58 protein-coding genes (2 of these 58 only partly in view) are annotated in these 57250 nt (G+C 51.1%); 36 read left to right on the top strand and 22 right to left on the bottom strand.

The genetic code is table 11. From position 1 onward, the window contains the following. The 3 genes in view from addB to trxA are tightly spaced (at most 59 nt apart) and all read left to right on the top strand, a layout consistent with a single transcriptional unit that may run on beyond the window. Nucleotides 1-247, top strand: partial view of a double-strand break repair protein AddB gene (gene addB, locus H7848_RS00580; RefSeq protein WP_208347169.1) — the final stretch only. Its footprint begins 2696 nt before the window's first position; the window shows 247 of its 2943 coding nt (coding positions 2697-2943); the start codon falls outside the window, past its left edge; its stop codon occupies nt 245-247. Then, nucleotides 244-3624 (top strand): double-strand break repair helicase AddA, encoded by a 3381-nt coding sequence (gene addA, locus H7848_RS00575; protein WP_336512045.1) that lies wholly within the window; start codon nt 244-246, stop codon nt 3622-3624. Before addB ends, addA begins: the two co-directional genes overlap by 4 nt. Nucleotides 3625-3683: 59 nt before the next feature. Beyond that, the gene (trxA, locus tag H7848_RS00570; RefSeq protein WP_208347166.1) at nt 3684-4004 is read left to right on the top strand and encodes a thioredoxin; all 321 of its coding nucleotides are present in this window, start codon (nt 3684-3686) and stop codon (nt 4002-4004) included. Here the strand turns inward: trxA and H7848_RS00565 are convergent, their stop codons facing one another. Next, nucleotides 4005-4973: a phosphotransferase gene (locus H7848_RS00565; RefSeq protein WP_208347165.1), complete on the bottom strand. Its 969-nt coding sequence runs from the start codon at nt 4971-4973 to the stop codon at nt 4005-4007. Between the two features lie 79 nt (nt 4974-5052). Here H7848_RS00565 and hslV point away from each other — a divergent pair, with 79 nt between their 5' ends. The 4 genes from hslV to H7848_RS00545 are packed head-to-tail and all read left to right on the top strand — an operon-like array spanning nt 5053 to nt 9147. Beyond that, nucleotides 5053-5610 carry an ATP-dependent protease subunit HslV gene (gene hslV, locus H7848_RS00560; protein ID WP_208347164.1) on the top strand — a complete coding sequence of 186 codons (558 nt, stop codon included), beginning with the start codon at nt 5053-5055 and terminating at the stop codon, nt 5608-5610. A gap of 1 nt (nt 5611) precedes the next feature. Then, nucleotides 5612-6709, top strand: coding sequence for a hypothetical protein (locus H7848_RS00555; protein WP_237072480.1), 1098 nt, complete (start codon nt 5612-5614; stop codon nt 6707-6709). Further along, the gene (hslU, locus tag H7848_RS00550; RefSeq protein ID WP_208347163.1) at nt 6706-8010 is read left to right on the top strand and encodes an ATP-dependent protease ATPase subunit HslU; all 1305 of its coding nucleotides are present in this window, start codon (nt 6706-6708) and stop codon (nt 8008-8010) included. Before H7848_RS00555 ends, hslU begins: the two co-directional genes overlap by 4 nt. A 36-nt stretch (nt 8011-8046) precedes the next feature. Then, nucleotides 8047-9147, top strand: a complete 1101-nt coding sequence (locus H7848_RS00545) for an alpha/beta hydrolase (RefSeq protein WP_208347162.1) — start codon at nt 8047-8049, stop codon at nt 9145-9147. Between the two features lies 1 nt (nt 9148). Here the strand turns inward: H7848_RS00545 and H7848_RS00540 are convergent, their stop codons facing one another. Together H7848_RS00540 and H7848_RS00535 are read right to left on the bottom strand one after the other, a co-directional pair. Then, a complete protein-coding gene (locus H7848_RS00540; protein WP_208347161.1) occupies nt 9149-9619 on the bottom strand; it encodes a Smr/MutS family protein in 471 nt (156 codons plus the stop codon). 90 nt (nt 9620-9709) lie between these two features. Then, nucleotides 9710-10372, bottom strand: coding sequence for a Tim44/TimA family putative adaptor protein (locus tag H7848_RS00535; RefSeq protein ID WP_208347159.1), 663 nt, complete (start codon nt 10370-10372; stop codon nt 9710-9712). Nucleotides 10373-10474: 102 nt separating this feature from the next. On the opposite strand from H7848_RS00535, the gene H7848_RS00530 reads away from it, so the two are divergent. Continuing rightward, entirely contained in the window at nt 10475-10954 is a 480-nt protein-coding gene (locus H7848_RS00530; protein ID WP_208347157.1) for an FxsA family protein, read from the top strand. A 55-nt stretch (nt 10955-11009) separates the two neighbouring features. Next, a complete protein-coding gene (secB, locus tag H7848_RS00525; protein WP_208347155.1) occupies nt 11010-11504 on the top strand; it encodes a protein-export chaperone SecB in 495 nt (164 codons plus the stop codon). On the opposite strand, the gene dnaQ is transcribed toward secB, so the two are convergent. The 4 genes from dnaQ to H7848_RS00505 are packed head-to-tail and all read right to left on the bottom strand — an operon-like array spanning nt 11501 to nt 14202. Continuing rightward, nucleotides 11501-12190, bottom strand: a complete 690-nt coding sequence (gene dnaQ, locus H7848_RS00520; protein WP_208347153.1) for a DNA polymerase III subunit epsilon — start codon at nt 12188-12190, stop codon at nt 11501-11503. The two genes, secB and dnaQ, sit on opposite strands and share 4 nt — an antisense overlap. Next, the gene (gene coaE, locus H7848_RS00515; protein ID WP_208347151.1) at nt 12183-12776 is read right to left on the bottom strand and encodes a dephospho-CoA kinase; all 594 of its coding nucleotides are present in this window, start codon (nt 12774-12776) and stop codon (nt 12183-12185) included. The genes dnaQ and coaE overlap by 8 nt, the downstream gene beginning before the upstream one ends. Continuing rightward, nucleotides 12773-13606 (bottom strand): shikimate dehydrogenase, encoded by an 834-nt coding sequence (locus H7848_RS00510; RefSeq protein WP_208347149.1) that lies wholly within the window; start codon nt 13604-13606, stop codon nt 12773-12775. The genes coaE and H7848_RS00510 overlap by 4 nt, the downstream gene beginning before the upstream one ends. Continuing rightward, nucleotides 13603-14202, bottom strand: coding sequence for a Maf family protein (locus tag H7848_RS00505; protein WP_208347148.1), 600 nt, complete (start codon nt 14200-14202; stop codon nt 13603-13605). The genes H7848_RS00510 and H7848_RS00505 overlap by 4 nt, the downstream gene beginning before the upstream one ends. A 406-nt stretch (nt 14203-14608) precedes the next feature. On the opposite strand from H7848_RS00505, the gene hemJ reads away from it, so the two are divergent. From hemJ to H7848_RS00470, 7 genes are all read left to right on the top strand, one after another. Further along, the gene (hemJ, locus tag H7848_RS00500; protein WP_208347146.1) at nt 14609-15061 is read left to right on the top strand and encodes a protoporphyrinogen oxidase HemJ; all 453 of its coding nucleotides are present in this window, start codon (nt 14609-14611) and stop codon (nt 15059-15061) included. A 108-nt stretch (nt 15062-15169) separates the two neighbouring features. Then, nucleotides 15170-16444 (top strand): transcription termination factor Rho, encoded by a 1275-nt coding sequence (gene rho, locus H7848_RS00495; RefSeq protein WP_208347145.1) that lies wholly within the window; start codon nt 15170-15172, stop codon nt 16442-16444. A 32-nt stretch (nt 16445-16476) separates the two neighbouring features. Beyond that, complete coding sequence (mnmE, locus tag H7848_RS00490) at nt 16477-17769, top strand: tRNA uridine-5-carboxymethylaminomethyl(34) synthesis GTPase MnmE (RefSeq protein ID WP_208347144.1); 1293 nt, start codon at nt 16477-16479, stop codon at nt 17767-17769. Nucleotides 17770-17772: 3 nt separating this feature from the next. Continuing rightward, entirely contained in the window at nt 17773-19644 is a 1872-nt protein-coding gene (mnmG, locus tag H7848_RS00485; protein WP_208347143.1) for a tRNA uridine-5-carboxymethylaminomethyl(34) synthesis enzyme MnmG, read from the top strand. Further along, the gene (rsmG, locus tag H7848_RS00480; RefSeq protein ID WP_237072479.1) at nt 19637-20251 is read left to right on the top strand and encodes a 16S rRNA (guanine(527)-N(7))-methyltransferase RsmG; all 615 of its coding nucleotides are present in this window, start codon (nt 19637-19639) and stop codon (nt 20249-20251) included. The genes mnmG and rsmG overlap by 8 nt, the downstream gene beginning before the upstream one ends. Next, entirely contained in the window at nt 20244-21062 is an 819-nt protein-coding gene (locus H7848_RS00475) for a ParA family protein (RefSeq protein ID WP_336512044.1), read from the top strand. Before rsmG ends, H7848_RS00475 begins: the two co-directional genes overlap by 8 nt. 3 nt (nt 21063-21065) lie before the next feature. Next, nucleotides 21066-21956 (top strand): ParB/RepB/Spo0J family partition protein, encoded by an 891-nt coding sequence (locus H7848_RS00470; RefSeq protein ID WP_208347140.1) that lies wholly within the window; start codon nt 21066-21068, stop codon nt 21954-21956. On the opposite strand, the gene hemW is transcribed toward H7848_RS00470, so the two are convergent. Genes hemW through rph form a run of 3 tightly spaced genes read right to left on the bottom strand, consistent with a single transcriptional unit; the run spans nt 21927 to nt 24426 of the window. Then, complete coding sequence (hemW, locus tag H7848_RS00465; protein WP_208347139.1) at nt 21927-23123, bottom strand: radical SAM family heme chaperone HemW; 1197 nt, start codon at nt 23121-23123, stop codon at nt 21927-21929. The two genes, H7848_RS00470 and hemW, sit on opposite strands and share 30 nt — an antisense overlap. Continuing rightward, nucleotides 23107-23715, bottom strand: a complete 609-nt coding sequence (gene rdgB / locus H7848_RS00460) for an RdgB/HAM1 family non-canonical purine NTP pyrophosphatase (RefSeq protein WP_208347137.1) — start codon at nt 23713-23715, stop codon at nt 23107-23109. The genes hemW and rdgB overlap by 17 nt, the downstream gene beginning before the upstream one ends. Beyond that, entirely contained in the window at nt 23716-24426 is a 711-nt protein-coding gene (rph, locus tag H7848_RS00455) for a ribonuclease PH (RefSeq protein ID WP_208347135.1), read from the bottom strand. A 105-nt stretch (nt 24427-24531) separates the two neighbouring features. Here rph and hrcA point away from each other — a divergent pair, with 105 nt between their 5' ends. After that, a complete protein-coding gene (gene hrcA / locus H7848_RS00450; protein WP_208347134.1) occupies nt 24532-25596 on the top strand; it encodes a heat-inducible transcriptional repressor HrcA in 1065 nt (354 codons plus the stop codon). A gap of 9 nt (nt 25597-25605) precedes the next feature. After that, on the top strand, nt 25606-26169 hold the full coding sequence (locus H7848_RS00445) for a nucleotide exchange factor GrpE (RefSeq protein ID WP_208347133.1): 564 nt from the start codon (nt 25606-25608) through the stop codon (nt 26167-26169). 87 nt (nt 26170-26256) lie between these two features. Here the strand turns inward: H7848_RS00445 and mutS are convergent, their stop codons facing one another. Further along, on the bottom strand, nt 26257-28881 hold the full coding sequence (gene mutS, locus H7848_RS00440; protein WP_208347439.1) for a DNA mismatch repair protein MutS: 2625 nt from the start codon (nt 28879-28881) through the stop codon (nt 26257-26259). A gap of 103 nt (nt 28882-28984) precedes the next feature. Here mutS and H7848_RS00435 point away from each other — a divergent pair, with 103 nt between their 5' ends. Genes H7848_RS00435 through H7848_RS00425 form a run of 3 tightly spaced genes read left to right on the top strand, consistent with a single transcriptional unit; the run spans nt 28985 to nt 32848 of the window. Continuing rightward, nucleotides 28985-29665, top strand: a complete 681-nt coding sequence (locus H7848_RS00435) for a YrbL family protein (protein ID WP_336512043.1) — start codon at nt 28985-28987, stop codon at nt 29663-29665. 36 nt (nt 29666-29701) lie between these two features. Beyond that, nucleotides 29702-31966, top strand: a complete 2265-nt coding sequence (locus H7848_RS00430) for an NADP-dependent malic enzyme (RefSeq protein ID WP_208347131.1) — start codon at nt 29702-29704, stop codon at nt 31964-31966. Nucleotides 31967-31969: 3 nt separating this feature from the next. Continuing rightward, nucleotides 31970-32848, top strand: coding sequence for a ribokinase (locus H7848_RS00425; RefSeq protein ID WP_208347130.1), 879 nt, complete (start codon nt 31970-31972; stop codon nt 32846-32848). On the opposite strand, the gene msrA is transcribed toward H7848_RS00425, so the two are convergent. Together msrA and H7848_RS00415 are read right to left on the bottom strand one after the other, a co-directional pair. Next, nucleotides 32835-33500 (bottom strand): peptide-methionine (S)-S-oxide reductase MsrA, encoded by a 666-nt coding sequence (gene msrA / locus H7848_RS00420; protein ID WP_208347129.1) that lies wholly within the window; start codon nt 33498-33500, stop codon nt 32835-32837. The two genes, H7848_RS00425 and msrA, sit on opposite strands and share 14 nt — an antisense overlap. An 84-nt stretch (nt 33501-33584) precedes the next feature. Beyond that, a complete protein-coding gene (locus tag H7848_RS00415; protein WP_208347127.1) occupies nt 33585-34802 on the bottom strand; it encodes an argininosuccinate synthase in 1218 nt (405 codons plus the stop codon). Between the two features lie 102 nt (nt 34803-34904). Between H7848_RS00415 and ilvA the strand changes: the two genes are divergently transcribed. Further along, nucleotides 34905-36152 carry a threonine ammonia-lyase IlvA gene (ilvA, locus tag H7848_RS00410; protein ID WP_208347125.1) on the top strand — a complete coding sequence of 416 codons (1248 nt, stop codon included), beginning with the start codon at nt 34905-34907 and terminating at the stop codon, nt 36150-36152. Here ilvA and H7848_RS00405 read toward each other — a convergent pair. Next, on the bottom strand, nt 36149-36478 hold the full coding sequence (locus H7848_RS00405; protein WP_208347123.1) for an Hpt domain-containing protein: 330 nt from the start codon (nt 36476-36478) through the stop codon (nt 36149-36151). The two genes, ilvA and H7848_RS00405, sit on opposite strands and share 4 nt — an antisense overlap. 147 nt (nt 36479-36625) lie before the next feature. Between H7848_RS00405 and H7848_RS00400 the strand changes: the two genes are divergently transcribed. Beyond that, nucleotides 36626-37891, top strand: coding sequence for a PP2C family protein-serine/threonine phosphatase (locus H7848_RS00400; protein ID WP_208347121.1), 1266 nt, complete (start codon nt 36626-36628; stop codon nt 37889-37891). On the opposite strand, the gene H7848_RS00395 is transcribed toward H7848_RS00400, so the two are convergent. Next, nucleotides 37882-38319: an NUDIX domain-containing protein gene (locus H7848_RS00395; protein WP_208347119.1), complete on the bottom strand. Its 438-nt coding sequence runs from the start codon at nt 38317-38319 to the stop codon at nt 37882-37884. The genes H7848_RS00400 and H7848_RS00395 overlap by 10 nt on opposite strands. A gap of 81 nt (nt 38320-38400) precedes the next feature. Between H7848_RS00395 and hslO the strand changes: the two genes are divergently transcribed. The 7 genes from hslO (at nt 38401) to H7848_RS00360 (ending at nt 45846) form a co-directional block, all read left to right on the top strand. Further along, nucleotides 38401-39396: an Hsp33 family molecular chaperone HslO gene (hslO, locus tag H7848_RS00390; protein ID WP_208347118.1), complete on the top strand. Its 996-nt coding sequence runs from the start codon at nt 38401-38403 to the stop codon at nt 39394-39396. Further along, nucleotides 39383-39985 (top strand): CoA pyrophosphatase, encoded by a 603-nt coding sequence (locus tag H7848_RS00385; RefSeq protein WP_336512042.1) that lies wholly within the window; start codon nt 39383-39385, stop codon nt 39983-39985. Before hslO ends, H7848_RS00385 begins: the two co-directional genes overlap by 14 nt. Next, on the top strand, nt 39982-41130 hold the full coding sequence (locus tag H7848_RS00380) for a CCA tRNA nucleotidyltransferase (protein ID WP_336512041.1): 1149 nt from the start codon (nt 39982-39984) through the stop codon (nt 41128-41130). The genes H7848_RS00385 and H7848_RS00380 overlap by 4 nt, the downstream gene beginning before the upstream one ends. A gap of 166 nt (nt 41131-41296) precedes the next feature. Then, complete coding sequence (locus H7848_RS00375; protein WP_208347116.1) at nt 41297-43129, top strand: ABC transporter ATP-binding protein; 1833 nt, start codon at nt 41297-41299, stop codon at nt 43127-43129. Next, nucleotides 43126-44343 (top strand): class I SAM-dependent RNA methyltransferase, encoded by a 1218-nt coding sequence (locus H7848_RS00370; RefSeq protein ID WP_208347115.1) that lies wholly within the window; start codon nt 43126-43128, stop codon nt 44341-44343. The genes H7848_RS00375 and H7848_RS00370 overlap by 4 nt, the downstream gene beginning before the upstream one ends. A 114-nt stretch (nt 44344-44457) precedes the next feature. Beyond that, on the top strand, nt 44458-45276 hold the full coding sequence (locus tag H7848_RS00365) for an ion transporter (protein WP_208347114.1): 819 nt from the start codon (nt 44458-44460) through the stop codon (nt 45274-45276). A gap of 75 nt (nt 45277-45351) precedes the next feature. After that, on the top strand, nt 45352-45846 hold the full coding sequence (locus tag H7848_RS00360; RefSeq protein ID WP_208347113.1) for a L,D-transpeptidase family protein: 495 nt from the start codon (nt 45352-45354) through the stop codon (nt 45844-45846). Here the strand turns inward: H7848_RS00360 and dalA are convergent. Next, complete coding sequence (gene dalA, locus H7848_RS00355; RefSeq protein WP_208347112.1) at nt 45843-46364, bottom strand: divisome-associated lipoprotein DalA; 522 nt, start codon at nt 46362-46364, stop codon at nt 45843-45845. The genes H7848_RS00360 and dalA overlap by 4 nt on opposite strands. Before the next feature lie 166 nt (nt 46365-46530). Between dalA and H7848_RS00350 the strand changes: the two genes are divergently transcribed. After that, entirely contained in the window at nt 46531-47124 is a 594-nt protein-coding gene (locus H7848_RS00350; protein WP_208347111.1) for a L,D-transpeptidase, read from the top strand. Nucleotides 47125-47150: 26 nt separating this feature from the next. Here the strand turns inward: H7848_RS00350 and hemH are convergent, their stop codons facing one another. After that, a complete protein-coding gene (gene hemH / locus H7848_RS00345; protein WP_208347110.1) occupies nt 47151-48242 on the bottom strand; it encodes a ferrochelatase in 1092 nt (363 codons plus the stop codon). A 69-nt stretch (nt 48243-48311) separates the two neighbouring features. Next, the gene (locus H7848_RS00340; RefSeq protein ID WP_208347109.1) at nt 48312-49148 is read right to left on the bottom strand and encodes a methyltransferase domain-containing protein; all 837 of its coding nucleotides are present in this window, start codon (nt 49146-49148) and stop codon (nt 48312-48314) included. Between the two features lie 29 nt (nt 49149-49177). Here H7848_RS00340 and H7848_RS00335 point away from each other — a divergent pair, with 29 nt between their 5' ends. From H7848_RS00335 to H7848_RS00320, 4 genes are read left to right on the top strand one after another with little or no spacing between them, the layout of a single operon-like run. Further along, nucleotides 49178-49891, top strand: a complete 714-nt coding sequence (locus H7848_RS00335; protein WP_208347108.1) for a ComF family protein — start codon at nt 49178-49180, stop codon at nt 49889-49891. Between the two features lie 31 nt (nt 49892-49922). Beyond that, nucleotides 49923-50180, top strand: a complete 258-nt coding sequence (gene grxC / locus H7848_RS00330; protein WP_208347107.1) for a glutaredoxin 3 — start codon at nt 49923-49925, stop codon at nt 50178-50180. Between the two features lie 3 nt (nt 50181-50183). Further along, nucleotides 50184-50999: a carbon-nitrogen hydrolase family protein gene (locus H7848_RS00325; protein WP_208347106.1), complete on the top strand. Its 816-nt coding sequence runs from the start codon at nt 50184-50186 to the stop codon at nt 50997-50999. Continuing rightward, nucleotides 50999-51442, top strand: coding sequence for a MarR family winged helix-turn-helix transcriptional regulator (locus H7848_RS00320; protein WP_208347105.1), 444 nt, complete (start codon nt 50999-51001; stop codon nt 51440-51442). The genes H7848_RS00325 and H7848_RS00320 overlap by 1 nt, the downstream gene beginning before the upstream one ends. Here H7848_RS00320 and ubiG read toward each other — a convergent pair. Further along, nucleotides 51439-52185, bottom strand: coding sequence for a bifunctional 2-polyprenyl-6-hydroxyphenol methylase/3-demethylubiquinol 3-O-methyltransferase UbiG (gene ubiG, locus H7848_RS00315; RefSeq protein WP_208347104.1), 747 nt, complete (start codon nt 52183-52185; stop codon nt 51439-51441). The genes H7848_RS00320 and ubiG overlap by 4 nt on opposite strands. Nucleotides 52186-52248: 63 nt before the next feature. Between ubiG and pip the strand changes: the two genes are divergently transcribed. Then, nucleotides 52249-53238, top strand: a complete 990-nt coding sequence (gene pip / locus H7848_RS00310; RefSeq protein ID WP_208347102.1) for a prolyl aminopeptidase — start codon at nt 52249-52251, stop codon at nt 53236-53238. A gap of 4 nt (nt 53239-53242) precedes the next feature. On the opposite strand, the gene H7848_RS00305 is transcribed toward pip, so the two are convergent. The 3 genes in view from H7848_RS00305 to H7848_RS00295 are tightly spaced (at most 3 nt apart) and all read right to left on the bottom strand, a layout consistent with a single transcriptional unit that may run on beyond the window. Then, nucleotides 53243-55351 (bottom strand): GumC family protein, encoded by a 2109-nt coding sequence (locus H7848_RS00305; protein WP_208347100.1) that lies wholly within the window; start codon nt 55349-55351, stop codon nt 53243-53245. Nucleotides 55352-55354: 3 nt separating this feature from the next. Beyond that, nucleotides 55355-56137: a metallophosphoesterase gene (locus H7848_RS00300; protein ID WP_208347098.1), complete on the bottom strand. Its 783-nt coding sequence runs from the start codon at nt 56135-56137 to the stop codon at nt 55355-55357. Then, a protein-coding gene (locus H7848_RS00295) for an O-antigen ligase family protein (protein WP_208347096.1) crosses the window boundary here: on the bottom strand, nt 56138-57250 show its 3' portion. The gene runs 171 nt beyond the window's last position; 1113 of the gene's 1284 nt are visible here — the last part of the coding sequence; its start codon lies beyond the right edge, outside the window; its stop codon occupies nt 56138-56140.

The following is a 57250-nucleotide window of genomic DNA, read 5'->3' as shown; positions in this document are numbered from 1 at the left end:
GGCACATGCGGAATTCATAGGTCTGGGCGCCAATCCCAAAACCATTTCCGCACCTTTGGATCAACTGTCCACTGCCAGAATTTGGGATGAACTGCACCAATTGATCAGCGCCTACATCAGTGAAGCACAAGGGTTCACCGCGCGCCGGTACATGCAACGGGACACGGATGTTGGGACTTACGATCACCTTTCCCGATTTGGGGAATGGGACGCCACCATGAAACCCATGGCCGAGGATGTCAGGTGATAAGAGACGAAGCGACTATCCGGCAGGTCAAAGCCGCACGACCCGAAAGCTCAACCTGGGTCGCTGCGAATGCAGGGTCAGGCAAAACCCGTGTTTTGACAGATCGTGTTGCGCGGCTGTTGCTTGAGGGTGTCCCGCCTGAGCGTATCCTGTGCCTGACCTATACAAAGGCTGCGGCCAGTGAAATGCAGAACCGTTTGTTCCGACGCTTGGGCGAATGGACAATGCGGCCGGACGCACAGCTTCGAAATGACCTGACACAACTGGGTATCGACCATGATGTGAATGCAAACGTTCTAAAGGAGGCGCGCCGCTTGTTTGCGCGGGCGATTGAAGCGCCCGGCGGATTGAAGATTCAGACCATCCATTCGTTTTGTGCCGCGCTGCTGCGACGATTTCCGCTAGAGGCAGGCATCTCACCCCGATTTACTGAAATCGAAGACCGATCCGCCCAGCTGTTACGGGATGCAATCGTCGAAGCGATGGCAGATGACCCCGCCACTGTCGGTTTCGTTGATGATCTTGCCTTTTTCCAATCGGGCGAAAGTTTTGAAAGGCTTTTATCTGAAATCACCAAACATAAAGCTCTTTTCACAGTCTCAAAATCGCAGGATGACATACGGCATCACTTTGACGTGTCGCCTGATGAAACGACCGAAACGCTTTCGGCAAAGGTTTTTTTGGGATCAGAGCAAAACTTGCTATCCAGTCTGATACCGGCCTTGCAGCAGGGATCATCGACGGATCAAAAGGTTGCGAAAAAGCTTAAGGTTATACAAGCTTTATCTGTTGATACGTTACCTGAGTTGGAGCAGGTCTTTTTATTTGGAAAAGATGCTGCGCAGCCTTTTTCAGCCAAGGTTGGTAAATTCCCAACTAAATCTACGCAGGGCAAGATAGCAGACATTCTGCCCGAAGTTGACGCATTCATGCGGCGCGTCGAGGCGGCCAGACCTATCCGACTGGCTTTGGCCGCGATGGACAAGACACTTGCGCTGCATCGTTTCGCGAATGAATTTCTGCCCCGCTACGAACATCAAAAACTGCTGCGTGGTTGGTTAGATTTTGATGATCTGATCAACCGCGCCTCGCAATTGCTGCATGATCCATCCGTCGCACAATGGGTTTTGTTCCGACTGGATGGCGGAATAGATCATATTTTGGTGGATGAGGCGCAGGACACCAGCCCGCAGCAATGGCAAGTCATCGAACGGTTGGCTCAGGAATTTACCAGCGGCCAAGGCGCGCGGCAGGACGTGCAGCGTACCATTTTTGTGGTCGGTGATCCGAAACAATCAATTTATTCCTTTCAGGGCGCTGATCCCACAGGCTTCAATCGTATGCGCCATCTATTTCAGGATAGGCTTGCCGCAGTTGAGTTACCCTTTCAATCCGTGCATCTGGAACATTCGTTCCGATCCGCAAAACCCATTCTGCAACTGGTTGACCAAACCTTCGAAACCTATGCGGCCACGGGTCTTGGTGATCTGTCACAACATAAGGCGTTTAAGTCTTCGATGCCCGGTCGCGTCGATCTTTGGCCCGCCATAGAACCGACCCAAACGAAAGAAGAGCTGCCCTGGTACGACCCGGTTGATCGGCTAAGCGAAACGCATCAGACCGTTTTGCTTGCTAAACAGCTCGCCACGCGGATCAAGTCAATGATCGATCATGAAACGTTGCCGGATGAAGATGGCACCGGTGCATATCATCAAAGGCGAGTTCGCCCCGGCGATATTCTGATCCTGGTCCAACAGCGCAAAGAACTGTTTCGTGAAATCATTCAGGCCTGCAAATCCGAGGGCTTGCCGATCGCCGGGGCGGACCGGCTGAAAATCGGGGGTGAACTGGCCGTTAAGGACATCATGGCTGTTCTATCGTTTCTGGCATTGCCCGAAGATGATCTGTCACTGGCCTGCGCGCTAAGATCGCCTTTATTTGGGTGGTCCGAGCAGGATTTGTTCGATTTGGCACACAAGCGGACCGATAAATACCTGTGGCGTGCACTGCAAAATCGCAAGGATGAATTTCGCGACACTGTCGATATGCTTGAAGCCCTGCGCAATGATGCCGATTATCTGCGTCCCTACGATCTGATTGAACGTCTGCTTATTCGGTTTGATGGCCGCAAAAAGCTATTGGCGCGCTTGGGCCCCGAAGCTGAAGACGGCATTGACGCCCTGCTTAGCCAGGCCTTGGCCTATGAACGCACCGAAACACCAACATTGACCAGTTTTCTGACATGGTTGGAAACGGATGATGTTGAAATCAAACGGCAACTGGATAGTGCAAGCGATCTGATCCGGGTGATGACCGTGCATGGCGCCAAGGGTCTTGAAGCACCTATCGTTATCCTGCCGGATTGTGCGGATCGTCCTGTTCGGTTCAACAGTGAACTGGTCCCAACCGAAGATTTTGTGTTTTGGGCACCCATGACCGCCGAACAGCCAGACAACATCCGAACCAGAGTATCGGACCTGAAAAAAGCACAGCAACACGAACGACTGCGCCTGCTTTACGTGGCCATGACCCGCGCTGAAAAATGGCTAATCGTCTGTGCGGCGGGCAAGATCACCAAAACAGATCAATGCTGGCATTGGCTGGTCGAACAAGGCATGGAAAAATGCGGTGCGGCTGAAACCGCATTTGATCTGGGTCCAGGTCGGCGACTGGAGACCGGCGATTGGTTCGGACAAGCAGATGACAAGCAAGAACAGTTGGGCAAACCTGCGGCAGATTTACCGGCTTTCTTTAAAACCAAGGCAAAATCCGCACTTGTCGTGGAAAAGCCTTTGACACCGTCAGATCTGGGCGGGCCAAAAGCCCTGGCGACAGAGGTCGATGCAGAAGCAGACCCCTTTGTCTTGGATCATGGCAACAATGTTCATTTACTGCTGGAATATCTGCCTCGACTTGACCGCGATAACTGGCGGCGTGCTGCAGATCAGATTTTGAAATCATCCAACCCCCTTGTCACAGATCAGGCCATAAGCCTGGCCTTTGATGAGGCGACCAGTGTTCTGGATCATCCTGATCTGGCTTTTATTTTTGACGAAAACGCGCTGGCTGAAGTCCCGGTGATTGGTACATTATCGGAATACGGTGACCGGAAGCTGCATGGGGTTATCGATCGTTTGATTGTCCGCGACACGACTGTTTTGGCGATTGATTTCAAAACCAATCGGGAAATACCGCAAAGCGCGAATGAAACACCGATCGGATTGCTGCGTCAGATGCGGGCGTATCAAGCTGCCCTTGAACAAATATATCCGGAAAAAACGATCCAGACCGCAATTCTTTGGACAAAGAACGGCCGGTTGATGTCATTACCGCACGACATCGTGAGGAATGCCTTCAGTCAGCATACTGTATCTTGACGAATGCCAAGGTCATTCATAGTTTCGCATCCTGACCCGCGTCCCCAAGGAGAATTATAATGGCCACCATCGCCGTCACCGACGAAACCTTTGATGAACAAGTCAAGAATTCTGACGTCCCTGTCGTCGTCGACTTCTGGGCCGAATGGTGTGGCCCCTGCAAACAGATCGGGCCTGCTTTGGAAGAGCTGTCAGATGAAATGTCGGATAAGGTGAAGATCGTCAAAGTAGACGTCGACAGCAATCCGAACTCGGCCGCTCAGATGGGTGTGCGCGGCATCCCGGCGCTTTTTATCTTTAAAGGTGGTGAGGTCGTTTCGAACATGAACGGCGCAAAACCCAAAGCGACGCTGCAAAACTGGATTGAAGAATCGATCTGACTATTCAAACGCGATCTTGGAGATTTGTTTGATACGGCGAAAACGCACCAGATTGGTGGCGCTGGTATCAAGCAAATCGTGGGGCAGCCGGTTCCAATCGGTCAACAGCTGCACCTTTAGCAAAAACTGAACACTGGGGTCATCTGGACCGACCAACTTATATCCCTGAAAAAACGCATCGAAGTCCTCTTTGGGAATAACATTACCGGACTTGATGCCCTTTATATCAGCAAATATTTCGGAATAGTTCAGCAAAAACCGCACGATATCAAATCCAACCGGCGCATATGAGGGCGTGTTGAAATCAACGGCCCAGGCCCGATCATTGGACAGCAGGATATTGCGCAGATTCATATCACCGTGCTTGGATGATATAACGCTTTCCCGTCCTTCATGGCTTTTTGCGGTTTCTGCGATCTGGTCGACATAGTAACGAAACAGCTTTTGCCCACGGATCTTCCTTTCGCCGTTTTTCACTTGCTCAGCCAGTTTTTGCAGGTGCTGCACCATGAACTTAGGCTGATAGATGCGTCGCTCCTGTTCGTTAACGCTGTGGTATTCGGACAACCAACGACCCGCGGATTTTAGTATCTGCGCGCGATCACGGGTGCCCGAACATAGATCAAAGGCGGTTCGACCTGCAGCATATTCTGTCAGATACGCGCGCAACTGGCTATCATGTCCCAGAACTTTTGGAACACGGGCATAATCCTGATGTCGTAAGGAAAAGGCAGCAATACGCTGTGCCCGAACGACATCCTGAAAACTGTTGATATCGGTGGGGCGCTGTATCTGCTTTAGGATCAGCGACATCCCTTCATTATCGCGCATGTGCAAAATGATATGGGACCGGCGTGCGTCTTTCTTATGCCAGTGCGTGACACGCTGAAACGATGCGTCATCATACCCCGATCTGCGTGCCAGAACCTGCCAGGCTTCCAGGGCTGTATCTATTCTTTTATCGCGCATCGGGCACTTACTGAATAGCGTTCACGGGTTGCATCATCTTCCATCGGGGCACATATATCCGCGAAATGGAAGGACAACTATGCAAAACAATGAATTTCCTGGTTGGCATGGCACGACAATTATAGGTGTCAAAAAAGAGGGTCAGGTCGTCATTGCCGGCGACGGGCAGGTTAGTTTGGGCCAAACTGTTATCAAGGGAACCGCAAAAAAAGTGCGCCGTTTGTCACCCGGTGGTTTTGATGTCGTTGCTGGCTTTGCAGGATCGACCGCCGATGCCTTCACACTGCTTGAACGGCTGGAAGCGAAGCTTGAGGCGACACCAGGACAACTGGCCCGCGCATCGGTCGAGCTGGCAAAAGACTGGCGCACTGACAAGTATCTGCAAAAGCTGGAAGCGATGCTGATCGTATCGGACGGAACCGAGATGTATGTGATTACGGGCGCGGGCGATGTGCTTGAACCTGAGCATGACGTTGCAGCTATTGGGTCCGGCGGAAACTATGCCTTGGCGGCCGCGCGCGGGATGATGCATACGGATAAATCGGCCGAAGATATTGCACGGGCGGCGATGGAAATTGCAGCAGATATCTGTGTCTATACAAACGGCAATTTGACCGTCGAACGGATTGGCAGCTAAAATGTCGGTCACGCCGGAAGATCTGCGCGCCGCTGTTGCAGCTGGTATCCTGACCGAGGCACAAGCGGCCAATCTCATCAGCATTTCTCAAGATCGATCCGGTCAGCGTGATCTTATGAGCGGTGAGGACGAACCCTTTGAGTTCTTCCGGGGCTTTTCCGAAATCTTTATTGCCGTTGGTCTGACAATCCTGTTGTCGGGTATTCTGGCACTTTTATCGCTGGTCGGACTGGCCTCAAGTGGGTTCATCATCGTGCCCCTTCTTATGGCCGGTGTTGTCTGGTGGATGGCCTATTATTTCACATTGCGGCGACGTATGATCCTGCCCAGCATGATTTTGGCGATTTCCTTTGGGATCGCTGCCACCAGTTTTGTCGTTGGCATCATGGCACAGCAAAACTGGCCCAACCCTAAAAATATCATGATCTACAGCAGTCTGGCCGGTACTGTCGCAATGGGCATCTGGTACTGGAAATTCCGCCTGCCTGTGACGATGTTTTTCGTCGGGCTTGGGCTATTGGCAACATTTTATGCCATGACCCTGACGCTTGAAGACGCCTTTCAAATCGCAAATGGCAGATTTGAAGGCAGTGTTTTCGATCTGGGCAGTTCATCCGGCTTTGCAATAGCCACATTGGTTTTCGGTATCGGTGCGTTTCTTGCTGGTATGTGGTTTGACACACGCGACCCGCACCGCTTGGGGCGCCGCGCCGCAACCGGGTTTTGGCTGCATCTTCTGGCCGCGCCCGCATTGGTCAACACTATCGCGTTGACGCTTTACAATATGGGGGGCACTGTTGGGATGATCTCGGTCGCACTGGCATTGACCGGTATTACAATCCTGGCTTTGATCATCGACCGGCGTTCGTTCCTGACGGCCGGGATCATCTATATTGCGCTTTTGATATCATGGGTGATCCAGGGCGACGGCGATGGCAGTTTTGGCCAATGGGTCGCAATCCTTTTGATCCTTGGCACATTCATCACTGCACTCGGGACGTGGTGGGTCGGCCTGAGATCTGTCCTGATGCGCCTGCTTCCCGATTTTCCCGGCAAATCCCGTCTGCCGCCCTACTCCAAATCTATTGAGGTTCCATGACCGACTTAACCCCACGTGAAATTGTTTCGGAACTCGACCGTTTTATCATCGGTCAGAAAGATGCCAAACGCGCTGTTGCTGTGGCCTTGCGCAATCGCTGGCGGCGTAAACAGCTTAGCAGTGATCTGCGTGATGAAGTCTATCCTAAAAATATCCTGATGATTGGCCCCACCGGTGTCGGCAAGACTGAAATCAGCCGTCGTCTGGCAAAACTTGCGCGGGCCCCTTTTATCAAGGTCGAAGCCACGAAATTCACCGAAGTGGGGTATGTCGGTCGTGACGTGGAGCAGATCGTCAGGGATCTGGTTGACGCAGCGATTGCGCAAACACGGGAACTGATGCGCGAAGATGTCAAAGCAAAAGCCTATCTAGCGGCGGAAGATCGTGTGATCGAAGCCATTGCTGGCGCAGATGCGCGCGACGCCACGCGCGAAATGTTTCGCGGGAAACTGAAGCGGGGTGAATTGGACGATACCATCATCGAACTGGACATCGCCGAGACCCCACAGATGCCAATGTTTGAAATTCCCGGACAACCCGGTGCGAACATGGGTATGATGAACTTGGGCGATATCTTTGGCAAAGCCTTTGGGGGTCGAACCGTTAAACGAAAAATGACTGTTTCGGAAAGCTACGATACACTTATCGGGGAAGAGGCCGACAAACTGCTTGACGATGAAACCGTGAATAAAACCGCGCTTGAAGCGGTTCAGGAAAACGGCATTGTCTTTCTGGATGAAATTGACAAGGTTTGTGCGCGATCCGATGCGCGTGGCGGTGATGTCAGCCGTGAAGGCGTACAACGGGATTTGTTGCCGCTGATCGAAGGAACGACGGTATCGACCAAATACGGGCCGGTCAAAACCGACCACATCCTGTTTATCGCATCCGGGGCGTTTCACATCGCCAAACCCTCGGATCTGCTGCCGGAACTGCAAGGTCGTTTACCGATCCGTGTTGAATTGCGCGCTTTGACACAAGACGACTTTGTCAAAATCCTGTCTGAAACCGACAATGCCCTGACACGGCAGTATTCCGCTTTGATGAAGACGGAAGATGTAACTGTCGAGTTTACCGATGATGGCATCAAAGCTTTGGCGATGATCGCCGCCGAAGTGAATACGTCGATTGAAAACATCGGGGCGCGACGCCTTTACACCGTGATGGAACGTGTTTTTGAAGAATTGTCGTTTTCCGCACCGGACAGATCAGGCGAAAGCATTCGTGTTGACGAAGCCTTTGTTGAAAAACATCTGGGCGAGTTAAGCAGATCGACAGATCTGAGCCGGTATGTTTTATAGGTCATACCGAATTTAAGGCACGACAGGACAGGCAGTATGAGATTTCTTCTGATTGCTGTGATTATCGTTCTGGGTGGATGCGCGCCAAGATCTACAGCTGTTATTGTTGCCAATGCTGCCGATACAGGTCAAGCAAGCCCGATTTTTGTCATGTCAACACGTCAGCCAGACCCCGATATCTTTTTCAACACCGACAGGTCAGACGAACCACGATATGGAAAATATACCGTTGTCGTGCCACCGGAACGCCCCGCCGGCCAAATCAGCTATCCGACGGGCACGCCGGATACCAACACACAGTTTGTTTTGTCTGGTGTCGACCAATATCAAGATAGATCAACCTTTCGACAGGCATTGTCCGCAGAACTAAGATTGATGCCACGTGGAAAAAGGGAAGCCACCATATATATCCATGGCTTCAACAATACTTTCGCAGACGGTATATTTCGGATCGCACAGCTGAAAAATGACCTAGGGATTCCCGGTGTTGCGCTCAGCTTCAGCTGGGCCAGCGCGGCGTCCCCTTTGGGCTATGCCTATGACAGCGACAGTGTACTGGCTGCGCGCGATGCTTTGGAAGAGATGATTTATGAGGTCAAACGCGCAGGCGCGGATGAGGTTTTTATCATCGCACATTCGATGGGATCATTGCTGACAATGGAGGCGTTGCGGCAGATTGCAATTGCCGAAAAGGAACGACCGCATGAAATGATATCGGGTGTTGTGCTGATTTCACCAGATATCGATGTCGACGTCTTCCTGTCGCAAGTCCGTCGTATCGGGACTTTGCCAGAAACATTTGTCATCTTCGTTTCAGCCCGCGATCGTGCTCTGAGATTATCCGCGCGTTTGACCGGGCAGACTTCGCGTCTGGGGAATCTGGATGATATTGAAAAAATTGCCGATGTTGATGTGACGCTGATTGATGTTTCAGCGTTTTCAGATGGCGATGGGTTGAACCATTTTGTCGTTGGCAACTCACCGACTGTGCTTGCGGTTCTGTCACAGGTGACGCAAATCGACGATGCGTTCAGCCGTGATGACTCAGTCCGGTCCGGATTGCTGCCCGGCACGATTCTAACCGTGCAAAATGCGACAGAAGTGATCCTGTCCCCCACGCAATCGATAGGTCGCTGACTTATCTGCGACGTTTCAGATAAACGTAGTAAGCACCGGATCCGCCGTGGCGCTGGTGCGCTTCACTGACTTGCAGCACCATGTTGGAAAAGGGCGGCAGGGCCAACCACTGTGGCACCTGTTGTTTTAACAATCCGCGCGGCCGCGCCAGAAAATCATCCTGATCTTTCGAAAGCCCCTTTCCCGTAATCACCAATAAAAGACGTTTGTCTTGGGAAAAAGCCGTCGTCACAAAACTGGTCAGTGCCCCATGCGCACGCGCCAACGTCATGCCGTGAAGATCAATGCGGGCATCTGGTTTGATGACACCGCGCTTCATGCGTTTGAACGATTTGGCGTCCATCTTCGGTGTATCCTGAACCGGGAACGAGATACTGTTGTTTTCCGTAACCGGTACAGGTTTCGCAGTGGTGTTTTTCAGGCTGGCTTCTTTTGAAACAGGTTTGCGAACTGTAGCCATCTGACCAGACATTGGTTTGATGTCTTCGATCACCTTATTCCAGAGCGAAAGGTCATCTTTCGTGACCGCCTTTTTCGACTTACGGACCACGACCGTAGGGTATTATTCACCTGTTGCTGTCAACAACCAGTTCGGATCACCAGAATTCATGACACGTGTGAAGGTCCAGATGTCTTTTTGGCGTTTGATCTCTGTTTCACTGCCTTCAATGACATCACCACCGCGATCACGAACAATCGATGTCAATTCGCCCACAAAGCGAACCATCATCTCAGCTTCGGTGGTCGTGTTGTCAAAAGTGGCGTCCATCACCGATATCTCACGGATGCCAACAAAATTCGCGTCAATCGTGATACCCTGTTTTTCACGGGCCTCGACAACTTCGGCGAATGTTTCATAGACATCATCTGACAGGAAAGGTTTGATCGACGCCAGGTCACCTTTTTCGAACGCCATCAATATCATTTCATATGCACCGCGCGCACCCGACAAAAAGCCGCCGACTGTGAAATCAGAGTCGACTGTTTTCATTTTTGCCAATGCTTCCGCTTGTGGCGATCCTTCCGGCACGTGATCAATGATATCGTGATCCGGGCCACCTTCGATCACTTCAAAATCTGGCTTATTGCGGGCCGCTGTATCGCGCTGAACAGGAACAGACGGCTTTTCAAAGCCTTCTCGACTGCCCAAAACAGCTTTTAGTCGCAAAATCAGAAAGATTGCGATTCCTGCCAATACTAAGAGCTGGATAACTGAGCTGTTCATTTAAGCCTCTTTTTGGGTGAAGCATGGTAACATGGTTGCAGGGGACATATGTAAGTCACCGGATCAGTCAAGTCCACCGCTGCATACCCAAGGATCTAACGAATGCGCCTATTATTGCTATTTATTTTCATTCCACTCATCGAAATCGCACTTTTTATACAGATCGGCGGTTTGATTGGCCTGTGGCCAACACTGATTATCGTCGTTCTGACCGCTTTGTTGGGCAGCTGGCTAGTCAAATCCCAGGGATTGGCCGTCATCGGGCGGATACAGAGATCATTTTCTGAAATGAAAGACCCAAGTCGACCGCTGGCAGATGGCGCGATGATCCTGTTTTCGGGTGCTCTGCTTTTGACGCCGGGATTCTTTACGGACGCGGTGGGGTTTGCGTTGTTTGTCCCGTCAGTTCGGACGGCCGTTTTTAACTATGTCAGACAGCGTGTTTCGATCAGATTTCAACGGGCCGGTGATTTTGACGGACCGCGTACCGATCAGCGCAATGATACCATCGAGGGCGAGTTTAATGAAGTTGACCCCGATAAAAAGCCGACACATCTACCATCGGATTGGACAAGGCATTGAGACTGCGCAGCCAAGCTGTTAGAGACTGCCGCAACGCAATCTTTGGAGTTTGATGATGTCCGAAAACGGCAATGGCGCCGCTGCCGAGCAGCCCCAAAAGCAATTGAAAATGCAGGTTTTGGCACAATATGTGCGCGATCTTTCCTTTGAAAACATTCTTTCGCAGAAAGGTGTCAGCGGGGACGTTCAGCCGGACGTGCAGGTGCAGGTGAAGCTTGACGCAAAAAAGCGCAATGTCGAAAACCAGTATGAAGTCGTGACAAAGCTGAACATCTCGTCAAAGTCGAAAGAAACGCAGGACACTCTGTTTTTGCTTGAGCTTGAGTATGCGGGTGTTTTCAATATCGAAAATGTGCCCGAAGATCAGCTGCATCCGTTCCTTCTGATCGAATGTCCGCGGATGTTGTTCCCGTTTCTAAGACGGATCGTCAGTGATGTGACGCGCGATGGTGGCTTCCCGCCATTGAACCTCGAAAATATCGATTTCCTTCAGCTTTATCGTGCTGAATTAGCCCGACGTGCTGAACAACCGGTCGAAAATCCGAATTAACTGTATTTCTTCCATAATGCGCCATCACCGAGTTTCTTCACAAACTCGGTATGTGCTGATTTTTCTTGATCATTAAGTCTGGACTTCAAAGGCATGGCGCGCGGCGCAGGTTTCCAATCGCCTTGGTGGTTTTGACCCTTATTTGCCGTTGCGACAGACAACGCGAAATCGGGTTGCCGGCCACCGATCAGCTCAAGATAAACCTCGGCCAGAATTTCAGAGTCAAGCAAAGCGCCATGCAAGGTACGTGCCGAATTATCAATATTGAACCGGCGACACAAAGCATCTAGTGATGCGGGTGAACCGGGAAATTTCCCACGCGCAATCGCAAGGGTATCAATTGCCTGGTTCATAGGTAAAGGCGGTTTTTTCACCCAACCCAATTCCGCATTGATGAATTTCATATCGAAGCTGGCGTTGTGAATAACCAACTTTGCGTCACCGATAAATTCAAGAAAATCATCCACGATATCTGCGAAAACCGGTTTATCTTTCAGAAATTCATCACCCAGCCCATGCACTTCAAAAGCGCTTTGCGGCATGCTGCGTTCGGGGTTTATGTATTGATGATAGGTGCGGGTCGTTGGCATGTGATTGAACAGTTCAACCGCACCAATTTCGACAATACGGTCGCCTTGATCGGGTTCGAAACCCGTTGTTTCTGTGTCCAGCACGATTTCACGCATGATCGACCAGCCCCTTTATTTCTTCGACGATCGCCTTGACCTGTTGTCGTGTGTCATCAAAGTTTAATGTCTCAATCACATAATCCGAAATGGCGCATTTTTTTTCGTTCGGCATCTGATTTTTAAGGATCATATCAAGTTGATCTTCTGTCATCGCGCCGCGGGCTAAAAGCCGTTCTTTCTGGATATCGGGCGGTACGGTGACACAGATGACAGTATCCATCGTTTCGTTAGCACCAGTTTCGAACAAAAGCGGAATGTCGAATAGTACGATATCTGCAGGTATCTTTTCTACGAAGGCTGCGCGATCATCCGCCACCAACGGATGAACGATCTGTTCAATCGTTTGCAAGGCCTCTGGTTTGTTCTGAATGATTTTTTTCAAGATACTTCGGTCGATTTTGCCATCCAGATGCGCTTCGGGAAAAATCTGTGACAAAGGGCCGACGGCAGCGCCACCCGTATCATAAAGTCTATGAACCGCTGCATCAGCATCCCAAACCGGTACGCCCAATTCCTGAAACATCGCCGCGGTCGTCGATTTGCCCATGCCGATAGAGCCGGTCAGGCCGATCAAATGGGTCATTTCAAAACAACCTCACGCAGCATCTGGTCGACGGCTGGTCTGTGTCCAAACCATTTTTCAAATCCAGGAACAGCCTGATGCAGCAACATCCCAAGACCGTCGATAACGGTATTCCCCTTGGCTTCCGCTTGTCTCAAAAGACTTGTTTTTAAAGGATTGTAGACGATATCAGTGACCAGCGCCCAAGGCCTTAGACCCACAAGATCAATATCAAGATCCATCTGACCTTTCATACCTAACGACGTTGTGTTCACCACAAGATCAGAAACTGGGACAAAGGCTGAAATTTGATCCCAGTCGATCACCTCAATCCCTGCACCCAGATCCTCTTTCAAATGTTCAGCCCGAATCCGGGTTCTGTTCACAACAAAAACTTTTTCGGCACCGTTTTCGAGTAATGCAAAGACAACTGCCCTGGCTGCACCCCCTGCACCCAAAACCAGCGCCGTTTGTCCTTTGGCCGACCAATCGGGTACAGATTGGTGGATGTTTTCGATAAATCCATAGGCATCCGTATTATCAGCTTCGATCTGACCATCTGCAAGAAACTTCAGTGTGTTGGCAGCACCGATCTTCTGGGCACTGTCAGTGATGATCTGACAATATTCCAGAACTTTTTCCTTATGCGGGATTGTGACGTTCACACCGCGAAAGCCCATCCTAGGCAATATCTTGATCACATCAGCCAAGTCGTCTGAGTGAACTTCCAAAGGAATATAATGCCCGGCTATTCTGTTTATCTTCAGCCAGTGATTATGCAGGATAGGTGATTTGCTATGTGCAATGGGGCAACCAACCACGCCAGCCAAGGGGATGTTCTGATCAATCATGATCTTATGATACCCCGTGCGTCCAGAAAAGAAATCAGCTCAAGCAGGGGCAGCCCAAGTATCGTAAAGTGATCGCCCTGTATTCTTGAAAAAAGTCGGGGGCCTTCTTCCTCAATCTTATATCCGCCGACGCTTTCGCCGACACCGGGCCAATTTCGGTCGACATAATCGCTAACGAACTGATGACTAAGCGGCCGCATGAAAAGCGTGGTCGTATTCGCCTGGCGCCATATTGGCTGATTTTCATGATAAATGACCGCGGCTGAGATCAGCTTGTGGGACTGACCCTGCAGTTGGGTCATCTGTTCGACCAGTTCTGATTTATCAGATGCTTTGGAAAAGATCGTTCCCTGAAAATCCAGGACCTGATCGCATCCAATTACAAAATCGTCAGGGTATTTTTCGCAGCCGCGCATGGCCTTCATCTCGGCCAATGTGTCTGCGATATCACGACTAGTCGCTTTTTCGGCCAACAAGGATGCTTTGATCGTCTCTTCATCGACCGATACTGAAACGGTTTTAAATGGAATACCGCAATCTTTCAGCAATTTTTGCCGAACAGAGGATTTCGAGGCAAGAATGATTTTATTGGCCATGCGGATAGTTCTGGGGAAAACGGGCTGGAAAATAAAGCAATAAAAAAGTGGGAAACAAAGCTGTTTTTTCCAGCCGGGTATAGTTTGGAATAACAGCACCGTTTAGACGAAAATTATACCCTCTGAACTTTGATAAATTCGTTCTGTGGATAGATTAAGAAGTCCATGTTTCGCAGACATTTGTCCCAGATATTATCCACAAGCTATATGTCATTAACTATTTGATTTTTATATGTTTAATTTAAACGGCGCCTTATACTTTAGGTTGTATCCCCACTTATCCCAAGACTGGAAAAACGATGTAGCAATCAATAATCCACAGTAATCTCGCAGCCTAAAACAACATCATCTTTTATCTTATATCTATTTTATTTAAGTAAGGTACAGTGACCCAAGGTGATCGAACATGTTTGAAATACTTGCTATTGGTTATCCTTGGATAAAGGCGCTTCACATTATTTCAGTGATTGCCTGGATGGCTGGTCTTTTCTATATGCCAAGATTGTTTGTTTATCACGTTGAAGAAGCTGAGACGAAACCTGATCTTCAACCGATCTTTGAAAAGATGGAGTTGAAGTTGTTAAGGGTGATCATGAACCCTGCGATGATTGCGACATGGGTTTTTGGTGTTTTGCTGGCTTTGGTACCAGGCGTTGTGGATTGGTCGTCGATTTGGCCTTATACCAAAACAGGCGCGATTATCGGAATGACCTGGTTTCACCACTGGCTTGGCCTGCGCCGTAAGGATTTTCTGTCGAAGTCGAACACCCTGACCGGCCGAAATTATCGTTTGATGAATGAAGTTCCCACGGTTTTACTGATAATAATTGTTATTTCGGTTGTTGTTCGACCGTTTTGATTGACTCACCCGGCTTAATCCACATATATGCCCGCATCTGCCTGTTCTGGCAGAAGTCTCTCTTACAGCAGCGTTTGATTATTCAGCTGAAATCTCAGGATACCCCCTATGAGCCAAGACCGTCTTAATCTTGCCGATTTGAAAGCTAAAAGTCCCAAAGATCTTTTAGCGATGGCTGAAGAACTTGAGATCGAAAATGCATCCACCATGCGCAAGGGTGACATGATGTTTTCGATCCTCAAGGAACGTGCCGAAGAAGGATGGGAGATTTCGGGCGATGGCGTATTGGAAGTGTTGCAGGACGGTTTTGGATTTTTAAGATCGCCAGAAGCAAACTATTTGCCGGGCCCTGATGATATCTATGTTTCGCCGGATATGATCCGACAGTTTGCTTTGCGTACGGGTGATACGATTGAGGGTGTCATTCGTGCCCCGAATGATAATGAACGCTATTTCGGGATGACGAAGGTTGAAAAGATCAACTTCGAAGAACCGGAGCGCGCACGGCATAAGGTTGCCTTTGATAACCTGACCCCGCTTTATCCGGATGAACGCCTGAAGATGGAGGTTGAAGATGATCCGACGATCAAGGATCGATCAGCCCGGATCATCGATCTGGTGGCGCCGATCGGTAAAGGTCAGCGGTCGCTTATCGTTGCACCACCCAGAACTGGTAAAACAGTTCTGTTGCAGAATATTGCGAATTCGATCGAAAAGAACCATCCAGAATGCTATCTGATCGTTCTTTTGATTGATGAGCGACCAGAAGAAGTGACCGACATGCAAAGATCGGTCAAAGGTGAAGTTATTTCATCAACTTTTGATGAACCTGCGACGCGGCATGTGGCCGTATCAGAAATGGTGATCGAGAAAGCAAAGCGACTGGTAGAACATAAGCGCGATGTCGTTATTCTTTTGGATTCGATCACACGGCTTGGTCGGGCGTTTAACACTGTCGTTCCATCGTCGGGTAAGGTGCTGACTGGTGGTGTGGATGCCAATGCGCTTCAACGTCCCAAGCGGTTTTTTGGGGCGGCCCGAAATATCGAAGAAGGTGGCTCTTTGACTATCATCGCGACAGCTTTGATCGACACTGGTTCCAGAATGGACGAAGTGATCTTTGAGGAGTTCAAAGGTACGGGTAACTCAGAAATTGTTCTGGATCGTAAGGTTGCCGATAAGCGTGTCTTCCCTGCGATGGATATTCTGAAATCCGGTACACGGAAAGAAGATCTGCTTGTCGATAAGCTGGATCTACAGAAAACCTATGTCTTGCGGCGCATTCTGAACCCGATGGGTACGACAGATGCGATTGAATTCCTGTTGTCGAAGTTGAAACAGACCAAGACAAATTCGGAATTCTTCGACTCGATGAACACTTGATATAGCTTTGCCCTTGGATTGCGGGGCCTGATATGGATACAATCTTTGCCCTTGCCACTGTCAGAGGTAAAGCTGGCGTTTCGATTATCAGGATTTCCGGTGCTGATGCCTTTACCGGTGTCAGGTGCCTGTTAAAGACTGATTTGCCACAGCCAAGACAATCTGCTTTGCGAAAGCTGTATGGTGAAGATGGTGAGCTGATCGACCAAGCTTTGCTTTTGGCCTTTGACAAAGATCATAGCTTTACAGGTGAACAGACGGTTGAATTGCACATACATGGCAGTCCAGCTGTGCAAACTATGTTACTAAATCATCTGTCAACCTTGAACGGGTTTCGTATCGCTGATCCAGGCGAATTTACACGTCGTGCTTTGGAAAACGGACGGTTGGATTTATCGCGCGTAGAGGGGTTGGCTGATCTTATCAATGCTGAAACAGAGGCGCAACGCAAACAAGCCATGCGTCTGTTTTCCGGTGAGCTGGCAGAGAAGTCTGTCTTATGGAGAACAAAACTGATCCGCGCTGCAGCGTTAATGCAGGCGACGATAGATTTTGCAGACGAAGAAGTACCAGAAGACGTCAGTTCAGAGGTTCTAGGTTTGCTAAGGGATGTGATTTCAGACTTGGATCATCAGGTTAAAGGCTACGCCGCATCTGAGCGTATCCGCAGTGGTTTTGAGGTTGCAATTGTGGGCCGCCCGAATGTTGGTAAGTCAACCTTGTTGAATGCCTTGGCGCGGCGTGACGCGGCGATTACATCGCATATACCAGGGACGACGCGGGACATTGTCGAGGTTCAGATGGATCTGAATGGCCTGCCGGTGACGGTGATTGATACCGCGGGCCTTCGTGAGACGGCGGATGAAATCGAAACCATTGGTATAGATCGGGCTAAAAGGCGTGCAAGTGATGCCGATCTTCGTGTGTTTTTGATCGATCCAGAAGATGAAATTCAAGAAGTCACTCAACATGCAGATGATATCGTTGTTATTGGCAAAGGTGATCTGCGACCAATTGATGGCTTATCCGTTTCAGGGAAAACTGGTGCTGGCCTAAATCAACTGATTGATTTGATCGTTAAGGCATTGGAAGGACGTACGCAGGGTGCCGGATTGGCTGTTCGTGAAAGACACCGCGTCGCGGTTGAAGATACGATTGCCAAGTTAGATTCAGCGGTCTTGTTAATTCAGAAGGGCGAGCAATATACTGACCTATCAGCGGAAGAACTAAGGTCAGCGATTCACTCAATTAGTTCTATAATTGGTATAGTTGATGTCGAAGACATACTAGATGAAGTGTTTTCGTCTTTCTGTCTTGGTAAATGAAGGATGTTTCACGTGAAACAATATGATGTCGTTGTTATAGGTGGCGGTCATGCCGGTTGCGAGGCAGCATATGCGTCAGCGCGCCTTGGTGCAGAAACGCTTCTGATTACAATGAAGATGTCCGATCTAGGTGTTATGTCGTGTAATCCGGCAATTGGTGGCCTTGGAAAAGGACATCTTGTTCGTGAGATAGATGCCATGGATGGTATAATGGGTAAGGTTGCCGATGCGGCCGGTATTCAATTCAGGCTTCTTAATCGAAGAAAAGGTCCCGCTGTGCAGGGACCTCGTGCCCAAGCAGATCGCGCACTCTATCAGGCTGCGATGCAAAAACATATACTGGGCTCTGATCATCTTGATGTAATTGAAGGCGAAGTCATCGACTTTCAGGTTGATAAACAGAAGGTCACAGGTGTTATGCTGCGTGATGGCAGCAAGATTGCGGCTAGAAATACAGTTCTAACAACCGGTACCTTTCTAAGAGGCATTATCCATATTGGCGATGTATCTTATTCTGGTGGTCGTATGGGGGATGAAGCTTCAACTAAACTATGTGAACGTATAGACAGCTTTGACCTGCCAAAGGGTCGTTTAAAGACCGGGACGCCGCCGCGTTTGGATTCGAGAACTATAAACTGGTCTGAATTAGAAATGCAGCCGGGTGACGAAACGCCTACGCTTTTTTCCTTTATGTCGATAAAGCCCGCTGCAAAACAAATCAGCTGCGGTATCACGCATACAAATGAAAAAACACATCAGATTATAAGGCAAAATCTTGATAAGTCGGCCATGTATGGCGGACATATTGAAGGTATAGGTCCGCGTTATTGCCCATCAATAGAAGATAAGATAGTGCGTTTCGCCGATAAACAGTCACATCAGATTTTTCTAGAGCCTGAAGGGCTGAACAATCACATGATTTATCCTAATGGAATATCTACTTCACTGCCTGTGGATATTCAGGAAGCATATGTAAGGTCAATTAAAGGTCTAGAAAACGTTAGTATTATACAGCCAGGCTATGCGATAGAATATGACTACATCGATCCGCGGGCGTTAAATGGTCAACTTCGGCTAAAAGACTTTGAAAATCTCTATTTTGCTGGCCAGATCAACGGTACAACCGGCTATGAAGAGGCTGCAGCACAGGGACTTGTTGCTGGTTTGAATGCGGCACTTTCGGCAAAGGGTCAGGGGCCAATAACATTCATGAGGTCGGATTCATACATAGGTGTTATGATAGACGACCTTATAACACGCGGTGTAACAGAGCCGTATCGAATGTTTACATCCCGCGCAGAGTTCAGATTGTCACTGCGGGCTGATAATGCCGACCAAAGACTTACTCCTCTAGCGTTTAAATTAGGATGCGTTTCAAGTAAACGTCGGAAGTTGTTCGATAAGAAAATGGATCAGATTAATCGGTGTGTGGATGTACTAGTATCGTCGTATTTTACGCCAAAAGAGATATCAGATCATGGCTATAAGATAAATCAGGATGGTGCGCGACGCAGCGCGTTTGATCTATTGTCATTTCCCGATATGGATTTTGATTTTATAAGCGGACTTATCCCGTCAATTGATAGATACCCGTCTGATATTCAGCAGCAAGTTAAGAAGGATGCCTTATACGCAAACTATATTGAGCGTCAGAAACGCGATATTGAAGCGCTTCAGCGAGATGAAGCAATAAAAATACCGCCAAGTTTGGACTATGGCTCGATAGAAGGCCTGTCGGCTGAGTTGAAGCTGAAACTACAAAAGACGCGCCCCGAGACCATTGCACAAGCATCTAAAATCGATGGAATGACACCAGCTGCGCTAACTTTGCTTTTGGCGATTATTCGTAAATATGAGAAACGTAAAATTGCATAAGCTTCAGGATGGCATCAATGTTTCACGTGAAACATTTGAAAAGCTGAAAGACTTCGAAGCTCTTATCCTAAAGTGGAACAAGAAAATAAATCTTATATCAAGAAGTAGCCAATCAGATCTATGGATACGCCACATAGTGGATTCGGCACAACTTTTCGATGCTTTTCCTAAGTTAGTTACAAAATATGCTGATTTGGGAAGTGGTGGTGGCTTTCCTGGTATTATTCTATCTATCTTGCTGTCGGAAAAAATGCCTAATGCGGATACTATTTTGGTTGAATCAGATAAACGCAAAGCTGAATTCCTCAGAAGTGCTTCAAGAACTTTAGGTTTGAAAGCCACAGTTATGACTGATCGGATCGAAATGATTGCGCCTCTTGCAGTCGACCTCATAACGGCCAGAGCGCTTGCATCTTTGGATGATCTTTTGGGCTATGCTGAAATGCATCTAACCACGGGTGGTATAGCGGTTTTCCCAAAAGGTGAAAAAGCCGGGCAGGAAATTGCTGTTGCACGACAGAACTGGGACTTTGAATTACAAGAAAAGATCAGTAAGACCGATCCAAATGCAGTCATCCTCAAGGTTGGAGCAATACAGCGTGTCTGATTCTAACTCGAATACTACACCCAAGATTATCGCTGTGGCGAACCAAAAGGGGGGTGTGGGAAAAACAACGACGGCTGTTAACCTAAGTGCCGCTCTTGCAGAGGAAGGCTATAACGTTTTGTTGGTGGATCTTGATCCACAGGGCAATGCTTCGACTGGACTTGGCATCGAAAGAAGCAGCAGGACTGCGACGTCCTACGATATGCTGATCGACGAAGTCGCACTAGACCAGGTCATTCAGCCTACAGAGGTTGACGGGCTTTTCATAGTGCCGGCCACAACCGATCTTAGCTCTGCTGATATTGAGTTGATTTCAAATGAAAAACGCAGTTTTTTGCTACATGATGCCTTACGTCAGCCTCAAATTGAAAAATTTGCACTGGATTTCATCTTTATTGATTGCCCACCGTCTTTGAACCTATTGACTGTAAACGCCATGGTTGCAGCTCATTCTGTTTTGGTGCCACTGCAAAGTGAGTTTTATGCCTTGGAGGGTGTATCCCAACTTATGCTGACGATACGGGAAGTGCGCCAGACGGCAAATTCGAACTTAAGGATCGAAGGCGTCGTATTAACCATGTACGATGGTCGGAACAATCTGGCACAGCAGGTTGAAGCCGATGCACGCGATAATCTGGGTGAGCTTGTTTTTCAGACCATAATTCCCAGAAACGTTCGGATCAGTGAGGCACCGTCTTATTCCATGTCGGTTCTCGAATATGATACGACATCTCGCGGCAGCAAAGCATATCGCGATCTTGCCAAAGAGCTAATGAACAGACAGCCAGAATTGGCAAATGTCGGAGAATAAATAATGAGTTCGAACAAAGGCAAAAATCGGGGTCTGGGTCGCGGTCTTTCTGCATTGATGTCTGACATAGTGCCCGACGATGCTGCTGAAACCGGCAAGTCAAAAGTGGCTGATACCGTTATTCCAATAGAAAATATTGCAGCTAATCCGGATCAGCCTCGGCGTACTTTTGATCAATCTGATCTGGATGATCTGGCGGCGTCAATCAAACACCGTGGAATTATCCAGCCCATCATTGTGCGGTCTGCTCCGGCAGGGGCAGGAGCAAAATATCAGATCATCGCTGGGGAACGGCGTTGGCGGGCTGCCCAGATTGCACAGCTTCATGAAGTTCCAGTGATTATCCGTGAATTTTCAGATGTCGAAGTTTTGGAAATTGCGATCATCGAAAACATTCAACGGGCCGACCTGAATCCTTTGGAAGAAGCTCAGGGATATCGCCAGCTGATGGATCGTTTTGGTCATACGCAAGAACAACTGGCTGATGCGATGGGCAAAAGCCGCAGCTATATCGCTAATCTGTTGCGGTTGATGAGTCTGCCGGAAGATGTTCAGTTATTGGTGCGCGAAGGTAAACTTTCTGCTGGTCACGCCCGGGCGCTTATCACATCTGACAACCCAAGCGTTCTGGCAAAGCAGGTCGTCGCTAACCAGCTTTCCGTTCGTGAAACCGAAAAACTGGCGAAATCTGAAAGTAAGTCAACGAAACAAAAAATAGTACCACCGGCAAAAGATGCTGATACACGTGCGCTAGAGGGCGATTTAAGTGCCAATCTTGGTATGCGCGTATCGATTTCGCACAACGATGGACAAGAAAACGGCCATCTGACAATTAAGTATAAGTCATTGGAACAATTGGATGATTTATGTCGTAAGCTGGCTGTTATCGAATAGTTCAAGTGACGGCATCAACGTTTCGATAACAGAATTCAAAACCAGGCGCCCCCGATCAGTTGTGCAAAGTCTATCTTGGTCAATATTGATCAGATTTTCAGAACGAAGAAAGTCGATTTGATGGCTATCCAGCTTTTGCCCGGTCATTTTATTATACCGATTGATGCTTATACCTTCGGTCAGGCGCAAGCTCATCATTAGATATTCAGCAGCTTGATCAGCCAATGAAAGCACTGTCCGGCTTTCCATTTGACCGCCTTCAACCTGGCTTAACCACTGAAATGGTGACTTGAATGTTTCTGTCGCAAACCGGTTTCCATTCAATGTTAATCTACCATGCGCACCCGGACCGATGCCAATGTAATCACCATACTTCCAGTAAATCAGGTTATGCCGACTTTCGGCATCGGACTTGGCATGGTTCGAAACCTCATAGGCATGAAGACCTGCTTTATCACAAATTTCTTGTGTTATTTCAAATAGATGAACCGATAAATCTTCGTCTGGCAATCCTCTGAGTCTGCCAATCTTATAACGGTCACCAAATGCCGTGCCATCTTCAATCGTCAGTTGATAAAGTGAAAGATGGTCAGCAGCCAAATCGATCGCCCATGTCAGTTCCGATGACCAGCTAGCGGCCGATTGATCCTGTCGGCCATACATCAGATCAAAACTAACCCGTTCAAAACTTTTCTTAGCGATTTCAATGGCTTTTATAGCTTCATCTTTACTATGAAGTCGTCCGAGCCGTTTTAGATCATTATTGTTCAATGCCTGAACGCCAACTGATACACGATTAACACCTGCATCACGATAGGCCGCAAATCGGGCGGCTTCGACAGAACTGGGGTTGGCTTCTAGCGTGATCTCAAAATCATTCGATGTCGGCCAGGATTGCCGCACCTTTTCGATGATAGCCCCGACAACATCAGGGTCCATCAAACTTGGCGTACCACCGCCAAAGAACATCGTATTCAGAATACGTCCAGGTGTTTCTTCGGCGAACCTGTCAATTTCCTGGATATAGGCGGCTTTCCAACGGGCCTGATCTATCTGACAAACGACGTGCGAGTTGAAATCGCAATAGGGGCATTTTGCCTGGCAAAACGGCCAGTGAATATAAAGGCCGAAGCCCCCATTGCGCCAGTCTTCAGCTAAGGCATCCATCGATCATCTTCTTGAATGCGTCGGCCCGATGGCTCATGGCGTGTTTCTTTGATGGATCCATTTCGCCGAATGTTTCAGTTTCGCCATCAGGCAGGAAAACCGGATCAAATCCAAATCCAAGCTCACCGCGCATGGGCCAGACTACCTGGCCATCGACCCGGCCTTCGAAAATCTCATCATGTCCGTCCGGCCAAGCCAGACATAATGTGCAGTTGAATGCAGCTGTTCTGGGTGCGACAGCATTCTTTTCTTCAAGAAATTCCCAGACCTTTTTCATCGCCATGGGAAAATCGCGACCATTTGGCGTTTCAGCCCAGTCAGCCGTATAAACGCCCGGTGCGCCATCTAATGCATCAACTGTTATGCCGCTATCATCTGACAAAGCAGGTAGCCCGCTGTTTTTAGCTGCAAAATGTGCCTTGATCCGGGCATTTCCTGAAAATGTATCCTCGGTTTCCGCAGGTTCGTCTAAACCAAGCGCTTTCGCGGAGGTTACTTCAATGCCGAAGGGGACAAGCAGCCCTGATATTTCGCGCAACTTACCGTCATTATGCGAAGCGATGACAATTTTCTTTTCAGTCAGTTTTCGCATTTACGATACCGCTGACTTTTGTGCCTCGACCAGTTCAGCGACACCCTTTTCAGTCAGTGACATCAGTTGATCCATTTCCGACCGCGAAAAGGTCGACCCCTCTGCCGACATCTGAACCTCAACCAATCGCTGCCCGCCGGTCATCACGAAATTACCATCAACGCCAGCCTCGCTGTCTTCCGGGTAATCAAGATCAAGAATAGGCTGCCCGGCATAAATACCGCAACTGACCGCCGCAACATGATCTATAATGGGGTCAGTGATAACATCACCCGCTTTCATCAGGGCGTTCACAGCCAAACGAAGCGCGATCCAACCACCGGTAATAGACGCACAGCGTGTTCCGCCATCGGCCTGGATCACATCGCAATCGACGGTGATCTGACGTTCACCAAGTGCCACGCGATCAATGCCCGCGCGCAAGCTGCGCCCGATCAACCTTTGAATTTCCTGTGTGCGACCAGATTGACCGCCTTTGGCTTCACGTCTCATCCGACTGTGGGTTGCCCGTGGCAGCATTCCGTATTCCGCGGTGACCCAACCCAATCCCGAATTCTTCAGAAAAGGGGGCACACGATCATCTATCGAGGCTGTGCAAAGTACATGCGTTTCGCCGCATTTGATCAAACAAGACCCCTCGGCATAACGGGTAACACCGGTTTCAATTGAAATCGGTCGCATTTGGTCCAATTCACGTGAAGAAGGGCGCATGAAAGAATTCCTTTTGTTGCAAGGTCGAAATAGTCATTCTGTTGGTGTAAGCGCAACCTGTTTCCTGTACTTGCCCTTTTGAAGGTTTGAACACAAATATCCAATATGTCGAATTCGCTGCCATCCTTTGACGAATTGAATGCCAGATCACGTGAAGTTTTTCAGCGTGTGGTCGAAGGCTATCTGGAAAGCGGCGGGCCAGTTGGATCACGCACGTTGACACGGACCATGTCGGAAAAGGTCAGCGCGGCGACCATTCGTAATGTGATGCAGGATCTGGAATATATGGGATTGTTGAACAGCCCGCATATTTCAGCGGGCAGGGTGCCGACCGATCTTGGTCTAAGGCTTTTTGTCGACGGCTTGCTTGAGGTCGGCGATCTTGATGATACTGATCGCGACAAGATCAATCAGACTCTTGGCTCAAATGATCAAGACGTTTCCGGGATGATGGATCGCATCGGCGAGGCACTGTCTGGTGTCACTCAGGGTGCCAGTCTGGTTTTGACGCCCAAGCGTGAAGCGCCGATCAAGCATATTGAATTTGTTTCACTTAGTCATGACAGGGCGTTGGTGGTCCTGGTGTTTGCGGATGGCCATGTCGAAAACCGCGTTTTCACACCACCTGTTGGACAGACACCGTCGTCCATGCGTGAAGCCGCCAATTTTCTGAATGCCTTGGTCGAGGGTAAATCGCTTGGCGAAATCCGCCACGTCATAGAAAAAGAAATCGCCACACGCCGCCAGGAAATCGATTCACTTGCGCAGGATCTGGTCGAAAGCGGTATGGCGCTTTGGGAAAACGAAGGTCAGACAAACGCCCGTCTGATCGTTCGGGGTCGTGCGAATCTTTTGGATCAGGAAGCTGCGCCAGAGGACCTTGATCGCATCAAAAACCTGTTCGACGATCTGGAGCGCAAACGTGACATCGCTGAATTTCTTGAACTGACCGAAGAAGGCGAAGGTGTGCGCATTTTTATAGGGTCCGAGAACAAACTATTTTCACTTTCGGGTTCCTCTTTGGTTGTATCTCCCTATATGAACGCGGATCGAAAGATAATTGGCGCAGTTGGTGTGATTGGGCCGACTCGGCTGAATTATGGGCGGATCGTGCCCATCGTCGGTTATACGGCGCAGCTGATCGGTAAACTGATCTCGGACCGCGGTTAGAGGTGAAGAATGGCAGAGCCGAAAAACGACGACGAATTTCTGGATGATATCGAAGCTGCAGAAGCTGAACTGGAAGCTGAAGAGATATTGGAGTTTTCAGAAGAAGAGCTTGAGCTGGACGCGCTTCGTACCGAACGTGATGATTTCCGCGATAAGTTCATGCGTGCCTTGGCTGATGCGGAAAACATGCGTAAGCGTGGTGAACGCGACCGCCGCGAAGCAGAACTTTACGGCGGATCTAAACTGGCCCGCGACATGCTACCTGTCTATGACAGTCTGAAACGCGCGTTAGAGGCCGCGACGGATGAACAACGTGAAGTGTCTGCGGCGTTGATTGAAGGTGTCGAGCTGACGATGCGTGAACTGCTGAACATCTTCAAAAAACATAATATCGAACTGATCGCACCACAGGTGGGTGATAAATTCGATCCGCAAGCACATCAGGCGATGTTCGAAGCGCCTGTACCAGACACCGTGGCGGGTGATATCATTCAGGTCATGGCCGAAGGCTTTATGTTGAAAGACCGTTTGTTGCGGCCTGCTCAGGTTGGTGTTTCGTCAACACCCGGATAAATGCTAAAAGCCCTCATGTAGAATTGGGTCTTTATCTGACACTGCCCCAATTTTTCAAATTGGATTGTCCAGCAGTGACGAGGTTGGCTATTTGGAAAGATCTTTCAGCTTGTACAATGCTTCAAGCGCCTGAAGCGGGGTCATTTCATCTGGTTTAATATCGGCCAGATGCGTTTCGATCTTGGATGATTCATTTTTTTGTTGCGCTATTGGGGCCATAGGGGCAGCGCTGAACAAGGGCAGATCGTCGATCAATGCTTTGGGTTTCGCGCCACCTTCACGCTCGCCTTGTTCCAAAGCTTCCAAAACTACACGCGCCCGTGCGACAACGCTGTCGGGCAAACCGGCCAGCCGTGCGACCTGCACACCATAGGACCGATCTGCGGCGCCTTTTCTGACCTCATGCAGAAAGATAACATCGCCATCCCATTCCTTAACCGCGACCGTGGCGTTCTGTACGCCCGCCAGTTTATCAGCCAGCGCTGTCATTTCGTGATAATGCGTCGCAAACAATGCGCGACACTGATTGACATCATGCAGATGCTCAAGCGTGGCCCAGGCGATGGACAGCCCGTCATAAGTTGCCGTGCCCCGACCAATTTCATCAAGGATCACCAAAGCCCGATCATCCGCCTGATTCAGAATGGCCGCCGTTTCGACCATCTCGACCATGAACGTCGACCGCCCACGGGCCAGATCATCGGATGCGCCGACACGCGAAAACAGTTGCGATATCAAACCAATCCGCGCTGATGTCGCGGGAACATATGATCCGACCTGCGCCAACAGTGCGATCAAGGCGTTCTGCCGTAAAAATGTTGACTTACCCGCCATATTCGGACCGGTCAGCAGCCAGATATCCGCACCTTCTGTGCCATCTGACAGATTGCAGTCATTCGCGACAAAGGGCCCGGCCCCCTGTTTGCGCAGCGCAAGTTCGACGACAGGGTGACGACCGCCAGCGATATCGAACACATTGCTATCTTCGACATGGGGTCTGCACCAGTTTTCACCCGCAGCCAAATCAGCGAAGGCGGCAAAAACATCAATCTGGGAAAGCGCACGTGCAGTGGTTGATATAGGTCCCGCGTGATCCAGAATCTGCGATCGTAAATGCCCAAAGATCTGCTTTTCGATTTCTAACGCACGATTGCCGGCATTCAGGATTTTTGTTTCAAGCTCGGACAATTCTACCGTTGTAAATCGTACAGCATTCGCAGTTGTCTGCCGGTGTATAAATGTCTCTGACAGCGGCGCCGACAGCATCTTTTCGGCATGTGTTGTCGTGGTTTCGATGAAATACCCAAGAACATTATTATGCTTGATCTTTAAAGAACCGACGGCGGCAAGTTCACTATACTTCGCCTGCATCGCCGCAATAACACTTCGCCCTTCATCGCGCAGAGTGCGGACCTCATCCAGTTCCTCATGATATCCGGTGGCGATGAATCCGCCGTCCCGTGTCAGCAGCTGTGGTTCGGCGATCAGTGCATTGTCCAGCAGTTCGATCAGCGGGTCATGTCCCGTCAGCGCGCCATGCAGATCGCCAAAAGCATCGGGCAAACTATCGCTATCCAATATGCCAGAAATCTGTGCCGCCTGTATCAGACCATTTCGGATTGAGGCTAGATCACGCGGCCCAGCACGATCGACACCCAGCCGCGACATGGCGCGGTCGATATCGGGTGTTTTCTTCAGCGCATCCCGAAGTGCGTCTTTCGTCCTGGCATCACCGAACAGAAACCCAACGGCGTCGTGGCGGGATCGGACCAGATTCAAATCATAGGATGGTGCATTGATCCAGATTTCCAACAACCGCCCACCGGCCGCTGTCACTGTTCGATCAATAGAATGGATCAACGATCCTTCGCGCCCCCCCGATAGGCTTTGTGTCAATTCCAGATTGCGACGTGTCGCGGGATCAATTTGAACAACGCCACCGCGGTTTTCACGAATGGGCGTTTGTAGCAAAGGCAGTTGGCCCTTTTGCGTGATATCAAGGTATTCGATCACTGCACCCAGGGCCGCAAGCTCAGCCCGGGAAAACTGACCGAAGGCGTCGGGCGATGACACCTTGAACAGATCGCACAATCGCTTTTCACCGTTTGCACTGTCGAAGCTTGCGCGGGACAGCGGCGTGGTGGCGGTTCCAATCTCGGCGGTCAATTCATCCAGCTCAGATGCCAGACTTTCTGATATCAATAGTTCGCGTGGGGCAAGCCGGGCCAGTTCTGGTGATAAGCGAACGCGCGGGCATTCGATGGCATGAAGCGTACCTGTCGAAATATCTGTCCAGGCTAATGCGCCGCTACCGCGTATCTCGGCATATGCTGTAAGGTAATTGTGCCGCCGCGCATCCAACAGGGACTCTTCGGTCAAAGTGCCCGGTGTAATCAGCCGCACGACATCACGCTTGACTACGGCCTTATAACCGCGCTTCTTCGCCTCGCTCGGATCTTCCAATTGTTCAGCGACAGCAACGCGAAACCCTTTCCGGATCAGCGTCAAAAGGTATCCTTCGGCCGCGTGGACCGGCACACCGCACATCGGTATGTCTTCGCCCGCATGCTTTCCACGTTTCGTCAGTGCAATATCAAGCGCCTGAGCAGCGGCAACGGCATCATCGAAGAACAGTTCGTAAAAGTCGCCCATGCGATAGAACAGCAAGGCATCTGCATACTGCCCCTTGATCTCAAGGTACTGTGCCATCATCGGCGTTACGGGTTTTGTCACTGCTCGGCCCTTGGGCTGTACTTTTCGGCCTGATTACTCTAACTAGAACGATCAGCAGTTAAAAGCATTTGCGTCTTCTGAAATGAAGACTGGTAGAAATAGAATGAAGCCGTCTAATCAAATTGATCTTGCCAATTTGGAACCCTTTGCCCAAGGGTCTGAGCGATTGATCTATAAAAGCCCATCCAATAACAGGCAGTTGGTCAAGGTGATAAAAGAAAAGCACCGCAAAAGACCTATGGATAACCTGTACGAACGGATGACACTTGGCCCATACATCCTTTTTATGCGTGAATATGCGGCATACATCAGTGCTTTGATGATGCAGGAAAAACTGGGTCGACGCCCTCCGCTGCCGCGCATTTTCGGGACCGTTCCAACGGATCAGGGCATTGGTCAGTTGGTGCGTATGATATCAGATGAGATGGGAAAGATTGCACCGACACTGCAGGATCTTTTGCAGACCGACGGATTTACCCAGACGGAGCTGAACCTGCTTAATCAGTTTGTCGAAGACCTTTATGGATTTCATATCGTTGCCTATGACCTGAAACCTAAAAACATCGTTTTAGAGGTCAAGAAATCAGTGCGTCGTTTTGTTCTGGTTGATGGATTTGGGGACAGGGCGCTGATCCCGTTGAAATCAATTTTCACGAAATTGAATAACCGAAAGCTGGACAAAGAGATTGCGAAACTAGCCAATCAGACAGGTCTGGTTCTTGATCGAAAAAATCGAAAGTTTCATTTCCCAGAAAAACAGTGAATAAACTGTCCAAAACCCAGCGGGATTTAGAAACTTATGAAAAACAACAAATTCACCCCGGAAGAGGCGCTGGAATATCACCTAAAGCCCCGGCCCGGGAAATTTGAAATCAATGCATCCGTGCCGATGACCACGCAGCGCGATCTGTCGCTTGCGTATTCGCCGGGTGTGGCTGTTCCGGTTCAGGCGATATCTGATGCGCCTGAGACGGCGTACGATTATACCAACAAAGGCAATCTGGTTGCGGTGATTTCTAACGGGACGGCTATTCTGGGTTTGGGCAATCTGGGCGCCTTGGCCTCAAAACCCGTCATGGAAGGCAAATCGGTGCTGTTCAAGCGATTTGCTGATGTGAATTCCATTGATATCGAACTGGATACCGAAGACCCCGATGCCTTTATCAACGCGGTTAAACTGATGGGTCCGACCTTTGGGGGCATCAATTTGGAGGATATCAAGGCGCCCGAATGTTTCATCATCGAACAGCGCCTGAAAGAGGAAATGGATATCCCTGTCTTCCATGACGATCAGCATGGAACGGCGGTGATCTGTGCGGCGGGTCTGATCAACGCGCTGCACCTGACCAAGAAAAAGATCGAAGACTGCAAGATCGTTCTGAACGGTGCGGGTGCGGCCGGGATCGCCTGCATTGAATTGATCAAGGCGATGGGCGCGAAACATGACAACTGCATCGTTTGCGACACCAAGGGCGTGATCTATCAGGGCCGGACCGAGGGCATGAACCAATGGAAATCAGCACACGCAGCCAAGACCGATGCCCGCAGTTTGGAAGAGGCGATGAAAGGCGCTGATGTCTTCCTTGGTGTGTCGGTCAAAGGTGCCGTCACCCCTGATATGGTTGCCAGCATGGCGGATAACCCGGTGATTTTTGCCATGGCCAATCCCGACCCCGAAATTACGCCGGAAGATGCCCATGATGTTCGTGTCGACGCGATTGTTGCGACAGGTCGGTCGGACTATCCCAATCAGGTGAATAATGTGCTGGGATTTCCATACCTGTTCCGGGGCGCTTTGGACATCAACGCGAGGGCAATCAACGATCAGATGAAAATCGCCTGCGCTGAGGCGCTGGCCGAACTGGCCCGCGAAGATGTACCGGATGAGGTCGCGATGGCCTATGGCCGCAAGCTGAGTTTTGGGCGCGACTACATCATCCCGACCCCCTTTGACCCGCGGTTGATCTACAAAATCCCGCCAGCAGTTGCCAAGGCCGGTATGGATACCGGTGTCGCCCGTCGCCCGATTGTCGATATGGAGGGGTATGAACTTAGCCTGAAATCACGGATGGACCCGACGGCCTCGATCCTGCGTGGTATTCATGCCCGCGCAAAGCAGGCCCAAGCGCGTATGATCTTTGCAGAAGGCGATGACACTCGTGTTCTGCGCGCAGCGGTTCAGTATCAACGATCCGGTATGGGCAAGGCACTGGTGGTCGGTCGCGAAAACGATGTGAAGGAGAAGCTTGAGGCGGCGGGTCTTGGTGATGCCGTGCGTGAGCTGGACGTGGTGAATGCCGCAAACACGCGGCATTTGGATGGCTATAAGTCGTTCCTTTACGACCGGTTACAACGCAAGGGGTTCGATAGCCACGATATCCACCGCCTTGCCGCGCGTGACAGGCATGTGTTTTCAGCGCTGATGTTGGCGCATGGGCATGGCGATGGTTTGGTGACTGGCGCGACCCGCAAATCAGCGCATGTTTTAGGGCTGATCAACCATGTCTTCGATGCCTCGGCCCAGGATGGGGCCGTTGGTGTGACGGCTTTGTTGCATAAGGGTCGGATCGTTTTGATCGCCGATACACTGGTCCACGAATGGCCCGATGAAAACGACCTGGCCAATATCGCAATCCACGGCGCAGCAGTTGCTGAAGATCTGGGTCTTGAGCCGCGTGTGGCCTTTGTCAGTTTCTCAACATTCGGCTATCCGGTATCGGAACGCGCCGAAAAGATGCATCTGGCGCCGACCATCCTTGACCAACGCGGTGTGAATTTCGAATACGAAGGTGAGATGACCGTCGATGTCGCCCTGAACACCCAGGTGATGGAGAATTATCCCTTCAGTCGGCTCAGCGGCCCCGCGAATGTACTTGTCGTTCCCGCGCGGCATTCGGCATCGATATCGGTCAAACTGATGCAGGAAATGGGGGGCGCTACTGTTCTGGGTCCGATCCTGACAGGCGTCGACAAGCCCATTCAGATCTGTTCGACCGTTTCAACGGAAACCGATATTCTAAACATGGCGGTGATCGCAGCTTGTGGTGTCGGGAATTCGGGCTGACCGATGACCATCTATAACCTTGGTTCGATCAATATCGATCATTTCTATCAGGTTCCGCATCTGGTGAAGCCGGGTGAAACGCTGGCGGCCGAAAGCTATCACGTGGGTTTGGGGGGCAAGGGAACGAACCAGTCCGTCGCCGCGGCACGCGCTGCGTCTCAGGTCTTGCATATTGGGTCGATCGGACATGATGCGATTTGGATCAAAGACCGGATGACGCAATACGGCGTTGATGTCAGCCATGTTCGGGAAACCGATACGCCGACCGGTCATGCCATTATTCAGGTGGACGACGCAGGTGAAAATTCAATTACGATCTTTGCCGGTGCAAATGCTAATCAGTCGACACAACATATAAAGCGGGCTTTGGATACAGCCGGGTCTGACGATACACTGCTTTTACAAAACGAAACGTCGCACCAAGTTGAAGCGGCGCAGATTGCTTTGGAGAGGGGTATGCGGGTCATCTACTCTGCAGCCCCTTTCGATGCGGACAGTGTCATGGCGGTTTTGCCTTTCGTCACAATGTTGGCTGTGAACCGGATTGAGATGCAGCAACTGACCGATCAATTTCAACAGATTGACGTGCCGCAGAAATTGGTGACGCTGGGCTCGGACGGTGCCTATTGGACGGATAACAAAACCAAGATCAACGCACCGGCGTTCAAGGTTAAAGCGGTTGATACGACGGGCGCGGGCGATACGTTTCTGGGCTTTTTCGCAGCCTCGCTTGACCAGGGTAAACCTGTTCAGGAAGCCCTGCGCATTGCCTCGGCCGCAGGCGCATTGATGGTCACGAAAGAGGGGACAGCCGATGCTATCCCCTCAATCGATGATGTCAGCGTGTTTCTGTCAGAGACCGATATGATCAGCCGCCGATAAACGGGGCGTCGTTCCCCCAAAGCTGCCTGACCCGATCATCGCGACCGCAAGCGGCGCGATAACGTTTGTACGCTTCGGATTTTTGACGGGGGCCAAAGCGGGTCAAAATCACAGTTGAGCTTTTATAGTAGTCCTGATGGTAAGCGTCGGCCGGATAAAACGTGTCGACTGACAAAACCGGCGTCACAATTTTGCGTCCCAGGTCACGCTGGGCATTGCGTTTGGCCGTTTCAGCAGCCTGCTGCTGAGAGGGATCAGCTGCGAAAATAGCGGTGCGATAGCTTTCGCCGCGGTCGCAGAATTGGCCACCTGCATCTGTCGGATCGATTGAGCGGAAGAACATATGCAGCAACTGGCGCTCGGTTACCTGGCTGGGATCATAGGTGATCTGAACGGCTTCATAATGGCCCGTTCCGCCACGCACGACTTGCTTGTAAGTCGGGTTTGCGACGGTGCCGCCAGTAAATCCAGACACAGCTTCGATCACACCGGGCACTTTTTCAAAATCGGCTTCAACGCACCAGAAACAGCCCCCCGCTACAGTCAGCGTACGGGTTTCAGCGGCCATCACTTTTTCACAATTGATAAGAAAACCGACAACCATCGCAACGATCAGAAGGATCGGTTTTGTTTTCTGAAAACTATAGGTCATGGGTCATCTCCTTTGTGATGACCCTGACGGGCGACAGCGTGTAATGCAATTCACTGCACTGTGACGTCACACGATGTTTACAGATTATTTCAGGCGTTTGTTCCGCATCGCTATCAGACGCAGGCGCAGGGCGTTCAGTTTGATAAAGCCTGCAGCGTCTTTCTGATCATAAGCGCCTGCGTCATCCTCAAACGTCACATGCTCTTCAGAATACAGGGAATGATCCGACCAGCGTCCGACCGTGCGTGCAAGACCTTTATAAAGTTTCAGACGAACCGTACCGGTGACATGTTCCTGGCTTTTGTCAATCGCGGCCTGCAGCATTTCGCGTTCGGGGCTGAACCAGAAACCGTTGTAGATCAGTTCGGCGTAGCGCGGCATCAGCTCATCCTTTAGGTGCGCCGCTCCACGGTCCAAGGTGATCTGTTCGATGCCGCGATGCGCTTCCAACAAGATCGTACCACCCGGCGTTTCGTAGATACCGCGCGATTTCATCCCGACAAATCGGCCCTCGACCAGATCAAGCCGCCCAATCCCGTGTTTACCGCCCAGTTCGTTCAGCTTTGTCAGGATCGTGGCGGGCGACATCGCTTCGCCGTTAATCGCAACAGCGTCACCTTTGTCAAACGTCACTTCGACAAACTCAGGCTCATTCGGGGCATCTTCGGGATGAACGGTACGCTGATAAACATAATCCGGCGCATCCTGCGCGGGGTCTTCCAGCACTTTGCCCTCGGACGATGTGTGCAACAGATTGGCATCAACACTAAACGGCGCCTCGCCGCGTTTGTCCTTTGCGATTGGTATCTGGTTTTTCTCGGCAAAATCGATCAATTTTGTTCGGCTGCTCAAATCCCATTCACGCCAAGGGGCAATCACCTTGATATCCGGGTTCAATGCATAGGCGGATAGTTCAAATCGAACCTGATCATTACCTTTTCCGGTGGCACCATGGGAAATCGCATCTGCGTCTGTTTCTGCTGCAATCTCGATCAACCGTTTCGAAATCAAAGGCCGTGCGATCGATGTGCCCAGCAGATAAAGACCTTCGTACAGTGCATTTGCGCGGAACATCGGAAAGACGAAATCCCGCACGAATTCCTCGCGAAGATCTTCGATATAGATCTCTTTCACGCCCAGCATTTCAGCCTTTTTGCGGGCCGGTTCTAGTTCTTCCCCCTGGCCAAGATCGGCGGTGAAGGTAACCACCTCACACGCATATTCGGTTTGCAGCCATTTCAGAATAATTGAGGTATCAAGGCCGCCTGAATACGCCAGCACTACTTTTTTCGGGGAAGACATGCGAAATCTCCATTTTGTTTTTCGCCCGATATCGAGTTTTTGAGGGCAGGGCAAGCAAGGGCGACACTTGCGTCGTACCTCATTTCAAGACAGATGTGTCTGATGAAGGAATTTGCACAAAACGCCCGATCCGCCGAAAAAGAGATGCGAAAGGTTTTTCCGCCGACACCGGTGCAACACAACGCGCATCTTTCTGCCCGATATGGCGCCGAAATCTGGCTGAAGCGGGAAGATTTGTCGCCGGTTCGGTCCTATAAAATCCGCGGGGCGTTCAATGCGATGCGGAAAACCTTGGCTGACGACCCTTCTCGTACGACATTCGTTTGTGCCAGCGCGGGCAATCACGCCCAGGGCGTGGCCTATATGTGCAGGCATTTTGATGTGAAGGGTGTGATTTTCATGCCGGTCACCACACCCCAGCAGAAGATCAGCAAAACCAGGATTTTTGGCGGCGATAACATCGAAATCAGTTTGACTGGGGATTACTTCGACGAAACTCTGAAGGCCGCGCAGTCATTCTGCACGGAAAAAGGGGCGCATTTTTTGTCGCCTTTTGACGATACCGATGTGATCGAAGGTCAGGCATCTGTCGCTGTTGAGTTACTGGAACAATTGCCCAAGCCACCGGATGTCATTGTTTTACCCGTCGGTGGCGGCGGTCTGTCCGCCGGGGTTTTTTCTTATTTTAAAGCTATCGGGGGAAATACTCAGCTGATTTTTGTCGAACCGCGCGGTGGTGCGAACTTTACCGCAGCCCTTCGGGCCGGACAGCCCGTTGCGCTGGACCGCGTTGATACATTCGTCGATGGTGCGGCCGTTGCGAAACTTGGTGAAAATACGTTCGATGTGTTGAAGACGGTTGATCCGACATCAATCCTGACGGTTTCCGAAGATCGTATCTGCGCAACAATACTTGAGATGTTGAACATTGAAGGCGTTGTGTTGGAACCCGCCGGTGCGCTTGCGATTGATGTCTTACAAGATATCCAACAGATTATTCGCGGAAAGACCGTTGTTTGTGTGACTTCTGGTGGCAACTTCGACTTTGAACGACTGCCCGAGGTCAAAGAGCGGTCCCAGCGATATCTGGGTTTGAAGAAATACTTTATACTCCGCCTGCCTCAGCGCCCCGGTGCATTGAAAGAGTTTTTGAACATGCTTGGCGCGCAGGATGACATTGCCCGTTTCGAATATCTGAAAAAATCAGCACGAAATTTCGGATCGGTTCTGATCGGTATTGAGACCAAAAATGCCGATAATTTTAAGGACCTTAAGGAACGAATGACCCAGGCGGGCTTCACGTATCGTGATATAACCGAAGATGAACTGCTGTCAGAATTTCTGATCTAGCCGTTTTCCTTTGCAAGCTGGTCCAGAAACTGTTGTTTTGAGTCATTATAGATTGTCTCAATCTCAGACAGATCAGCGACGAAATCATCTTCTTTCTGCAGTTTAATCTCAAGCTGGGCGCAAGTGCTGGACAGTTTTTGAAACCCAAGATTCAGCGAGCAGCCTTTCAGAAAATGCATTGTTTCGTGGGTGATCACACCCCCCGGCGTGGTTTTCAGATCTGATAGAACATCATCAACTTCACTTAGAAAAAGCGTCACCACTTCGTCGAAGCTGTCCGCCCCGACTTCGTCCCGCAATTCAGATACTCTGGCCCAATCGATCATTGTCCACTCCTAACCTTTTGGGCAAATTCGCATGAATTTTCTAACAAATCGTAATTGTTAAAGATTTCATTGTTTCAATTCGAAGTTTCACTCATTCTTAAAATTCATCAGTCAATTAAGGCCCATAGTGAGTGTGTGGGAAATAAAATGTTGATTGATGAAAGCATCGATGTCGAAGCGCATCTGGAAGAACCACGTCGATCGATCCAGCGTGTTCTGGTCGTGGACGATAGCCGTCTGCAGCGCCGTATCCTGACGGCGTCGCTGTCGCGTTGGGGCTATGATGTGGTCGAGGCCGACTGTGGCGAAGATGCGCTTGAAATATGCAAGACACAGCCTGTCGATCTGATTATCAGCGACTGGATGATGCCCGGTATGAGCGGTTTGGCATTTTGTCGCGAATTCCGTGCCCTGGACCGTGATGATTATGGTTATTTTATCCTTTTGACCTCAAAAAGTGAAAAGGAAGACATCGCGCGGGGTCTTGATATTGGCGCTGACGATTTCCTGATCAAACCGATCAATGCGCTGGAATTGCGGTCACGTATCAATGCGGGCGAACGTATCCTGCGTATGGAACGTGAGTTGAAAGAAAAAAACCGGCTTGTCAGTTCAACATTGCAAGAGCTTCAATCCGTCTATGATGCGGTCGATATTGACCTGCGCGAAGCAAAGAAACTTCAGCAATCATTGGTGCCCGAAAGACACCGCCGACTGCGCAACGCAGATGTTTCCTTGTTACTGCATTCGACGGGCCATGTTGGGGGTGATCTGGTTGGTTTTTTCCCAATCAACGAAACCTCTGTCGGTTTCTATGCTATAGATGTTTCCGGTCATGGTATTTCATCCGCATTGATGACCGCGCGTTTGGCGGGTTATTTATCCGGCACTAATCCAAAGCAAAATATCGCGCTGAAAAATGTCGATGGTCAGTTCAGGCCGCGGCCGCCTTCTCAGGTTGCGAAGTATCTGAATGAGCAGATCTTTAACGAAATCGATACCGAGCTTTATTTCACAATGCTTTTGGCGCACCTTGATTTGAAGACCGGTAAGATGGTTGTGACCCAGGCCGGCCATCCGCATCCGATACTTCAAAAGGCTGATGGTGTGCTGCAGCCCCTTGGCAATGGTGGCCTGCCGATTGGATTGATCAGGGAAGCGACCTATGACGAGTTTGAAGTTATTCTTAGTCCTGGGGACCGTCTTCTGATTGCATCAGACGGGATTGATGAATGTGAAAACCAGCACGGCGCGTTTCTGGGATACGAAGGAATATCTGACATACTGAAGGTAAACAGACATCTGAAAGGCAATGATCTGCTGGAAAGCATAAAGTCTAATCTTGAGGATTTTGCGGGTTCGACTGAATTCAATGATGACGTTTCGGCCATTCTGATTGAATATCAGCCATAAAACCGTTCCAAAAAATGGCGATCACCATCGGAGTCGACAGAAAAAATAGCGCCCTCTATGGGCATCCATACGGCAAGGTGATCTGGCTCGGATGGTTGCGTCAGTGCCAGAACCGGTCTGGCAACATAGATGTGACAGATTTTTTCAGCATTCATCTCGTACTCGGGCATATATGTGAACCTGCGATAGACACCCAGTTTCCGTGGCGCAGATATATGCCAGCCGGTTTCTTCGTAAACTTCGCGATGCAAAGCGCTTAGTGGGTTTTCGCCCGGATCTATACCACCACCGGGCAACTGAAATTCGTAATGCGGGTGCATCTGATAGGTCAACAATACACTTCGGCCACGGATCAGTATTGCATAGCAACCAGGCCGCACCTTATATTTTGCTTTCTTATCAATACGTTCGCCAAACCGTCTGGCCATCTTTCCGCTTCCTGCTTGGATCGTATGGTTTCATTGCTATATTGCACCCGTATGCCAATCAAAGGCAGTTAAGGAAACCCCATGACACTGACTTCAAAAATCGCGTGGGACGATACAGTCCTGCCGTTTCAGCTTGACCGATCGGATATTCGCGGCCGTGTCGCGCGACTGGACGGTGTTCTGGATCAGGTATTGTCGCAACACAACTACCCGCTGCAAGTCGAAGCACTTGTTGCTGAAATGTGTGTATTGACTGCACTTATCGGTCAGACAATCAAGCTGCGGTGGAAATTGTCACTGCAGGTCCGTGGTGATGGTGCGGCCCGCCTGATTGCAACCGATTACTATGGCCCGACCGAAGACGGCAAACCGGCCCGTATCCGCGCCTATGCGAGTTATGATCAGGAAAAACTTGTTTTTGGGGCTGACCCGTTTTCTCAAATCGGGAAGGGATACTTTGCAATTCTGATCGACCAGGGCGAAGGGATGGTGCCGTATCAGGGGATCACGCCAATTTCCGGCGGATCACTTTCTGCCTGTGCCGAAACATATTTTGCCCAGTCTGAACAAATCCCAAGCCGCTTTTCCATCAGTTTCGGTCAATCCAGACAGCCAGCCGAATCCGAACAATGGCGGGCCGGGGGAATATTGCTACAACATATGCCAAAGGCGTCACCCTTCGCGGTGGGCGATGGCGGTTCGGGCGAAGAAGGCCTTTTGCAGGCCGGTGATATGCTGGAAGGCGAGGCTGAAGAAAACTGGAACCGTGCCAATATTCTTCTGGACACAGTCGAAGAGATGGAGCTGGTCGGCCCGTCGGTTGACCCTACTGACCTGTTGATCCGATTGTTTCACGAAGAAGAGCCAAGGGTCTTTGACGCCCAGCCCATCGAATTCGGATGCAGTTGTTCGTCAGACAAGGTTCGTCAAAGCATGTCGATCTATTCAGATAAAGACATCGAACACATGACAACACCCGAAGGTATCGTCACGGCGGACTGTCAATTCTGTGGCGCGCATTATGAATTTGATCCAAAAACCCTTGGGTTTGAGGCGGCCGAGCGTGACAAGACCTAATACCAAGGCCTGGCTTTCAGAGGTTTTTCAAAACGCCATCAGGCCTACGTCTGATTATGATCTGAACAAGGGGGCGAAAGGACCGACCGGTCGTAAACTGCGTCCGGCCGCAGTTCTGGTCGCGACACAGATTATTCACGGTGATGCGTATGTTTTGCTGACAAAACGATCATCCGCGATGCGCCATCACCCCGGCCAAATCGCATTTCCGGGTGGCAAGCAAGATGACGATGATCATGATCTGACCGATACGGCATTGCGTGAGGCCCAGGAAGAAATCGGTTTGCCCCGCGACTGCGTTGAAATCCTGGGCGAACTGCCCCCGCATGAAACGGTTACCGGCTTTCTTGTGACACCTGTTTTGTCGTTTGTCACAAAGCCTTTCTACGCAATACCAGAGTACGGAGAGGTGGACGAGGTCTTTAAAGTACCGCTGGATCACGTCACAAACCCGCAGCATTTTCGCGTTGAATCACGTGAATGGTTGGGTCAGCAGCGCTTTTATTATACGGTGCCGTTCGGACCATACTATATCTGGGGCGCAACGGCGCGCATCTTGCGATCATTGGCTGACAGTTTGCAATCGTGACACGTATCGACCCTACCTCAATCGAAAAATCTGGGACGCGTCAGGTGATGCAGTGCCTGAACTCTGACAGATACGAAGCATTCTATGTCGGTGGTTGCGTTCGCAATGCGCTGATGGGCCTTCAGATCAGCGATATTGATATTTCGACCAATGCACAGCCGGATAACGTCATCGCAATTTGCACCGCTGCTGGTTTCAAAGTCATCCCAACGGGCATTGATCATGGAACAGTCACTGTCATCGCTGATCATATCCCGCATGAGGTTACGACCTATCGGCGTGATGTCGAAACTGACGGCCGTCGTGCTGTTGTGGCGTATTCCGACAAGATCGAAGATGATGCCCGGCGGCGCGATTTTACGATGAACGCGCTTTATGCTGACATTGATGGCAAAATCATCGATCCGCTAGGCGGGTTGCCTGACCTACAGGCCAGACGCATCCGATTTATCGAAGACCCCGATGCGCGCATTCGTGAAGACTATCTGCGTATTTTGCGGTTCTTTCGGTTTCATGCATATTATGGCGATATCTCAAACGGGTTAGACGGTGATGCGCTGGATGCTTGCGCCAGAAATGCCCAGGGTATCGATAGCCTGTCGAAAGAACGCATTGGCTCTGAAATCAAAAAACTTCTGGCGGCCAAAGACCCGGGGCCAAGCGTAGCTGCGATGCATCAGACGGGCGTATTGATGCAAGCCTTACCTGGGGCTGACCCCAAGGCTCTTTATCCGCTGGTGCATTTGGACGAAGATCAACCATCCGATCCGATCCGCCGGTTAGCAGCTTTGGGTGGACATAAGGCTCCGGACGCCCTTCGCCTCAGTCGGGCAGAGGCGCAGCAGCTAAAGAACCTGACGAGCTTTATTAGTGACGGAACATCCCTTGCCGAGATTGCCTACCGAAATGGCGCGCAGATGGCGCAGGATGTTATGCTGCTTCGGTCAGCTATTTTTGAAACGCCCTTGGCCGGCGTCGATGGTGATCTGATTGATATGGCGGCATCATCGACCTTTCCTGTCAAGTCTGCTGATCTGATGGACCAGTTTCAGGGAAAAGATCTTGGGGACAAGCTGAGCCAGCTTGAAGACCAGTGGATCAAATCGGGGTTCAAGATGACCAAAGCGCAGCTGCTGTCGCTATAGGCGTTCCCTTGCACATCTGAATTTCACAGCAGTTGGCGGGTTTTCTTTGCGTCATGGGCTGCTATAGATAAGCCAAAGCCGAACAACTTGAATTACAACGTGCCGCCCCGTGCTTGTCCGGGGTTGCCAGCCTTATCGGCCCACCAGCGCCGGAAACGAGACAGCCATGTTTATCGAAAAGCTGATTGATCCCTTCAAACGGGCCGATGGTCCGCCGCCCCAAAAACTGATGTCGTTCATTCGCTGGGGGCTGGCGGGATCATGGCGCGTTATCATCGGCGCCGCCATTATATCTGCGATCGTCGGCACGTTCGAAGTTGTCAGCGCGCTGATCCTGGGACGCGTCATTGATTTGGCCATCAACAGCGGCCCGGCGACTTTTTTCAGCGAAAACTGGTTTTTCGTAGTGGTATTTGTGCTGTTCTTTTTGGCGATACGGCCCATTTTCATCGGATTTTCGGCGGCTATCAATTCGATTTCGATCGGGCCCAACCTTTATCCTTTGGTCCTGTCGCGCCTGCATCGTTGGACAATGGGCCAATCCGTCACATTTTTCGACAATGATTTCGCGGGTCGGATTGCACAGAAACAAACCCAAACGGCTCGGGCGATCAGCGATGTCGTGATCGAAGCTGTTACAGTTCTGGCCTTTTCGTTCGCTTCAATCATCGGGGCGATTATCCTGCTAAGCGGCATCGACTGGCGGATTTCGTTGGTGCTTGGCCTGTGGCTGGCGGCCTATATTCTGATGCTGCGGTGGTTTCTGCCACGCATCCGCAAACGATCGTCTGCCCGTGCAAATTCCCGAACCATGGTGTCGGGTCAGGTCATCGATACGATCACAAATATCAAAACCGTAAAACTGTTTGCCCATGCTGATCACGAAGATCGGGCCGCATTGAATGCCATGCAGGATTTTCAGCGCAAGGCCTTGGATTTTGGTTATCTTTCCGCGGGCTTTCGTCTGGCGTTGATGACTTTGGCGGGCCTTTTGCCGGTGCTTCTGATCGGTGGCACGATCCTGTTGTGGACGAATGGCACAGCGACACCGGGCGATATCACAGCCTCGGGCGCTATTGCCATTCGTATTGCACAAATGACCGGCTGGGTCAGTTTTTCATTCCTGGGGATGTACGCGAACATTGGCGAGATTGAGGACGGCATCCGCACATTATCCCCGCCGTATTCGTTAAAGGACGCTGATAACTCTACCGAACTAAAGATGACGGAAAGCAGTATCGCATTTGATGATGTGACCTTTACCTATGGTCGTGAAGCGGGGGGTATCCGTGACATCAACCTGTCGATCAAACCGGGTGAAAAACTGGGTATTGTCGGGGCGTCAGGTGCGGGGAAATCAACATTGGTTGCGCTGCTGCTGCGTCTTTACGACACTGAACGGGGTGCTATCCACATCAGTGACTACGATATTCGCGACGTCACTCAGGAAAGTTTGCGTCGTCATATCGGGATGGTCACTCAGGAAACGGCAATGTTCAACCGTTCTGCCCTGGACAATATCCGCTATGGCAAGCCTGACGCGACCGAGGAAGAGGTCTTTACAGCCGCCCGTAAAGCCGAGGCGCATGAGTTCATAAAAGGTTTGCAGGATCATCGCGGCCGCAAAGGGTATGACGCCTATCTTGGCGAACGTGGCGTGAAACTGTCTGGTGGTCAGCGGCAGCGTATTGCCTTGGCACGGGCGATTTTGAAAGATGCGCCCATTTTGGTTTTGGACGAAGCGACAAGTGCCCTGGATAGTGAGGTCGAAGCGTCGATCCAGACGGCCCTGACCTATGTCATGCAGGGTAAAACCGTCTTAGCCATTGCTCACCGTTTATCAACCATTGCACAGATGGATCGGATCATTGTGATGGAAGATGGCGAAATCGTCGAACAGGGCGCGCATGAAGACTTATTACGCAAGGATGGCATCTATGCCCGATACTGGCGACGTCAGTCTGGCGGGTTTATTGCGGTTGATGAGGCGGCTGAATGACCTGGACGATCCAGCGTCTGGGGCATCAGGGTGACGGCATAGCAGATGGTCCGGTTTTTGCCGCGCGAACTTTGCCCGGCGAACAGATTGACGGCACTCTGAACGATGATCGCATAGACGATATTAAGATCATCAAACCATCTTCTGATCGGGTCAAACCACTTTGTTCCCACTACAAAATCTGTGGGGGCTGTTCGTTGCAGCACGCCTCGGATGCATTTGTCGCGACCTGGAAGAAGAACATCGTTACAACCGCTTTGCAGGCACATGGCATTCACACCGATGTCGCGACGATCCATAGTTCGCCCCCAAATTCACGTAGGCGGGCCAAACTTGCCGGACGACGCACAAAAAGCGGGGCCATCGTAGGATTTCATGGCAAATCAACCAATATCATCACGTCGGTCACGGATTGTCGGGTGCTGTCAAACCGGATTTTGGCGACATTCCCTGATCTTGAGGCAATGACGATGATGGCAGCGTCGCGTAAGGCACCTGTGTCTTTGATTGTGACCGAGAATTTGAACGCCATCGACCTTGCGATCGACGATGCGAAACCGATAACCGATGCGTTGCGCGCTCAACTTGGTGCGACTGCCAGTCAGAGACCATTCAATAGACTGACCTGGAACGGCGAGATTTTATACCAGCTTTCGCAGCCATTTCAATCCTTTGGTCGTGCACAGGTCACGCCGCCACCCGGTGCGTTTCTACAAGCGACGCCGGATGGCCAGACCACCCTGATCAACCATGTTATGCGCGCGGTTCAAGATGCCCGAAAGGTGATTGATCTGTTTGCGGGATGCGGAACATTTGCCTTGCCATTGGCCAGCTTTACGTCCGTTCACGCGGTCGAGGCCGATGCCGAGATGTTGCTGGCATTGCATCAAGGCTGGCGTACAGCGGACGGTCTTCGGAAAGTTACGACCGAGGACCGTGATTTGTTTCGTCGGCCAGTTCTACCTGACGAACTGGCCCCATATGATGCCGCTGTCATTGATCCCCCGCGCGCGGGGGCGGAAGCACAGGTCACTGAACTGATCAAAAGCAAAATTGGCAAGATTTGCTATGTTTCCTGTAATCCTGTGACCTTTGCCAGAGATGCGGCCATGTTGGTGGCGGGCGGCTACAATCTTGGTGATCTGCATGTCGTGGATCAGTTCAGATGGTCAACGCATATTGAGCTTGTCGCTGTTTTTTCAAACAGATCCTGATGGAATGCTGTGTATTAAAGCCGCAGTGAGGTGCGTTTTTAAATTTTCCTGCCCTGTAGTCTTGCTGCATTGCCGCGAAACCACGATATCTGCGCCGGTATATCGGGGATAATGATGACCTTAAGAGAAAAACTAGCCGTTTGGCTGGAAAAACCCATTGTACGCAACACAGTCATTGGTGTCATTCTGTTCAATGCCGTGATTTTGGGGATGGAAACATCAAAACCCATCATGGACCGTTTTGGTACGCTTATCCTGACGCTGGATCGCATCTGTCTGGCCGTGTTTGTTGTCGAAATCGCGCTGAAACTGGTTGCACACAGCTGGCGGTTTTTCAAATCGGGATGGAATCTGTTTGATTTCGTGATTGTCGGAATTGCCCTGGTGCCCGGTGCGCAGACCTTCAGCGTCTTGCGGGCGTTGCGTATTCTGCGGGTTCTGCGCGTGATATCGGCCACCCCCAGGCTGCGGCGTGTGGTCGAAGGCTTTATCAGCGCACTTCCTGGGATGGGTTCGGTCTTTTTGCTGATGGGCATTATCTTTTATATCGGGGCCGTCATGGCCACCAAGCTTTTTGGCAATGGATGCCTTGATTTGGGTATCGCAACCTGTACGCCGCAGCACCATGCACAACTGCTAGAGTGGTTCGGCAGCCTAGGAAAATCGGCCTATTCGCTTTTTCAGATCATGACTCTTGAAAGCTGGTCGATGGGCATTGTGCGTCCCGTGATGGAAGTCTTTCCATATGCCTGGGCATTCTTCGTCCCCTTCATCATGGTGACGACGTTCGCAGTTGTGAACCTGTTGGTCGGTCTGATCGTCAACTCGATGCAGGATGCGCATTCTCAGGAAGAAAATGAACGAACAGATGCCTATCGCGATCAGGTTCTGGCGCGTCTGGACGCCATAGAAAAAAGGCTTTCAGACAAGTGACTGGCAAAAATCCGCTTTGTGAAAACACTGAATTATCGTAAGGGGCTGTTAATAAATATCGGGCACATAAACCTTATGCGGGCTTTGAAGTATTTTCTTGTTGTTATCGGACTTGTTGTGCTTGCGGCATGTGCCAGCAAATTTAGAACCTATAACGGTCCTGAGGTGACCCAGATCTATGTGCTAAAGTCTGAACGCAAAATGTATCTGATGCACCACGGCGATGTTCTGAAAAGCTATGATATCGACCTGGGGTTCGCACCAGCGGGTGACAAGGTTATCGAAGGCGACGGTCGAACGCCCGAAGGTGACTACATCATTGACCGGCGCAATCCGAACAGTGATTTTCACCTGTCTTTAGGTATTTCCTATCCCAACGAACAAGACATTGCCGAAGCTGAAGCTCTGGGTCAGGATCCCGGGGGCGATATATTTATCCACGGACGCGGTCCGATTTACAAGCGACCCGGCCGTGACTGGACCTGGGGATGTATCGCTGTGACGGATCGCGAAATGGAAGATATCTATGCGATGGTGCGAGACGGCACGCCTATCAGGATCATGCCTTAAGGATTGCTGCGGCCCATGACCAGCGTCCACCAGATTTTTCCGCCGCGGTCCTGATGCCAGGAAAAGCCCATTTCATCAGCCTCGCTGTCCAGAATAACACGGCGAGTATCGGGTTTTTCCATCCAGGCGGCCAGTGTTTCCAGCTCAGTCTCATAGGTTTCCGATATATTTTCGCCGGTTAACGTACCGCGGTATCCGACACGTTGGACACGATCCAACGGTGATGATCCATCCGACCCAAAGTGCCACGGCCGGTTTTGTACTGACATATCACGTGAATGCGTTGCGGCAGCGGCGTTCAGTTTCGCATTCAGTTCAACCGCGGGCGCGCCCGCAGCACTTCGCAGTGCGTTCACCGAATCCAGCATGCGGAACTGAATTTGTGCACGATCCAAAGGAGATATGCGATAAATCTGCGGTAAAGGTTTACCGTCCGAGCCAACCGCAGGGGGTGTAACTGTGCTACAGCCAGAAATCGCTAGACTGAGTGCAAGAAAAACAGGAAAAAGTCTTTTCATTTTTTATAACCCGCGTATTGACTGCCCCGATTTATCGCAACTGCGTTGCTGTTCAACCCCACATCTGCGGAACTTGTGTATCTAACAAGCGTTTGATTTGCGACTGCGGCATTCTAACCATATCTTATGCTATGCTTGATAGCGAATCTGCAAACCGGGGCCATAAATGAACAAAACAAGAAAAAATTCTTTCAGTCGCCGTACGTTTCTGGCAGCAACAGCGGCCTGCGTTGCGGCACCTGCGATTGCGCAAAACCAGAATTCGACTCAATTTGAAAGCGATATTTCCAGTACAATTCGCCGTAATATATCAAGCTTCCGCTCTTTGGATTGGCGTCCTTACTTCTCGGATCTGAAAAACGGTGCTGTGCTGGTTGATATCACGTCCCGTGCTCTTCATTTCTGGTCCGAAGATGAAAGCGTCTATAAACTGTACCCAACAAGTGTGCCTGTCAGCGAAGAACTGACGCGCCGTGGTCGCACGTCTATTGTCCGTAAGGTCGAGGGCCCAAGCTGGCGCCCGACACCATCAATGAAAAAGCGCAACCCGGAATGGCCGGATTTTGTACCACCTGGCCCAGACAATCCTATGGGAACACACGCGCTGTATTTATCCTGGACATTTTACCGGATTCACGGAACGCATGATACGCGAAAGATCGGTCGCCGTTCATCAAACGGCTGTGTGGGCCTTTATAATGAACATATATCAGAACTTTACACGCTGTCCAAAGTTGGGACACAGGTGCTTCTGATCTGAGGAAAGCGGCCAAAACGGCCGCTTTTTCAGTCTATCCAGCCTTTCAGATTGTCATCAATGACACTGCAAAGTGCTTTGATATGCGCATCATCGTCGTTCAGGCACGGAATATAGGTGAAATGTTCACCCCCGGCCTCTTCAAAGCTTTCCTTGATCTCTTCGTTGATCTCTTCCAGCGTTTCGATGCAATCGGCCGAGAACGCGGGCGCAATAACAGCAATGCGTTTCTTGCCGGTTTCTGCCAGACGCGCGACTTCTTCAACTGTATAGGGTTTCAGCCACTCTTCCGGGCCAAAGCGTGACTGAAATGTTGTTGTAATTTGGGTATCTTCCCAGCCCAGACGTTCTTTCAATAGCCGTGTCGTTTTCTGACATTGGCAGTGATAGGGATCACCTTCCATCAGGTATCGTTGCGGCACACCGTGGTAGGAACAGACTAGAATATCCGGCTTTTCGTCCATATCCGCATAGCTGCGTTCGACAGATTCTGCCAAGGCTTCAATATAAAGCGGATGTTCGTAATAGGCCGGCACCGTTCGCGTTGTCGGTTGCCATTTTTCATCCATCAATGACCTGAAAAACTGGTCGTTGGCCGTGGCTGAGGTCGCCCCAGCGTAGTGCGGATAAAGCGGGAAAAACAGGATCTTGCGGCAGCCTGCGTCGATCATCGCACGCACTTTTGATTTGGTCGACGGATTGCCATAGCGCATGCAGAAATCGACCATGACGTCATTGCCATATTGCTGCGCCATCCTGGCCTTGACCTTCACGGTCTGGGCCTTGGTGATTGTCATCAGCGGGCTTTCACCGGCCTCTTCATTCCAGATCGACTTATAGGCCGCACCGCTGGAAAATGGCCGTTTCGTCAGAATAATCAGCTGAAGCAGCGGCTGCCAGATCCATGGGCTATAATCGATCACGCGACGATCTGACAGGAATTCATTCAGATAGCGGCGCATGGACCAATAGTCGTAATTATCCGGCGTTCCCAGATTGGCCAGCAGAACACCAATCTTTTCACCACGAATTTTGGGATGATCATCAGGCGCATGTACCGGGCACTTTGCCTGGTTCATATCGTCATCAGCGATCGTCACACCTGATTTTGCATCCAACATCATAATTCCTGTATCTGTAACGCGTTGTCCCTTGCAAAGCCAGATATACGCTTTTGGGCGAAGGTCAAATTAACCTGGGCGCACCTTTTCGCCGGCGGGGCTTTCGCGGGTGCCCAAAGCGTCAGCCAAACGACTGGTGGCCGATCCGGGGCGAAGGGGTTGCGGCTGGCTGGCATCGGGCGCCCAGCCTGTCAGACATATCAGTTCAAAAGTGACCTTCAATCGCCCATCGCTGTCGCTGAACTGATCGCGATAGAGTCGGTCAGCCTCGGTAAAAAGGGCGCGACGGGTCATGGTTTTGGGGCGTGCGGACAGCGCGTTTGCCTCACCCATGCCACGTAAATCCGCCATCAGCCCGTGCAAATCAGGATAGCTGGTGTTTATCTGAACGCTGTCGGCCACGGGCAGCGCAAGACCTGCGCGTTGCAATAGTGATCCGACAGACCGAATTTCGGGCATCGGCGCGATGCGGGGGGATAAGCCGCCGGTGACCTGAACCTCGGCCGCTGTGAAAACCGTTCGAAGCTCGTTCAACGTCCGACCGCCCGGAAATATCGCCAACAGCAACCCATCCGGCTTCAAGGCACGGCGACATTGGATCAACTGACCGACGGGGTCATTGGCCCAATGAAGGGACATGGCGTGGATGATCAGATCATGGGTGGCTTCGGTCAGATCAAGCACCTCGGAATCCGGGACGATCTGATGATTTGGAAAGGCCTCAGCCCAGATATTCGAAAAAGGTGCGACAAGGGCCGCGTTTTTAAAGTCTCTATTAACCTCGTTGAGTCTTTCCTTAAGTTCGAAAGCTGCCTCTTCATGCAGGAAAAGCGCCGTGGGGTTCAGGCGTTGGGTCCGGTTGCGCCGCAAGGCGACGGTATCTGTCAGGGCAGGTGGCTGGGTCATGGTGCATAACTTAGAAAGGCTGCCGCCAGATGCAAACCGCTTTGAAACTGATTTATCCGTCACAGTGTCTGACCTGTGATGAAATGACAGAAAGTGACTTTGCATTATGCGGAAAGTGCTGGGGCGACACGGCGTTCATTGGCGGTGCGACCTGCGACAAATGCGGCGTGCCTTTGCCAGGTGAGGCCGAGGAAGACATTTTATGTGACGACTGCATCAAAACTGCCCGGCCATGGAGCCACGGTCGTGCGGCCATGCTGTACAAGGGCAACGGTCGCAAGATGGTGTTGCAGTTGAAACATGCAGATCGCACCGATCTGGCCCGCCCGGCTGGTGAATGGATGGCGCGGGTTGCGTGGGATCTGGTACAACCCGATATGTTGGTCACACCGGTCCCCCTGCATTGGCAACGCCTTTTGATGCGGCGATATAACCAGTCTGCCTTGCTGGCCCACCGTGCCGCGCGCCATTTGTCGCTGGAATACTGTCCCGATCTTTTGATCCGACGCAAACGTACCCGCCCTTTGGAGGGCGTTTCGGTTGAAGAACGGTTCGATATTCTGTCAGACGCCATCCACATCCACAGCAAACGCGTCAATCGGGTGCAGGATCGTCCGGTGCTTTTGGTTGATGATGTCATGACGTCAGGTGCCACTTTGGCTGCCGCGACCGAGGCCTGCTATGCAGCCGGTGCATCGGACGTTTCCGTTCTGGTACTGGCGCGGGTGGCAAAAGACACCTAAATCAAGGATAACACGGAAAACGGAGTCTTTGATGAAATCGGTTGAAATGTATACATCGCCACTTTGCGGTTTCTGTCATGCGGCGAAACGGCTTTTGGATGAAAAGGGCGTCAGCTTTGCCGAGTATGATGTTCTGGCCGATCCTCCGCGCAAGGCTGAAATGATGCAGCGCGCCCATGGTCGGCATACGGTGCCGCAAATCTTTGTCGGTGAAACGCATGTTGGCGGCTGCGATGATCTTTATGCCCTTGAACGGGCGGGCAAGCTGGATGCGCTTTTGGCGGCATAGGTGGTGAAGGTTGCTCTTCTTCAGTTGAATTCGGGGGACGATCCCGCGGAAAATCTGCCTGTGACGCAACAACTTATAGAGCGCGCGCACGGTTCGGGCGCCGAATTTATTCTGACGCCGGAAGTGACGAACTGTGTATCGACCAGCCGTGCCCGTCAAACGGATGTCTTGTCGTCTGAACAGCATGATCTGACGCTAAGTGCCTTGCGCGAGGATGCAGCACGACTGGGCATATGGCTTCTGATTGGATCACTGGCGTTGAAGACCGACGACCCTGATGGTCGGTTCGCGAACCGATCTTTTCTGATTTCGCCAACGGGTGATATCGCCACACGGTACGATAAGATACATATGTTTGATGTTCAGCTATCAAAGGATGAAAGTTATCAGGAATCCAAAGGATACCGCCCCGGTCAGTCGGCCACTTTGGCAGTTACACCTTTTGGGCGGGTTGGCATGACGATCTGCTATGACATCCGCTTCCCGCATCTTTATCGAACCCTGGCGCAAGCAGGCGCGCAGATTATCACTGTGCCTTCTGCTTTTTCGCCTGTGACCGGTGCCGCGCACTGGGAAACGCTGCTGCGGGCGCGGGCGATTGAAACGGGGTGTTTTGTTCTGGCACCGGCGCAGATCGGCCAGCACAAGGGTCGCAAAACATATGGGCACAGCATGGCAATTTCGCCTTGGGGCGATGTTTTGGCGGATGCCGGCACGGAAACCGGGGTTACCTTGATTGATCTGGACATGGAAGACGTGGCAAAAGCGCGGAAGCGTATTCCATCTTTAACCCATGACCGATCGTTTGAAGGGCCCTGATGACAGACCAGAATGACGCGCTGGCCGCGTCTTTATTCAGTGAAATCCTGACCGCCGACCAGCTGGCCCGCAACCGGGTGTCAAAGGTTTTGCCAAAAGGAATGGAGCTTTCGCATTTTTCGGTGCTCAATCATCTGGCGCATACCGGGTCCGAAAAAACGCCTGCTCAGCTGGCGGGCATATTTCATGTCACACGCGGCGCCATGACGAACACCCTTAGCAAGCTAGAGCTGTCTGGTTTTGTTCACATCCGGCCCGACTGGGATGATGCGCGGCGCAAAATGGTGGCTATCAGTCCTGCTGGCCGGTCGGCACGCGACGCGGCTTTACAGGCAATCACACCCCTGATCGCCGAAGTTGTAAAAGATATCGGGCCTGATCGGGTCCGCGCGGCCATACCGTTGTTGCGCGAACTCAGGATCAAACTGGGCGAACAGGGTTAAAGCGGTTTTACACTGGCGGTCACGTAATTCACGCTGGTGTCCCGTTCGGATATCTTCCAGCTCCAGGTGATGGGGTTGAACACAAAACCCTTGCGATCAACGGGGTCAAGGCCCGCTTTCTTCAGCAATTCGAACAGTTCGTCCGGCGTGATGAATTTTTGCCATTCATGCGTGCCCTTGGGCAACCATCGCATGACATATTCCGCCCCAACGATAGCAGCCGCAAAGCTTTTGGGATTACGGTTGATGGTCGAGCAAATGTGCAGACCGCCTGGTTTCAAAAGGCGCTGGCAGGCCGTCAGATAGGCCAATGGATCGGCCACATGCTCGACAACCTCCATGTTCAAAACGACATCGAATTTTTCAGCCTCTTCGACCAGCGCCTCTGCGGTTGTGTGCCGATAATCAATGTCCAGACCTGATTGTTCGGCGTGAACACGGGCAACAGGAATGTTGCGTTCGGCCGCATCTGCGCCGACAACAGATGCACCCAAACGCGCCATCGGTTCCGACAAAAGCCCGCCGCCGCAACCGATATCCAGCAACCTAAGCCCCTCAAACGGCTTATCGGCATCCAGATCACGTTTGAAATCCACCGAAATCTGTTTGGTGATATAGTCCAACCGACAGGGGTTCAGCATATGAAGCGGTTTGAATTTTCCATTGGGATCCCACCATTCGGCAGCCATGGCTTCGAACTTGGCAATTTCGGACTGATCAACAGTGCTTTCAGCAGCTTGCATTCTTTCTGTTCCTTTCGCTCAGTTCCTGTGGCGGAAAACGTTTAGGCCTTATATAGGTCAGTTATGGACAAAAACGCAGACCATAAACGCGCAAGCCAGTATCTTTATCCACTGATTGATCCGTTTGATCAACGGATGTTGGCAGTCGACGGCGGGCACCGGCTGTATGTGGAACAATGCGGTAATCCCGATGGGGTTCCGGTTGTCGTGCTGCACGGCGGTCCAGGTGGGGGCTGCAGCCCCGCCATGCGGCGCTATTTTGATCCTTCGCATTATCGGATCATCCTGTTTGATCAGCGCGGCTGCGGGCGGTCCAGACCCCACGCCAGCATCGAAAACAACACAACCTGGGATCTGATAAACGATATTGAACAGATCCGACAGGTTCTGAATATTGAACGATGGATCGTTTTCGGGGGCAGTTGGGGTGCAACGCTGTCGCTACTTTACGCGCAGTCGCATCCCGACCGGGCCGCTTATCTGGCGTTGCGCGGTGTCTTTTTGATGACCCGTAATGAACTTGAGTGGTTTTATGGCGGTGGTGCCGGGAACTTTTATCCTGATCTATGGGACCGTTTCCTGCAGCCAATTCCCAAAGACGAACGCGATGATCTGATACTGGCCTATAACCGCCGCCTTTTTTCAGGCGATATGATGCTGGAAACGCGGTGCGCGCGTGCCTGGGCCGCTTGGGAAAATGCACTGGCGTCCATCAACAACGACGGATTTCGCGGTGAAAGCCCCGCGGATTATGCGCGGGCCTTTGCGCGATTGGAAAACCACTATTTTATCAACGGTGGTTTTCTGGAATGCGATAATCAGATCATCCGGCAGATTGATAGAATACGGGATGTTCCGGGCTGTATCGTTCAAGGCCGACTGGACATGATCTGCCCGCCGATTTCAGCGTGGAATCTGGCGCAGGCCTGGCCGACAAGTGAACTGCGTGTGATCCCGCGCGCTGGTCATGCGCTGTCTGAACCCGGCATCAGTGCCGAACTGGTCAGAACGATGGACCGCTTGCGCGATAACCGGCAGCTTTTAGACCTTTAATCAGTTAAGCGGCCTGATCCACGTAGTATCCGTACGTCCGGTGCATGTCGCGTTTCGCGTCCTCGACGTTCAGAACGCTGATCACGGGCACATCGGGTTCGATCACTTGCATCAGTTCGTTCATCGCCATCCGCACGTCGGATTGCGGCGTGCTGGCATGACGCACCGACATAACGATCGCATCTGCGTGCCGGGCGATATAGCGGGTATCGACAACCGATAGCAGTGGCGCACTGTCCAGAATGATGACGTCCGTTACCTTTTTGGCATCATGGATCAGCTTTTCAAAAACACCCGAGCTTAGCAGTTGATCGGTTGGCACATCGCTTTGACCACACCCCATAATCACGGCGGCGGGGCTGCGCGCATCACGTTGATAGAACTCGGGATAATCGCCGCCATTCGATTTGGGATCTTGCAGATATTGCATGAAACCACTGTCGGGTGTGCGCCCAAGCTGCTGATGCAGGCTGGGTTTACGCAGATCGCAGTCGATCAGCAGAGTATCCTGCCCCGCCAGTGCACAGGTCCGCGCCAGCGCCAAGGCTGTCGACGTCTTGCCCTCGGACGGAATCGCAGAGGTCACCAAGATCACTTTGGCGCCTTTTTTATTATGCAAGCTGATGTCTAGTTCCGCACGCAGGCGGCGCATCGCTTCGGCATAGGCTGATAGCGGCGCATCGATGATCTGATCGCCAGGCACTGATTTGCCAGTCAGTGCGGGCAGGCGGATAACCTGGCTGGATCGGGTCACGTTTTTCAGCTGCGCGGCCGATCCAACCCCACCGACGTGGTATTCGTTCAAAAGCGCCAGCGCCAATCCAATACCCAGCGCCGCAACAATGGCAAAAGCAAGCGTCAGTCGAGTGTTCGGACTGATGGGTTTGGTGGGCGGCAGCGCCTCGGAAACAACCTGACTGTCGGCGATCTGCAAAGCCGCCTGCGCCTCAAGATCACGCAACCGGGATAGCAGGTTTTGATATTGACGCCGTGCGATGCTGGCTTCCTGCTGCAGAGTGAAAACCTGCGCAATTGTATCAGACGACATTTGTCCCTGCAGAAGGGTCTGCCGGATTTGCCCCTGAAGTTGATCGACGGATTGATCAAAACTGGCGATTTCTGTTTTTAGGGTCTCAATCCCGTTCAGCGCGCGGTATTGCAGCGATTGTTCAAGCCGCAGGATTTCAGCACTAAGATCCGCCGTTGTCATATCTGACGGATCACGTCCGGCCAGCCGATCTTGCAGCTGTTGCCGCTGCAATGCCAGTGACCGGATGGCTTCATCCCCCAGAGTTTCAGAAAGGGTCGACCAATCCTGCACGCTAAGGGCGGCCTGGGCCGACGCCGCTTGAACCTCGGACGCCAGTCTGCTCTGGCTGACGGTATTCAACTGCTGGCGCAGCAGGCTGATTTCATCAGTTCCGTTTTCCGCTTCAAGCCGATCAATGTTCTGGGAAATGAACAGATCCAGAGCGTCTTCGGACCGCGCCAGCCTGTCGCGGGCATTGTCACTTTGTGCCTGAAGCGCATCCCGTGCGGTCAGTGATGCGGCGATTTTGGTCTGAAGTTGCTGATTTATATAATTCTGTGAAACGGCATTGGCTAAATGCGCGGCACGCTCTGGGTCTTTGGCATCGACCGAAACCGAAATCAGATAGGTCAGCCCTCGTCGTTTGATCGTGATGGCGTTCTGAAAGCGCGCCAAAACACCCTGCACAAGATCATCGGGGTTTTCATTGACTTCGGGTTCAATACCCACCGAACGCAGCAGTTTTTCGCGGGTCGACAGTTGTGGGCCGAACTCAGGATCGTTGACCAGATTGGTTTGTCTTATGGTCGCAAGCGCGGTTGCCGAAGATCGCAGAATTTCAACTTCGCTGTCAACCCTTGCGTTTTCGGTCGACCCAGAAACACTTTGCTGACGGCCTGGATCCAGAATGTCGCGTTTTTGCGGGTCGACCAGAACCAAAGCCGTCGCGCGATAAACCGGTGTCGAGGCTAACAAATACGCCAACGCGCAGCACAAGCCGATAAACACAACCAGCCCGATCAGCCGTATCTGCCGTCTGAGAATACCAAAGATATCCTTGAGGCTTAGTTCAGTATCCAACATGGATCACTCCTTGATCGTGCGCGGCTGCTTGCGCGCCGTTTCCATGAAAAGTGTTGTGGTGTCGGGACCCAGCCTGACGGCGCTTAGCACGTCGCTGGCATAGGCATTCGTATCCAGCGCAATGCGGCTGCCGAAATGTTTGGCCTGTTCAACTGTGCGATGCCCATGCACCACCACCGCGTCGGGATGCGATGGCTGACTGCGCCCCCAAAGCAGAACGTCTTCGGGTTGATCCTCTAGCCCATAGCGCTTGTCCGCCCCCGCATGTGACAGAAAATAGTCGCCCGCGTGAAGCGAGATTGGCATGCTTTTCAGAAAATCGATGTGATGCGCCGGAATCTGCGTACTGACCGCTTCTTTCAGTTGCGCATCGGTCATACCGGTCGTTGGCTTGATGCCATAGGACATCAACGTCTGCCACCCCCCGAAGCTAAGCCAGTCCGATGCCATGGATGGCGACTTCAGGAAATCCAACATCATCCGTTCGTGGTTGCCCAAAAGGCAGACCTTGCGAACGTTATCAGCGCTGCCAGCTGCAAACAGTTCAATTAACTGTGCAGTGCTTGGCCCGCGATCGACGATATCACCCAGGGCTACAATCAACCCGACGCCACCGGATTTGCGCAGATCAGCAAGGATCCAGCGTTCCAGGGCGCGGTACAGATCCAAACGCCCATGGATGTCGCCGATGGCATAGATCGGTTGTGTGATAGTCGGAATGACCATCCTGCATCGCGGTTCCGCCGTTTCAAATTTCAGAAACTGTTTGAATGCTGTCAGTGCCATTTATGCTTTCCGTTTCGGGGTGTCAGACAATCCGACTGCAAGCAAAGCCAGCAATAGGAACACGTTCGCTGGCATCTCAAGTGCAAAGTCGACTGTGGCATGGACTGCGCACATCAAAAGCGCCGCCAATGCAGCCTTGGCCAAGGGGTTTTGTCTATTTCGGACCAAACCGACAGCTAAAGCTATGCCAAGACATACAGGAAGTGAGCCAATGATGACGCCGAACTCAAACCAATGGGTCAGATAGGTCGAATGGCCGTATTCCCAGACCAGTTCCGATGTCAGGGGTGGGCGATGAAACTGCTCAAAAGCCAGACGGAAACTGTCCAGACCGTATCCCGTCAGGGGGCGTTCGACCGTGGCTTGAATGATCTGACTGTAAAGCTGGATGCGATCAACCCCATCTGCCTGCCAGAACATGCCACGTGTTATGACGCCAGCCCCAAACACCATCAGTGTCAGTACTGCAATCACAGCGCCCATCAGTGCGGTTGGTTCGAAAAAACTTCTCGATTTCTGAGTTGAGTTAGCAATGTAAAAAACAAAACCCAGAAGGGCCACGGCAACACCAGTGCGGGATTGGGTGGTGATCAAGGTGATCAGAACAAGGCCCAGCGCAAACCAGATCGCGATGACCTCAAGCCCTGTCAGGGATAGCATGCGGCTGTCGGAGCGATAGCGCGTCACAATGGCCAAACCTGCCATCAGACTGATGCCAAGAAACATGGCCAAGGCGTTACGATTGATGAATGTTCCTGTGGCGGCACCCTTATAGGCGATTTTTTCGCCCCAAAGTGCTGCATCACTCAGCAAAACCAATGCGATAATCGCCAATAGGGCTTGTAGCAAACCGGCCAGAAAAACAGTCCAAATGATCATGTCGCGCGGTTTTTGGTGATTGCAGACCTGATAGATCATCGCAAAAAACAGGGTGTAGGTGATCAGGCGGATCATGCCCAGCTGGCTGGCCTCGCTTACTATGCTTGAAAACTGGCTATGTACCGCAGCTGATATCAAAAACAGAATGGTCAGGATCGACAGGATTGTGTGGTCCTTCACAATACGAAAAGGCGCACTGTGTTTGGTCGACAAAATGAAATGAAGCAGCGTGAT

Source organism: Pseudaestuariivita rosea (assembly GCF_017592335.1).
Taxonomy (GTDB): domain Bacteria; phylum Pseudomonadota; class Alphaproteobacteria; order Rhodobacterales; family Rhodobacteraceae; genus Parasulfitobacter; species Parasulfitobacter rosea.
The sequence above is the reverse complement of the archived record's forward strand: the minus strand, read 5'-3'. Positions and strand labels throughout refer to the sequence as shown.

What these genes read in the sequence shown, in the direction of transcription:
- trxA (WP_208347166.1), top strand. Translation starts at nt 3,684, where the DNA reads ATGGCCACCATCGCCGTCACCGACGAAACCTTTGATGAACAAGTCAAG.
- H7848_RS00565 (WP_208347165.1), bottom strand. Translation starts at nt 4,973, where the DNA reads ATGCGCGATAAAAGAATAGATACAGCCCTGGAAGCCTGGCAGGTTCTG.
- hslV (WP_208347164.1), top strand. Translation starts at nt 5,053, where the DNA reads ATGCAAAACAATGAATTTCCTGGTTGGCATGGCACGACAATTATAGGT.
- H7848_RS00555 (WP_237072480.1), top strand. Translation starts at nt 5,612, where the DNA reads ATGTCGGTCACGCCGGAAGATCTGCGCGCCGCTGTTGCAGCTGGTATC.
- hslU (WP_208347163.1), top strand. Translation starts at nt 6,706, where the DNA reads ATGACCGACTTAACCCCACGTGAAATTGTTTCGGAACTCGACCGTTTT.
- H7848_RS00545 (WP_208347162.1), top strand. Translation starts at nt 8,047, where the DNA reads ATGAGATTTCTTCTGATTGCTGTGATTATCGTTCTGGGTGGATGCGCG.
- H7848_RS00540 (WP_208347161.1), bottom strand. Translation starts at nt 9,619, where the DNA reads ATGTCTGGTCAGATGGCTACAGTTCGCAAACCTGTTTCAAAAGAAGCC.
- H7848_RS00535 (WP_208347159.1), bottom strand. Translation starts at nt 10,372, where the DNA reads ATGAACAGCTCAGTTATCCAGCTCTTAGTATTGGCAGGAATCGCAATC.
- H7848_RS00530 (WP_208347157.1), top strand. Translation starts at nt 10,475, where the DNA reads ATGCGCCTATTATTGCTATTTATTTTCATTCCACTCATCGAAATCGCA.
- secB (WP_208347155.1), top strand. Translation starts at nt 11,010, where the DNA reads ATGTCCGAAAACGGCAATGGCGCCGCTGCCGAGCAGCCCCAAAAGCAA.
- dnaQ (WP_208347153.1), bottom strand. Translation starts at nt 12,190, where the DNA reads ATGCGTGAAATCGTGCTGGACACAGAAACAACGGGTTTCGAACCCGAT.
- coaE (WP_208347151.1), bottom strand. Translation starts at nt 12,776, where the DNA reads ATGACCCATTTGATCGGCCTGACCGGCTCTATCGGCATGGGCAAATCG.
- H7848_RS00510 (WP_208347149.1), bottom strand. Translation starts at nt 13,606, where the DNA reads ATGATTGATCAGAACATCCCCTTGGCTGGCGTGGTTGGTTGCCCCATT.
- H7848_RS00505 (WP_208347148.1), bottom strand. Translation starts at nt 14,202, where the DNA reads ATGGCCAATAAAATCATTCTTGCCTCGAAATCCTCTGTTCGGCAAAAA.
- hemJ (WP_208347146.1), top strand. Translation starts at nt 14,609, where the DNA reads ATGTTTGAAATACTTGCTATTGGTTATCCTTGGATAAAGGCGCTTCAC.
- rho (WP_208347145.1), top strand. Translation starts at nt 15,170, where the DNA reads ATGAGCCAAGACCGTCTTAATCTTGCCGATTTGAAAGCTAAAAGTCCC.
- mnmE (WP_208347144.1), top strand. Translation starts at nt 16,477, where the DNA reads ATGGATACAATCTTTGCCCTTGCCACTGTCAGAGGTAAAGCTGGCGTT.
- mnmG (WP_208347143.1), top strand. Translation starts at nt 17,773, where the DNA reads ATGTTTCACGTGAAACAATATGATGTCGTTGTTATAGGTGGCGGTCAT.
- H7848_RS00470 (WP_208347140.1), top strand. Translation starts at nt 21,066, where the DNA reads ATGAGTTCGAACAAAGGCAAAAATCGGGGTCTGGGTCGCGGTCTTTCT.
- hemW (WP_208347139.1), bottom strand. Translation starts at nt 23,123, where the DNA reads ATGGATGCCTTAGCTGAAGACTGGCGCAATGGGGGCTTCGGCCTTTAT.
- rdgB (WP_208347137.1), bottom strand. Translation starts at nt 23,715, where the DNA reads ATGCGAAAACTGACTGAAAAGAAAATTGTCATCGCTTCGCATAATGAC.
- rph (WP_208347135.1), bottom strand. Translation starts at nt 24,426, where the DNA reads ATGCGCCCTTCTTCACGTGAATTGGACCAAATGCGACCGATTTCAATT.
- hrcA (WP_208347134.1), top strand. Translation starts at nt 24,532, where the DNA reads ATGTCGAATTCGCTGCCATCCTTTGACGAATTGAATGCCAGATCACGT.
- H7848_RS00445 (WP_208347133.1), top strand. Translation starts at nt 25,606, where the DNA reads ATGGCAGAGCCGAAAAACGACGACGAATTTCTGGATGATATCGAAGCT.
- mutS (WP_208347439.1), bottom strand. Translation starts at nt 28,881, where the DNA reads ATGATGGCACAGTACCTTGAGATCAAGGGGCAGTATGCAGATGCCTTG.
- H7848_RS00435 (WP_336512043.1), top strand. Translation starts at nt 28,985, where the DNA reads ATGAAGACTGGTAGAAATAGAATGAAGCCGTCTAATCAAATTGATCTT.
- H7848_RS00430 (WP_208347131.1), top strand. Translation starts at nt 29,702, where the DNA reads ATGAAAAACAACAAATTCACCCCGGAAGAGGCGCTGGAATATCACCTA.
- H7848_RS00425 (WP_208347130.1), top strand. Translation starts at nt 31,970, where the DNA reads ATGACCATCTATAACCTTGGTTCGATCAATATCGATCATTTCTATCAG.
- msrA (WP_208347129.1), bottom strand. Translation starts at nt 33,500, where the DNA reads ATGACCTATAGTTTTCAGAAAACAAAACCGATCCTTCTGATCGTTGCG.
- H7848_RS00415 (WP_208347127.1), bottom strand. Translation starts at nt 34,802, where the DNA reads ATGTCTTCCCCGAAAAAAGTAGTGCTGGCGTATTCAGGCGGCCTTGAT.
- ilvA (WP_208347125.1), top strand. Translation starts at nt 34,905, where the DNA reads ATGAAGGAATTTGCACAAAACGCCCGATCCGCCGAAAAAGAGATGCGA.
- H7848_RS00405 (WP_208347123.1), bottom strand. Translation starts at nt 36,478, where the DNA reads ATGATCGATTGGGCCAGAGTATCTGAATTGCGGGACGAAGTCGGGGCG.
- H7848_RS00400 (WP_208347121.1), top strand. Translation starts at nt 36,626, where the DNA reads ATGTTGATTGATGAAAGCATCGATGTCGAAGCGCATCTGGAAGAACCA.
- H7848_RS00395 (WP_208347119.1), bottom strand. Translation starts at nt 38,319, where the DNA reads ATGGCCAGACGGTTTGGCGAACGTATTGATAAGAAAGCAAAATATAAG.
- hslO (WP_208347118.1), top strand. Translation starts at nt 38,401, where the DNA reads ATGACACTGACTTCAAAAATCGCGTGGGACGATACAGTCCTGCCGTTT.
- H7848_RS00375 (WP_208347116.1), top strand. Translation starts at nt 41,297, where the DNA reads ATGTTTATCGAAAAGCTGATTGATCCCTTCAAACGGGCCGATGGTCCG.
- H7848_RS00370 (WP_208347115.1), top strand. Translation starts at nt 43,126, where the DNA reads ATGACCTGGACGATCCAGCGTCTGGGGCATCAGGGTGACGGCATAGCA.
- H7848_RS00365 (WP_208347114.1), top strand. Translation starts at nt 44,458, where the DNA reads ATGACCTTAAGAGAAAAACTAGCCGTTTGGCTGGAAAAACCCATTGTA.
- H7848_RS00360 (WP_208347113.1), top strand. Translation starts at nt 45,352, where the DNA reads ATGCGGGCTTTGAAGTATTTTCTTGTTGTTATCGGACTTGTTGTGCTT.
- dalA (WP_208347112.1), bottom strand. Translation starts at nt 46,364, where the DNA reads ATGAAAAGACTTTTTCCTGTTTTTCTTGCACTCAGTCTAGCGATTTCT.
- H7848_RS00350 (WP_208347111.1), top strand. Translation starts at nt 46,531, where the DNA reads ATGAACAAAACAAGAAAAAATTCTTTCAGTCGCCGTACGTTTCTGGCA.
- hemH (WP_208347110.1), bottom strand. Translation starts at nt 48,242, where the DNA reads ATGTTGGATGCAAAATCAGGTGTGACGATCGCTGATGACGATATGAAC.
- H7848_RS00340 (WP_208347109.1), bottom strand. Translation starts at nt 49,148, where the DNA reads ATGACCCAGCCACCTGCCCTGACAGATACCGTCGCCTTGCGGCGCAAC.
- H7848_RS00335 (WP_208347108.1), top strand. Translation starts at nt 49,178, where the DNA reads ATGCAAACCGCTTTGAAACTGATTTATCCGTCACAGTGTCTGACCTGT.
- grxC (WP_208347107.1), top strand. Translation starts at nt 49,923, where the DNA reads ATGAAATCGGTTGAAATGTATACATCGCCACTTTGCGGTTTCTGTCAT.
- H7848_RS00320 (WP_208347105.1), top strand. Translation starts at nt 50,999, where the DNA reads ATGACAGACCAGAATGACGCGCTGGCCGCGTCTTTATTCAGTGAAATC.
- ubiG (WP_208347104.1), bottom strand. Translation starts at nt 52,185, where the DNA reads ATGCAAGCTGCTGAAAGCACTGTTGATCAGTCCGAAATTGCCAAGTTC.
- pip (WP_208347102.1), top strand. Translation starts at nt 52,249, where the DNA reads ATGGACAAAAACGCAGACCATAAACGCGCAAGCCAGTATCTTTATCCA.
- H7848_RS00305 (WP_208347100.1), bottom strand. Translation starts at nt 55,351, where the DNA reads ATGTTGGATACTGAACTAAGCCTCAAGGATATCTTTGGTATTCTCAGA.
- H7848_RS00300 (WP_208347098.1), bottom strand. Translation starts at nt 56,137, where the DNA reads ATGGCACTGACAGCATTCAAACAGTTTCTGAAATTTGAAACGGCGGAA.